Source organism: Labrenzia sp. C1B70 (assembly GCF_000475395.1).
In the GTDB taxonomy this organism is placed as follows: Bacteria; Pseudomonadota; Alphaproteobacteria; order Rhizobiales; family Stappiaceae; genus Roseibium; species Roseibium algicola.
Window position 1 is genome coordinate 1 of record NZ_AXCE01000002.1, and the last position, 57262, is coordinate 57262.

Genomic DNA, 57262 nt, shown 5'->3' on the forward strand with positions numbered 1-57262 from the left:
AAAAAGCGCTATGCCCGACGCCCAAGGCCACAAAACGCTCAGAGCCACTTACCAAAACAAACAAATAACCCCGGCAGATATCCTGACCGGGGTTTTTGTTGGATCACTGCGGGGGCTGGGCGGAAACCTGGAAACCTAGGCCGTTTCGGAGAGAACCTGTCCCAGCGTTTCCACCATCTCGTCAATCATGCCTTCTTCTACAATCAATGGAGGCGAAAGAGCGGTGATGTCGCCAGTCACGCGGATCAGCAAGCCCGCCTCGAAGCACTTGACGAAAACCTCGTAAGCACGTTTTCCGGGCGCGTCCTCGCGGGAGTTGAGTTCAATGCCGGCAATGACGCCAACAGTGCGGATGTCCTTGACGTGTTTGGCGCTCTTGAGCGTATGGATACGGTCTTCCCAGGCGTTTGAAATCTCCGAACCACGGGTCAGAAGCTTATGTTTTTCGTAGATATCGAGCGTGGCAAGGCCGGCAGCGCAGGCAACCGGGTGACCGGAATAGGTATAGCCGTGGAAGAGTTCGATTGTTTCGGCCGGACCATCCATGAAGGCTTCATAGATCGCGTCTTGCGCGAAGACCGCTCCCATCGGAATGACGCCGTTGGTAAGACCCTTGGCAGTGGTAAAGAGATCCGGTTTCACGCCGAAGAAATCGGATGCGAAAGGGGCGCCAAGGCGTCCGAAACCGGTGATGACCTCATCGAATATCAACAGGATACCGTGACGGTCGCAGATCGCACGCAGCCGTTCCAGATATCCCTTGGGCGGGATGAGCACACCTGTGGAGCCTGCAACCGGCTCGACAATGACCGCGGCGATCGTCTCCGCCCCGTGTAGCGCGACGATCCGTTCCAGATCGTCGGCAAGATGTGCGCCCCACTCCGGCTGGCCCTTGCTGAAGCTGTTGTGTTCGGGAGCATGGGTGTGCGGCAAGTGGTCGACGCCGGTCAGGAGCGACCCGAAATGGCGGCGGTTGTTGACGATACCGCCAACGGAAATGCCGCCGAAGCCCACACCGTGATAGCCGCGTTCCCGCCCGATCAACCGGGTTCGGGAAGCGTCCCCCCTGGCGCGGTGATAGGCGAGTGCCATCTTCAATGCCGTGTCGACGGATTCCGACCCGGATCCGGTAAAGAAGACGTGGTTGAATCCGTCCGGAGCAATCTGTTTCAGACGCTCGGCAAATTCGAACGCGATCGGATGGCCCATCTGGAAGGAGGGCGCGTAGTCCAGTTCGGACAGCTGCCGGGCGACCGCATTGGTGATCTCTTCATAACCGTGTCCGGCATTGCAGCACCAGAGGCCCGCAGTGCCGTCGAGAATGCTGCGGCCGTCGTCGCTGCGGTAATGCATGCCCTTGGCCGAGACCAGCATGCGTGGAGACTGCTTGAACTGCCGGTTCGCGGTAAATGGCATCCAGTAAGCGTCAAGCGGCTGGTTGGATCGAATATCTGTGTTGTTGTTGACGATGTTCATGTGCGCCTCCTCGGTCGGTCGCACTAGAAAGCACTGATTTTGGCAAGCCGAATAGTCTGTTTCTTGCAGGCATCAAGGTATTGAAAAGACGCATTTTGAATGGGAAACTGTTTAGGATGATAAACACACTAAACACCGATGACTTCTCACGCGACGTCGGATTGCGCCTGCGGGCGATCCGGGAAGCGCATGGCTATTCACAGCGGGAATTGGCCAAACGGGCCGGTGTCACCAACGGTTTCATCTCTCAGCTGGAAGCGGCCAAGATCAACACCTCCCTGAGCGCGCTGAAACGCGTTCTGGACGGTATACCGATCGGTCTGTCCGAGTTCTTCGCCTATGAGCCGGAGCGGCAGGAGCAGGTGTTTTTCGGCGTCGATGAGCTGACCGAAATCGGCAAGGGCAACATTTCCTACAGGCAAGTCGGCAACAGCCTCTTCGGCCACGAGCTGCAGATGCTTTACGAAGTTTATGAAGCGGGTGCGGATACAGGGCGGGTCATGCTCAGCCACGAGGGCGAGGAAGCCGGTATCGTCATTGAGGGACGGCTTGAAGTTACCGTCGGCGAGCAGAGAAAGGTCCTCGGACCTGGAGATGCCTACCTCTTCAAGAGTTCGATCCCACACAGGTTCAAGGCACTGCGAAACGGCCGCTGTGTCGTTGTCAGCGCCTGTACGCCGCCGACGTTCTGACCCTACGCTAGAACAGTCCGAGCTTCTTCGAATTCGCCTTCCATTGCACCAGACGGTGGCTCGAGGTCGTCTCGTTGGCCCTGGCTGCAATGTCGACCATCAGGCTGAGCGCGGCAACGATCCCGATTGTCGATTCCAGAAAGAGGCCCGTTCTGGAAGGCGCATAGACGGCGGCATTGGCGATCTCCCTACTCCAGTGGCAATATTCGTCCGAAACCACAATCACTGATCGGCCCTGGCTCTTTGCAAGCCGGGCGAGCTTCAGCGATTCCGATGCATAGGGCACGACGTCCACCAGGATAAGGCATGTTGTGGCGGCCGTTTCCGGGCCGTGATCAAGCCACTCGCCCAGCATGCCGTCATGGGCGGACAGGAAATGGACATTCTTTCGCGCGAGCGCCATCCGGCGGGCGAAATCCTCCACTGTTCCCCGGATCGACTGAAATCCCGTGGCGTAAATCGTCTCGGAAGCCGAAACCAGTCGGATGACCTCTTCCCAATTATCGCCTTGCGTCTGGTTGAAGACGTTGGTCAGTCCCTGGACCTCGGCTTCCAGCGTCTCGACGAACCGCAAAGGGATGTCCCCGTCGGTGACGAAGGAGGCCGTGGTGACCGAATAATGTTCGCGCAGCAGCTGCTTCAGCCCTTTCATGCCGTCGCATCCGAGCCGGCGCAGCAACCTTCCGACGGTGACCTCTGAAACCCCCGCCTTTTCCGCGAGAGATTTTCCGGTTTCCAGTCCGAGAGATGAAATATTCAGGCTGACAAACTGCGCAAGCCGGGCCTCCTGCTTGGGGAGTTTGGGTGTTTCATCCTGCAAGCGTTTGATGAATTCATCGAATTTCGCCTGAGGGAAGGAGGAGAAGCCGGCTTCCATTTCAGCTCCCAAAATGACAGAAAAATAACATTTGACAGAAATGTCATAATTCAATCTCCTTTTGGACGCAAGCCCGTTCACCTCCCAGAAACGTGGCAGCAAACCAGAGGGTTCCATGACTAACAACACGCTGAAGAGAGTTGCCAAGGCAACACTTGGGGCAGCGGCACTGGTGGCTGTTGCCAGTGCTGCGCAGGCCGAGGAAGAACTGAATCTCTACAACTGGGGCGACTACATAAATCCGCAGGTTCTGACCAGATTTACCGAGGAGACGGGGATCAAGGTCAACCTGGACACCTATGGCTCCAACGAGGAAATGCTTGCGAAGATCCAGGCCGGCGCCACCGGTTACGATATCGTGTTCCCGTCGGTCCATATGCACGACATCATGTTCCAGCTTGGTTTGCTGGAAAAGACCGGCATCGGCAGCGATCCGGCTTTCAAGAACATCGACCCGCAGTTCATCCGCGCGAAAACAGATCCGGATGCGGAATACTGTCTGCCGTATGCCTGGGGCACTGTCGGCATCGCCTACAACAAGCAGAAAGTGGCCGAAATGACCGGCTGGGAGGATTTCTTCGCCCTGGCTGACAAGGGCGAGAAGATCATCCTTCTCGACGATCTGCGCGAGACCATCGGCATCGGTCACATCATGAACGGCACGTCGGTCAATTCCACTGATGAAGCCGAGATCAAGGCCGCGGCAGATTACATTCTGGAGCGCAAGAAGAACGTCACCGCCTTTACCTACGACAGCATTCCGCTGGTCCAGTCCGGCGATGTGGCGGCGGCACACTGGTATGTCGGCGCGAACATTTTCGTGCAGCAGGCTCCGGACGTGCTCGCCTACGTCATCCCGGAGGAAGGCGCGACCATGTACCAGGAGGATATCTGCGTCCTTGCCAGCGCACCGAACAAGGACAACGCAAAGAAGTTCCTGCAATTCTATCTTCAGCCGGAAATTTCCGCGCTGAACGTACAGCAGCAGCTGAATGGCACCCCGAACCTGCCGGCCCGGGAGCTCCTGCCGCCGGAAATTGCCAACAACGAAAGCATCTACCCGCCTCAGGACGTGATGGAAAAGCTGCAGATCTTCGTGGACCTCGGCCGCGACCTTCAGCTTTACAACAGTGAATGGACGCGCATCAAAACGGCACAATGAGTGCGGATGCGGACGACCGTCACGACCAGACTGCGCGGCCACGGGCCGCGCATGTCGCCTGACGTTCCGAGGGGGTAGAATGCAAGGAATTTTGAGGATCGAAAGCGCCTACAAGAGCTTTCAGGCTCCGGAAGGTGGCGTCATCCGGGCACTGGACAACGTGTCCCTGACAGTGGCTCACAACGAGTTTCTGACGCTGCTTGGCCCGTCGGGCTGCGGCAAGACCACCTTGCTGAGGGCGGTCAGCGGGTTTGAGGATCTCGACGGTGGCGAGATCTACATAGACGGCCAACCGGTATCGGATCAGCCGGCACACAAACGACCGGTCAACACCGTCTTTCAAAGATATGCCCTGTTCCCGCACCTGTCGGTGCAACGGAACGTTGCCTACAGTCTCGAGGTTAGAGGCGTCGCGAAAGCGGAAATCAGACAGCGTGTCGGCAGCATGCTTGAGCTTGTCGGCCTTGCCGGAATGGGCACGCGCAAGATCGGCCAGCTTTCCGGTGGACAGCAACAGCGGGTGGCCCTTGCCCGTTCGCTTGTGGCGCGGCCAAAAATTCTTCTGCTGGATGAACCTCTTTCGGCGCTGGACAAGAACCTGCGTCACAAGATGCAGCAGGAGCTGAAGACCCTGCAGCACGAACTTGGCATCTCGTTCATCTTCGTCACCCACGATCAGGAAGAAGCGCTGGTTATGTCGGACCGGATCGCGGTGCTGAACGGCGGCAACATCCAGCAACTGGATGCGCCTGAAGAGCTCTACCGACGTCCGGCGAACGAATTCGTTGCCCGCTTCATCGGCGAAAGCAACCTTCTGGACGCGACAGTGGTTTCGGTTGCCGGTACGCGTTGCGACGTCGTTCTGACCGATGGTACCGTCATACGCGATTGTCCGGTAAACGGCCTGAAGCGGGGCGATCCGGCTAAGGTGTTGATCCGGCCGGAAAACCTTCTGGCGGACCTGGGGCAAAGCGGTTCTGGCGAGCGGGCGGGACACGAAATCTCGGGCACGGTCAGCGAGAGCTTTTTCGCCGGAACCGATTACCGTCTTGTCCTTTCTTGCCAGGGGCTGCCGCCGGTCAGGGCATCGCTTCGGGCGGGACCTGGCACGTCGCATCACACCATCGGCGAACGGACTTCGCTGTTCGTGCCGCATGATGCCGTGCACCTCATTCCTGGAAATGGAGCTCCGGCATGAGCAAGGGGCACAACACACTGGAAAACAGGAGAAAGCTGACGCTGTTTGGCCTCTTGCTGCCACCGTCCGCCTTTCTCGCGATCTTCTTCCTCGGGCCGCTCACCATCATGATCGTCTATTCCTGGCTCACACCGGGTCTTTATGGCGGTGTTGAATGGAAATTCTTTCACCTGAACTACGGCCGCATCCTGGGCTGGGCCGACACCAAGTACGAGCGCTTCGATCCGGTCTATATCGAGATCTTTCTGCGGTCGGTGAAACTGGCAGCAACCACTGTTTTGCTCAGCCTCATCCTCTGTTACCCAGTCGCTTTCTGGGTGTCGCGGATGTCGGACAGGATGAAAAACCTGGTCATCTTCCTGATCACGCTGCCTTTCTTCATCAGCCTGATCGTGCGTCTGTTCGCGTGGGTCCTGATCCTGAGGCCGACCGGTTTCTTCAACCAGGCGCTGATGGGCCTCGGACTGATCGATCAGCCGCTGGAAATCATCTTCACAGGCACGGCGGTGGTCATCGGCATGGTCTATGTGTTCGTGCCGTTCATGTTCCTGCCGCTCTATGCAAGCATCGAAAAGCTGGACCACAGCCTGATCGAAGCCTCGCAGGACCTGGGCGCCAACCGGCTTCAGACGTTCTTTCGCGTGATCCTGCCAATGACCCTGCCAGGCATCGTTGGCGGCTCGATCATCGTCTTCATCCCGAGCCTCGGCAATTTCATCGTGCCGTCGCTTCTGGGCGGGGCAAAGGTGGTCATGATCGGCAATCTGATCGAGCAGCAATTCCTGTCGGCGCGCAACTGGCCCTTCGGAGCGGCGCTCGGAATGATGGTGATGGCCGCTGTCCTGGTCCTGCTTCTCTACTACATCCGCATTGTTACCCGTGAAGAACGGCGCTCCGGCGGATCGAAGGTGGCAGAGGAGGTTGCGGCATGAGGCGCAAGATTTCCTGGCGAAACCTGTTCCTGTCGGTCTACGGATGGCTGTTTCTGGTCTTCATCTACGTGCCGATCCTGTTGATCACGGTGTTCTCGTTCAACTCCAACCCGGTCAACATGATGATCTGGCAGGGGTTTACCTTCGACTGGTACCGCACGATCTTCGGCTTCCCGACAGAACTGAACGAGCTGACGCTTTATGTGGAATCAACCGATCAGCTCTATAACGCGGTCCTGAACAGCCTGACGGTGGCCCTTATCACGACGGCAGTGTCGACGGTGCTCGGAACGTCGGTTGCGTTGGCGGTCGCCCGCTTCCGGTTCCGCCTCAAGAATTTCTACCGGGCCCTTCTGTTCATGCCGATGATCATGCCCGACATCATCCTCGGCATCGCACTGTTGATCTTCTTCGTGTCCTTCGGCTTCGGTCTTGGCCTGCACACGATCATCATCGGCCACTGCACGTTCCTCAGCAGTTACGTGTTCATCGTGGTCAGCGCCCGCATCGCGGATATGGACGACAGCCTGGAAGAGGCATCGGCGGATCTGGGGGGCGATGGCTGGACAACATTCCGGCGGGTCACCCTACCGCTGATCGCACCGGGCGTCATCGGCGGTGCGATGCTCGCCTTCATCATCTCGATGGATGATCTGGTGATCACCTATTTCATCTCCGGCGTCGATTCCACGACCCTGCCTGTTCACATCTACGGGATGCTGCGCAGGGGCATCAAACCGGAAATCAATGCAATTGCCACGGTCATGCTGGTGTTTTCGTTCATCATCGCATCCGTTGGCCTCTACATGCGGTCCCGCAAGAAATGACGCAGAAACATAACTCCAAACGTGCCCGCGACCTGGGACTTCCCATGCCGGGCACACCGGGTCCGCAAAACGCGATTACCGATGTCGAAGGGGTGCTTGTTGGCTATGAAACGCTGTCCTCAAGGCTGACACCTGCGCTCGCGAGCAACGGCCTTCCCGTGCAGACCGGCGTCACGGCAATCCTGCCCAGGGGGCGGACATCGACACCGCGTCCGGTGTGGGCGGGGCTGCATGCGCTCAACGGCAACGGTGAAATGACCGGCAGTCACTGGGTCAAGGACGCGGGCTATTTCACCGGCCCGATCCTGATCACCAATACGCACAGCGTAGGCGCTGCGCACGAGGCCGCTGTACGCTGGATGGTCGATACCTATCGCGATGCCTGGGAGAACAACCACCTTTGGGCGATGCCGGTTGTCGCGGAAACATATGACGGTGTCCTGAACGACATCAATGGCCTGCATGTGCGGCCGGAACACGCGGCAAAAGCCCTCGAAAACGCGACATCCAATCCACCTGCCGAAGGCAATGTCGGCGGTGGTGCAGGCATGATCTGTTACGAGTTCAAGGGAGGGACAGGCACCGCCTCACGCCGTATCGAGGCAGGTGGCAAGCCCCACACGCTCGGAGTTCTTGTGCAGGCGAACCACGGTCTTCGGCCATGGTTCAAGGTGCTGGGACAGCCCGTCGGCGAAAAGATGATGGAAGACCGGTTGCCGGGCTTCAAGGCGGAGCGTGGCTCGATCATCGTGATCATCGCAACGGATCTGCCGCTGTTGCCTTCCCAGCTAGACCGTCTGGCCCGCCGCGCGACCATCGGCATTGGCCGGGGCGGAACGCCGGGCGGCAACAGCTCCGGCGACATTTTCCTTGCTTTCAGCACGGCCAATGAAATGGATCTGCCGCAGCTCAGCGGGCCGTGGAAATCCATGGTGTCGCTGAACGACGATCTGCTCGATCCGGTTTACATGGCTGCGGTGGAGGCAATCGAGGAAGCTGTCCTCAACGCCATGCTGGCGGCCGAAGACACGCCAACCGCAAGGCCCGCAGGTGCGGTTTGCCGGGCAATCGACGCCGAAGCCCTCAAGGAGCTCTTCGCACGGGTTTGAAAGCCCCACCGGTGCCGATAGGTGCAAGTCATCGGCGGGGCTGTGGTGCCGTCTATCGGCCTATCGCGTAGGCCTGCATCAGGCGCGGCGTTGCCGCTGCCTTCAGGACGCCGTCAGCGCTGCGCTTGGCGGCGGTCAGCCGGCCGATGGTCCAGTTGCCGGAAACTTCCACCGAATGCCCGCGGGCCCGCAGCAGATTGATTGTCTCTGAGCTGAAATTGCCTTCCGCCATCACGTGCCCCGGCTGGCGTTGGCGCGGGTGGAACGACGTCGGGAAATGGGTGGTGTGGAACAGCGGCAGGTCGATGGCTTCCTGCAGGTTGAGGCCGTGATGCACCAGCCTCAGGAACAGGGAAAGCTGCCACTGGTCCTGCTGGTCGCCGCCTGGTGTGCCGAACACCATCGCCGGTCGCCCTTCATGGAAGGCCAGGCTCGGCGTCAGCGTGGTGCGCGGGCGTTTGCCGGGTGCCAGGCTGGTCGGCAGGCCGTCTTCCAGCCAGAACATCTGCGCGCGGGAATTCAGACAGAAGCCGAGCGCGGGAATGATCGGAGAGGATTGCAGCCAACCGCCGGACGGGGTCGCGGCAACCATGTTGCCCCAGCGGTCGATGATGTCGAGATGAACCGTGTCGCCCCGCCGCTCGGAAAGATGCGCCATCGTCGGTTCGTAAAGACCCGTGTTGGCAATGCCTGCGCGCTCGATCACGGCCATGTTGGCAGCCACCTGATCCTCAAAACCCGGCAGAACGCCGGGGCGCAGGTCGAAGGATGCGGTGTCGGAAATCAGTTTGCGCCGCGCATCGTTGTAGTCTTCCGACAGCAGCGTGCTCATCGGAACGTCAACAAAAGCGGGATCGCCGTAATAGACCTCGCGGTCCGCATAGGCGAGCTTCATGGCTTCGGTCACATGGTGGACGAAGTCGGCACCAGCCGGGTCCATTGCGCCGATGTCGAAGCCTTTCAGGAGCGCCAGCGCCTGCAGGAGCACAGGCCCCTGTCCCCATGGGCCGGTCTTGGCAACGGTCCAGTCGTGATAGTCGCTCAGGAGCGGATCTTCGTAGGTGGCACACCAGGTCGCCAGATCGTCGGCGGTCAGCACACCCTTGTGCTTGGTGCCCGAACCATCCATCACCTCGGCGGTTTCCAGGAAGGCCGCTATCTCCTCGGCAATGAAGCCGCGGTAGAAACAGTCCCGTGCCGCGTCGATCTGCTTCTCGCGGCCGGATTGGCTTTCCGCTTCGCTCAAGAGCCGGGTCCAGGTCTGGGCCAGAACCGGGTTTTTGAACATCTCGCCGGCTTCCGGAACGTTTCCGCCAGGCACCCAGGTCTCGAAGGACGTCGGCCATTCTGTCTGGAAGAAGTCCTTCAGCCCGCCGATGGTCGCCGCTGCACCCGGCAACATGGGCTGGCCGTTTTCAGCGTAATAGATCGCAGGCTCCAGCACATCGCGCAGGCTCAATGTGCCGTGGTCGCGCAGCATCAGCATCCAGCCGTCGAAGGCACCCGGAATGACGGTCGACAGCAGGCCGTTGCCCGGAATGAGATCCAGCCCTTCCGCCTTGTAATGATCGATGGTGGCTCCCGCCGGGGCAGGTCCCTGGCCGCAGACAACCTTGGTTTCGCCGGTTCCGGCCTTGTGGAAGATCACCGGCAAATCGCCGGCAGGGCCGTTCAGATGCGGCTCCAGAACCTGCAGCACAAGCCCGGTCGCAACGGCAGCGTCAAAGGCATTGCCGCCTTTTTCCAGGATGCTCATGCCGACGGCGCTTGCGATCCAGTGGGTGGAAGTGACGACACCGAAGGTGCCGGTGATTTCGGGGCGGGTGGTAAAAGTCGGCATGAGTTACTCTTTGGGTTTTAAAAAACGGGTCAGCTTTCGCGCGGGTCGAGAGCGTCGCGCAGGCCATCGCCAAGCAGGTTGAAACCGAGAACGACCAGGAAGATCGCCGCGCCCGGCCACCAGGCCATCCAGGGCGCCTGGGTCATGAAGTTCTTGGCAACGTTCAGCATGGAACCCCAGCTCGGTGCGGGCGGTTGCTGGCCGAGGCCGAGGAAGGAAAGGCTCGCTTCGGCAATGATCGCGGTGGCGACTGTCAGGGTCGCCTGAACCAGAACCGGCGCAAACACGTTGGGCAGGATGTAGCGGGACATGATCGCGAAATGGCTGAGCCCGATGGCCCGTGCCCCTTCGACATAGTCTTCCGTCTTGACCGACAGCACCTGGCCGCGCGTCAGGCGCACGAAGATCGGCATGGCCGACAGGCCGATGGCGATCATGGCGTTGCTGAGGCTTGGCCCCAGGAACGCGGCAAGCGCAATCGCCAGAATGAGAAAGGGCGTTGCCAGAAGCGCATCGGTGACCCGTGAGATTGCCTGGTCGATCCAGCCGCCGAAATAGCCCGACAAAAGTCCGAATGGGACACCGATCAGGACAGCGATCAGCACGGACACGACGCCCGCCATCAACGAAGCCTGTGCCCCCCAGATCATGCGCGAGAGAATGTCCCGGCCGATCTCGTCTGTGCCGAGCCAGTGGGCGGCGGATGGCGCCTTGCGCACGGCGCTCCAGCTGGTTGCGGCCGGGTCCGCAATGGGCAGCAGCGGCGCGGCAACCGCTATGCCGATGAAAAAGGCGACGATGATGAAACCGAACAGCGCGCTCTTGTTCGCCTTCAGCTTTTTCCAGGCGCGGCTTTCGAGGCGGATGGTTTCCTCGGCCGGATCTGTGGCGGTGGTCACGGCGCTCACAGGCTGCTCCTCATGCGCGGGTTGAGAAGGAAGTAGAGAACATCGGCGATCAGGTTCATCAGGATGAAGCCGGCAGCCGTGCACATGACGATCCCCTGGACGACGGCATAATCGCGAGTGAAGACCGCATCGACGATCAGCTTGCCGAAGCCCGGAATGGTGAAGATCTGTTCCGTAAGCACCGCTCCTGCCAGCAATTCGCCAAAGAGCAGGGCACTCAGGGTGACGATGGGCAGAAGCGCGTTGCGGAACGCGTGTTTCAGGATGACCACATTCTCTCGAAGACCTTTGGCACGGGCGGTGCGGACGTAGTCGGCCTTCAGGACACCCAGCATGGCCGAGCGGGTGTGTCGCATCAACGTGGCCGCCAGTGCCGTGCCCAGAACGAAGGCTGGCATGATCATGGTCTGGAGTGATTTCAGCGGATCGACGAAGGGCGATTCATAGCCGGAGGCCGGCAGCCAGCCCAGGTGAACGGAGACCAGCATGATCAGCATGATGCCGAGCCAGAAATTCGGGATGGAAAGGCCGGACAGCGCCACGAAATTGGCGATGTAGTCCACGGCGGTTCCCTTGCGCACCGCGGACAGGATGCCGGCCGGAATGCCTATGGCAAAGGCGATGACCATCGCCATCACCGCGAGCTGGATCGTGACCGGCAGCTTGTCGGCAATAAGTTGCGTCACCGGCTGATTGGTCCGCAGCGAAATGCCGAGATCGCCCTGCAGCATGGCCTTTATCCAGGAAAAATACTGGTAGAGGATCGGGTCGTTGAGCCGGTATTTCTCGCGGATGAACGCCAGCACCTCAGGATCGCGTTCTTCGCCGGCAAGCACGAGCGCCGGGTCGCCGGGCAGCAGTTTCTGCAGCACGAACACGAAGACCGAGACCAGAATGAGCGTCGGGATGGCGATGAGCAGCCGGCGTACGATGTAGGACAGCATTCAGGCAAAATCCGTTTGGATCGAGACCCGGCAAGAGCCGGGTCCCGTCATGCGTCTGGTTATTTGAACTTGACGTTCTCGAGGCGGATCATGCCGTCAGGATAGGCGGTGAAGCCTTCCAGCTTGCCGGACAGGGCCCAGATCCAAGTCGGGTGGTAGAGATAGACGATCGGCAATTCGTTGATCAGGATATCCCGTGCCGCGTCATACTTGGCCTTGCGCGTGGCGGTGTCATTGCTCTGCCGCGCCTCGTCCAGCAGCTTGTCGACTTCCGGAATGCAGACCTTGGAATCGTTGATCCCGCCCTTGCAGGTCATGAACTGGTGGATGTTGCCGTCCGGATCGACACGACCCGACCAGCCCACCTGGCTTGCCTGGTAGTTGCCCGCGGACTGGTCCGCCAGCAGGCTGGCGAATTCCATCGACTTCAGTTTGACGTTGAAACCAGCTTCCGCCGCCATCGACTGAACAACCTGCATCATTTGCGTCTGCACGGGGTTGTTGGCCACCTGCACTTCGACGTCGAGGCTGTCATAACCGGCTTCCTTCAGCAGGGCCTTTGCCTTTTCGACATCCCGTGCCGGAACCGGATAGTCCTTGTCGTACCAGGGGCTGGTCGGCGGGAACGGCTGGTTGCCGGGTGCAAAGGCGCCTTCGAAGACAACCTGGTTGATCGCGTCACGGTCGAGCGACAGGCTGAAGGCCTGGCGGATCTTCGGGTCGTTGCCGAACGGGTTGTCACCCTTCTCGCCGTTGTTGAGGTTCACCGTGATGCCCTGGTAGCCAAGGCTGACGGCTTCCGCGAAGCCGAGGTTGGCATCGCCCTTAACCGAGGCGACGTCGGTTGCAGCAAGGCGTTCCAGCATGTCGATATCGCCGGAGCGCAGGTTGGCGAGACGTACGGTTGTATCGGGGATCGGCAGGAAAGTGACTGTGTCGAAGTTGATGGCATCCTTGTTCCAGTAGCCGTCGAACTTGGACAGAACAATGCGGTCCTGCTGGACGCGTTCAACGAACTTGAACGGGCCGGAACAGACCGGGTTGTTGCCGAAGTCGGCCCCGGCGGCTTCTGCGGCGGTCGGGGAAACCATCATGCCGGCGCGGTCGGCAAACTGGGCCAGCAGCGTTGCATCCGGCGAGGCGAGGCTGATCTTGACTTGCAGCGGGCCGGAAACTTCCACGCCCTCAATGGACTTGACTTCACTCTTGCGGCGGCTTTCCGGAAGGGTCTTCGAGCGCTCGATGTTGGCCTTCACCGCTTCCGCGTCAAAGGGCGTGCCGTCGTGGAAGGTCACGCCTTCGCGCAGGTCCATGGTCAGAACCTTGCCGTCGTCGGACCAGGTCCAGCCGGTGGCCAGCTGCGGGATGATTTCCAGATCCGGGGTGATGTCCACCAGCTTGTCGCACAGCGAGGTGTAGACGATACGGCCGACAAAGGTCCGGGACTGATCGGGATCCAGCACATCGGCATCGTCCTGCAGGCCGATACGAAGATCGGCGGCTTGGGCGGCCGTGGCCAGGGTCGTTGCGCTGAGCAGCAGCGCGGCAAGGAAATCCTTACGCATGTTTGTACTCCTCTCGGAAGGGCTCGATTTATGGTCTTGCGGCCGTCGTCGGCTCTTTTTGTTGACTTCGGGTCCGGAACAGCGCGAAGCGCTTTTCCGCATTGGGGCTCCTTGGCGGTTCCTGAACCGGGGGCTGGGCATCGTCTGCAATCTTTTCCCAGTGGTGACAGGCGACGGTCCGGTCACCGGCAACATTGGCGGGCACCGGTTTCTCCCGGCTGCAAAGGTCGGTCGCGTGCGGACAACGCGGATGGAAACGGCAGCCTGAAGGCGGATCCAGCGGCGAGGGCACGTCGCCTAGGAGAGCGGCCTTCATCGACCGGCCATGGGGTGAGGCAATCGGGATCGCGCGCATCAGGGCCTGGGTATAGGGATGCAACGGCTTGTCGAAGAGCGCGTCGTTCGGCGCCAACTCGACGATTTCGCCCAGGTACATGACAGCCACCCGGTCGCTCATGTGGCGGATGACCGCCAGATCGTGGGCGATCAGGATCAGCGTCAGGTCGAATTCCGACTTCAGGTCTTCCAGAAGATTGATGACCTGGGCCTGCACCGAAACATCCAGTGCCGAAACGGGTTCATCGCCGACGATCACCTTGGGACCGCTGGCGAGCGCCCGGGCTATGCCGATGCGCTGGCGCTGACCGCCGGAAAACTCGTGCGGATAGCGGTTGGCAAAGGCTGGACGCAAACCGACCCTGTTCAGAAGCTCGGCGACCTTCTGCCGTCGTTCGGTGCGGGTCAGCGCCGTGTGAACCTTCATCGGTTCCTCGATCAGCGCGCCGACGGTCATGCGCGGATTGAGCGAGGAAAACGGGTCCTGGAATACGAACTGCAGGTCTTTCCGCAACCGGCGCATTTCCTGTTCGGACAGGGCGGAAATGTCGTTGCCGTCGTAAAGAACCGCACCGTCCGACGGTGTCAGCAGGCGGACGAGAAGACGTGCCAGCGTGGATTTTCCGCAGCCGCTTTCTCCAACGATGGAGAAGGTTTCTCCACGTTTGATGGTCAGCGATACACCGTTGACGGCACTGACCGAGGTTGCCGGTTTGAAAAGGCTCTTGCGGCCGCCGAAACGCTTGGTGACGGCGCGCGTCTCGATGATCTTGTCCCGGGTTGGCAGGCTCATCCGGCAGCCTCCGCAAATGCGCTTTCCAAGGGCGCGTAATGGCAGGCGGCCCGGTGAGATGGGCCAAGTTCGACAAGTGCCGGCGTTGTTTCGCAGCCGGTTCCGGCAAAGGGGCAGCGCGGTGTGAACCGGCACCCGGACGGCATGTTGTCGATGGCAGGCACCATGCCGCCAATGGTTGCCAGCCTGCCGGACCGGGGCCCGACCGACGGCACGGAGCTCATCAGGCCGATGGTGTAGGGGTGCTGCGGATCGTCGAAAATTGCGGCGACCGGGCCTTCCTCCACCGCACGCCCCGCGTACATCACACAGACGCGGTCGGCGATTTCGGCGACGACGCCCAGATCATGCGTGATCATGATCAGCGCCGTTCCGCTCTCCTTCTGCAGGTCTTCGATCAGGTCGATGATCTGAGCCTGGATGGTCACGTCCAGCGCGGTGGTCGGCTCGTCGGCGATCAGCAGAACCGGGTCGTTGGCAAGTGCCATGGCAATCATGACGCGTTGACGCATACCGCCGGAAAGCTCATGCGGGTAATCGTCCAGCCGGCTGGAAGCGGCCGGAATCTTGACCCGCTCCAGCATTTCCAGTGCCCTTGCGCGGGCCTGCACACGGTTCACCGGGCGATGCCGCAGCACGATTTCCGATATCTGGTCGCCAATCCTGTAAGACGGATTGAGAGAGGTCATCGGCTCCTGGAAGATCATGGAAATACGGTCGCCGCGCAGGTCGGCGAGCGCGCGCTCTGGCAGGGCCAGAAGGTCCTGCCCCGCGAAAGTTGCCGTGCCGGACATGACCCTGGCAACACCCCGGGGCAGCAGGCCCATCAGCGACAAGGCGGTCACCGACTTGCCGCAGCCGCTTTCTCCGACGATGCACAGGGTTTCGCCCGGACGGACGGCAAAGGATAGGCCATCGACGATGTTTGCCGGGGCACCCTTGAAACGGAGCGAGAGGTCCTGAACCTCAAGAACGGGGGCCTCAGTCGGCATTTGCCGCCTCGCTTGCACTCTGGAAAAGGAGACGCTCCTGCAGCGCCAGCAGGTGGGCGCGCATGGTCTTTTCCGCGGCGATTGGGTCCCGGTTGGCAATGGCCGCGATGATGTCGACATGCTGCGCCCGGTACAGCGTCAGGGCATCGTCGGTTCTCAACGCTTCGCGCACATGGCGCCAGGCGGTGTCCTGCCGGACCCGGTCGACAACGTCGAAAAGTGCCAGGAACAACGTGTTGCGTGCTGCCCGTGCAATGGCCCGGTGCAGGGCGCTGTCCCAGAGTTCGCGGCTGTCCATGTCCTCGGCCTTGCCGACGCGGTCCGCGAGGTCGCTCATGGCGGCAATATCGGAAGGCGCGGCGCGCAGCGCGGCCAGCCGGGCCAGCACCGGCTCGATTTGCAGCCGGACTTCCATGACCTCGAGCATGTTGGAGTTTTCGTGCAGCGACAGGATCTGCTTTTCCGGCTGTGCAGGTTCGCTGCCGATGAAGGTTCCCGCTCCCTGCCTGCGCCAGATCTTGCCTTCGGTTTCAAGTACTTCCAGGGCCCGGCGTACGGCCCTGCGGCCGACACCGATGGTTTCGGACAATTCACGCTCGGTGGGAAGCTGTTCCTCGCCCTCAGCCGTGAGCTGGTCCACGATGATCCGAAGTCGTTCCAAGGCCATGCTGGAGTTGCGCTGCGAAGGTTTGTCGGTGCCGCTCATGCCATACCAATTCGAACCAATTTGAATTGGTCGCATTATTGGCGCGATATTTTTAGCTGTGCAAGTAGTGCATTTTGCCAAGATGTGCCCGATGCGAGTTTCGGACCGGGCTTCAGAGTTCAGGAATTTAAGGGTAAGGCTTCAGTCAGGAATTGTGTAAATAACTGTAGAATATAAAGAAAAACCTCAATGAGGCCTGAAGGGGACACCTTTGCGAAAAGGCTTTGCGAGGTGCTTGCCTGAAATTTGTGCTGGGGAACAAATTTTAATCGGTTCCGCTATTTTCGTCAGGTTATCTCCTGAGGCGAAATTTTGTATTGCATCTCCTTCTTCAAGGGGTTGATTGTTGCTTGGCTTTAGAGAAAATTTATCATTCTTTTCAAGAAAAAGAGTGCTTTTTGATGCTCTGGCTCCCGGTTGGCGAAACTCCTGAAATTGGTTCATAGTAAGCCGTTTGTCGCCGTCGTCGCTTGTGGCGAAATTTTATGCGTGGCTGATCTTTGAGCTTTGCGGCGATTGACAAGATTTTTTTCTTCGGCGATCCTGATATCGAAATAGCGGCAATCGTTCAGCCGCATGGCAATTGCGCCCCGATCTGTCGCAGGTGACCACCTGCGGGTCGGGGTTTTTTTATGTTCAGCCCCCGCGGTTTGCATCGTTCGGCTGAAGGGCAGGGTAATACATGGCCTTTGGTGAAATACCTGTTGGCGTTCTGTTTTCGAAATCCGGTTCCTATGCCGCGATCGGGCAGGAAGGCTATTGGGGTGCCCGGATCGCCATCGATGAAATCAACGCTTCCGGTCTGTTCGATTTCCGTTTCCTGCGCGTGGATGGTGACCCGAAGGGCTCTGCCGAAAACTACGCCGTGGAAGCGGACAGGATGATGCGGGAGGCCGGCTGCCGGCACATCATCGGCACCCAGACATCCTCCTCCCGCAAGGAAGTCTTGCCGGTGATGGAGCGTGGCCGCGGGCTGCTCTGGTACACCACGCCCTATGAGGGCTTCGAAAGCCATGATCGTGTGGTCTACACAGGCGCTTGCCCGAACCAGGGCGTGGTTCCGCTTTTCCGCCACATCGTTCCGGAATCCGGCCGCCGCGCTTTCCTTCTCGGGTCCAACTACATCTGGGGCTGGGAAACCAACCGCATCGCCCGCGAACTTCTGGCCGGGTGTGACGGCGAAGTTCTGGGCGAGCGTTATGTCGCCATCGGCGACGAGAACATCGACCATCTGATCGTTGAAATCCGGGAAAAACGGCCGGACTTCATCTTCAACAACCTGATCGGCGAAAGCAGCTACGCCTTCCTGCGCGCCATGAAGAGGCTTGCGAAGGAAGATCCCGCCTTTGCGCCGAACCGCTGCCCGATCCTCAGTTGCAATCTGACGGAAGCCGAGCTGCCGATCCTGGGGGCTGCCGCCGAGGGTCTTGTGTCCACCTCGACATACTTCGAAACGCTGGACACGCCGGAAAACGAGGATTTCCTGAGCCGGCTGGAAGGCTTGCGCGGCCCGGATGCGTCGATTTCATCCATGTTTGTCGGCCCCTATGAGGCCGTCTGGCTGCTCGCCCGCGCTATTGAGGCCTGTGGTTCGGATGCACCGGATCATGTCCTGGCGGAATTGTGTCGCCGGTCGCACCGGACGCCGTTGCGAGACATCCGGATCGATCCGCAAACGCAGCACGCTTACCTGCAGCCGTTGATCGCGGTGGTGGAAACCACCGGGCCCGAGCGCATCCGCTCCCGGTTCCGCATCATCGAAAAGACGTCCGGCCCATTGGCGCCGGATCCCTATCTGGTCCACTATGACCCGCTGGAAAGCAACGCCGGTACATCTGGTGATACACCGGTACCGGACAACGGCAATTCGCCGAGACTGAGGCTGGTGTCATCATGAGCAGCCTGTTCCGCACCCCGAGTTTCCGCGGTTGGTCCGCGACTGTGCTGCACAAGCCGCATTCCGACAGGGATGCGGTCTGCCGGCAGCTCGACCGTCTCGGCATTGCGGTGTCGACCGCCTGGCCGGAACTTCCCGAGGAAGCAAGGCAAGCCGATCTTGTGATCTTCGACGCCGATGCCGGTCATGATGCCCAGTTCCCCTGGCCGGTTGAGGAACACCCGATGCCGATGATCGCGCTGATGGGCAGCGAGGCCCCCGGGCGGGTCGAATGGGCCATCCGGCGCGGTGCCATTGCCCATCTGAGCAAGCCCATCGCCTCCAGCGGTGTTTACGGTGCGCTTGTCGTTGCCACGCGAACCTTTGCCATGCGCCGCGCATCGGAGGAAAGGATCGCGAAACTGGAAGCCCGCCTTGCCTGTCGGCCTCAGGTCGCCGAAGCCATCCTGCTCCTGATGCAGCACCAGGGCAGCGACGCCGATACCGCCTACAAACTTCTTCAGGACATGGCGATGGCGAGCCGGCAAACCATGGAAGACGTTGCGCTTGATCTGCTGGCGCGTTCAGGAGGGCAGAATGCCGGCCGACGTGAAGCCTGAAGCGATGCCAGACACCGTGAAAACCGCCGCACCCGAGATACCCAAAGGCGTCTGGCGTCGTCTCCTGGAAAGGAAACTCGCCGTCTTTGCCCTGGCTCTGGTCGGCGTAATCGTCGGGGCCGCAGTCTTTGCTCCCTTTGTCGCGCCTTTCGACCCGGCGGAACAGTTCTTCGAAGGGCTGACCCTGGAGGGCGCGCCTTTGCCTCCGGGCGAAACCTTCTGGCTGGGCACGGATCTGCTCGGGCGCGATCTCCTGTCACGTCTGATCTACGGCGCGCAGACGTCGCTCATCATCGGGGTTGTCGCCAACGGGATCGCCGTTGCGGTCGGTGCCTTTGTCGGCATCCTCGCCGGTTTTTTCCGTGGCTGGGTGGAAACGGTGCTGATGCGCTTCACCGATCTGATGATGGCCTTCCCGGCGCTGCTGCTTGCCATCACGCTGGCGGCCCTGTTCAGACCATCGCTCTGGATCGTTGCCATGGTGATCGCCATGGTCAACTGGGTGCAGATGGCGCGTGTCGTCTATACCGAAACCAGATCACTGTCGGAGCGCGAATTCATCCTGGCCGAACGGGCCATGGGCGCAGGCCTCTTCCGTATCCTGTTCCGCCATATCCTGCCGCATCTTCTGTCAACCATCGTCGTCTTCGGCACGCTGGGCATCTCGACGACCGTGCTGCTGGAGGCAACGCTCAGCTATCTCGGCATCGGCGTACAGCCGCCGACCCCTTCCTGGGGCAACATCATCTACGAAAACCAGACCTATTTCACCTCGGCGCCCTGGCTGGTGTTCTTCCCGGGGATCGCCATCATCGCGCTTGCGCTGGGCTTCAACCTTCTGGGCGACGCCTTGCGTGAGGTGCTCGACCCGACACAGAAGGGGAGGCACTGATCATGGGTGGTTATATTCTGCGCCGGGTGTTCCAGTCCGTACTGATCCTCATCGGCATCACCTTCCTGACCTTCGTCCTGCTCTATCTGATCCCGGCCGATCCGGCCCGCCAGATCGCAGGCCGCAGCGCCACCGCGCAGACGGTCGAGAACATTCGCGAGCAGCTTGGTCTGAACCTGCCGTTCTACCAGCAGTACTTCCGTTATCTGACCGGGCTGCTGCAGGGCGATCTCGGCCGCTCCTACCTGCAGAAGACGGAAGTGGGCGCGCTCATCTGGTCGCGTCTGCCGGCAACGCTCCTTCTCATGGTCGGCGCCATCGTCTGCGAACTGGCGATCGGACTTACCATGGGGCTCGTCGCAGCCCTGCGCCGGAACACGGCGACAGATACGAGCCTCATGGTCCTTTCCTTCGTCGGAGTTTCCTCGCCCCAGTTCGTGATCGGCATCCTGCTGCTCTACGTCTTTTCGGTGCAGCTCGGCTGGTTCCCCATCGGCGGTTACGGCACCTTCATGCACATGGTGCTGCCGTCGTTGACCCTCGGGTTCCTGGGCGCGGGCTGGTACTCGCGCATGATGCGCTCGTCCATGATCGACGTGCTGCGCCAGGACTTCATCCGCACGGCGCGCGCCAAAGGTCTGAAACGCTGGCAGGTCCTGTTCGGCCACGCCCTTCCCAACGCCTTGCTGCCGATCATCGCCATGATCGGGATCGATATCGGTCTTTTCATGAGCGGCATCGTGGTGGTTGAAAGCGTGTTCGGCTGGCCAGGCATCGGCCAGCTCGCCTGGCAGGCCATCCAGCGGGTCGACATTCCCATCATCATGGGCGTCACGCTCGTGTCCGCATTCGCGATCGTTGCCGGCAATTTCCTTGCCGACCTGATCGCTCCCCTGATTGATCCGAGGATCAAGCTGCGCTGACGCGCGGCAACCGCCGGAAAACCGCCTTCAGAGCGGCCCGGCACATCACCGTAAGAACCGGAGGTTGGACTATGAAGAAGACAGTATTGGCAGGGGCTGCCGCCCTTCTCGCCGCCACCGCCCTGACATCGGCATCCGCTCTGGCGGACGACATCAAGCAGGGCGGATCGATGATCGTCACCTACAAGGACGACGTCTCGACGCTTGATCCGGCAATTGGCTACGACTGGCAGAACTGGTCGATGATCAAGAGCCTGTTCGACGGCCTGATGGACTATGAACCCGGCACCACCAACCTGATGACGGATCTGGCCGAGGACTACACGATTTCCGATGACGGCACGGTCTTCACCTTCAAGCTGCGTGAAGGCGTGAAGTTCCACAACGGCCGCGAGATGACCGCGGAAGACGTCAAATATTCTCTCGACCGTGTCACCAATCCGGCTACCCAGAGCCCGGGCGCCGGTTTCTTCGGCTCCATCAAGGGCTTTGATGCCGTGGCGGCCGGCGATGCCACCAGCCTGGAAGGTGTCACCGTCGTCGATCCCTATACGGTCAAGATCGAACTGTCCCGTCCGGATGCGACCTTCCTGCACGTGATGGCCATCAACTTCTCGTCCATCGTGCCGAAAGAGGCCGTGGAGGAATTTGGCGCCGACTTCGGCAAGCATCCGGTCGGCACCGGTGCGTTCTCGCTGGAAGAATGGACGCTCGGCCAGCGCCTGGTGTTCAAGCGCAACGAGGACTACTGGCGCGCAGGCGTTCCCAAGCTTGACGAAATCACCTTTGAAGTCGGCCAGGAGCCGGTGGTTGCGCTCCTGCGCCTGCAGCGCGGCGAAGCCGATATTCCGGGCGATGGCATTCCCCCGGCGAAGTTCCTGGAAGTGACCAAGGACCCGCAATACAAGGACCTGATCATCGAAGGTGGCCAGCTGCACACCGGCTATGTCACCATGAACGTGAAGATGCCGCCCTTCGACAAGCTGGAGGTGCGCAAGGCCGTCAACATGGCGATCAACAAGGATCGCGTCGTGCGCATCATCAATGGCCGCGCAGTCCCGGCAAACCAGCCGCTGCCGCCCACCATGCCGGGCTATGACAACGAGTACACCGGATATGCCTATGACCCGGAAGCCGCCAAGGCGCTTCTGGCCGAGGCCGGTCTGGCTGACGGGTTCGAAACCGAACTCTATGTCTACAACACCGACCCGAACCCGCGCATTGCCCAGTCCATCCAGGCCGACCTTGCCGAAATCGGCATCAAGGCTGAAATCAAGGCACTGGCCCAGGCCAACGTGATCGCGGCAGGCGGCGAGCCCGACCAGGCACCGATGATCTGGTCCGGCGGCATGGCCTGGATCGCCGACTTCCCGGATCCGTCCAACTTCTATGGCCCGATCCTGGGCTGTGCCGGCGCGGTCAAGGGCGGGTGGAACTGGTCCTGGTACTGCAACGAGGAGCTGGACAAGCAGGCCACTGCTGCCGACAGTATCACCGACCCGGCGAAGAAGGCCGAGCGTGAGGAAGCCTGGCGCAAGATCTTCATCTCGGTGATGGACGACGCGGCCTGGGCGCCGGTGTTCCACGAGCAGCGTTTCACGATGCGGTCCGAGCGGCTGGGTGGCCCCGACGCCATCTTCGTCGATCCGGTCCACATTCCTGTCAACTACGACTACGTTTGGGCGAAAGATGTGCAGTAACTGCAAGGCCGCTTACACGATCCACGCGGCACAGCACCACTTCGGCTGGGACAACTCCAATGCCCCGGCCGAAACGGTGGCACCGGGCACGGTGCTGGAATTCGAATGTCTCGACAGTTCGGCCGGGCAGCTCACGCCCGAAAGCACTGTCGCGGATGTTTCGACGCTGGATTTCGGCAAGATCAATCCGGTCAATGGCCCCATCTATGTGGATGGGGCCGAGCCGGGCGATGCGCTGGTGGTCAAGATCCACGAGTTCAAACCCTCCGGCTTCGGCTGGACCGCCAACATTCCGGGTTTCGGTTTGCTGGCGGACCAGTTCAAGGATCCGGCCCTGCATATCTGGTCCTATGACAAGGACAAGCTGGGAACCTCGGCGTTTGCCCCGTTTGGCAAGGTGCCGTTGAAGCCGTTTGCCGGTACCATCGGTGTCGCTCCGGCGGAAGCAGGTCTTCATTCCATCGTTCCGCCCCGGCGGGTCGGTGGCAATCTTGATATCCGCGACCTTGCCGCCGGAACAACGCTCTACCTGCCGGTGGAAGTTGCCGGAGCCCTGTTCTCCATCGGCGACACCCACGCGGCGCAGGGTGATGGCGAGGTCTGCGGAACCGCGATCGAAAGCCCGATGAACACGGTGGTCGAGCTAGACCTGATCAAGGGTGCCAATCTCAAGATGCCACGGTTCGAAACCCCGGGCCCGGTGACCCGCCACCTCGACGAGATGGGCTACGAGGTCACCACCGGTATCGGCAGCGATCTCTTCGAAGGCGCCCAGGCAGCCGTTTCCAACATGATCGACCTCCTGTGTGCCCGTCACGGCTACAGCGCGGTCGATGCCTACATGCTGTGTTCGGTCTGCGGCGACCTCCGGATTTCGGAAATCGTGGACATGCCCAACTGGGTGGTCTCGTTCTACTTCCCGAAAGTCGTGCTTCAGTAACGCAGCCGGGTGGCGGTCACCGCCGCCGCCCGTTTTCCAGAGTTCAAGAAAGACCAGGGCGTCCGGATGTCCAGCCAGTCAGACCATGTAGCCGTTGCCGAAGACGTCGTTCTTTCCGTAAGAGATCTGCGCACGGACGTCGCGACGCCTTCCGGCCGCAAGACCGTGGTCAAGGGCCTGTCGTTTGACCTGAAGCGCGGTGAAACCCTTTGTATCGCGGGCGAATCCGGATCCGGAAAGTCGATCACGGCTCTGTCCATCATGGGACTTCTGCCGGAGCCGATGGCCCGGGTCTCCGGTGGTGAGGTGCTGTTTCAGGGCAAGGACCTGATCAAGCTTCCCGAGGACGCCATGCGCCGCATTCGCGGCGGTGACATTGCCATGATCTTCCAGGAGCCGATGACCTCGCTCAATCCCGTGCTGACGGTTGGTCGCCAGTTGCGTGAGGCGATCCTGGCGCATCAGGATGTCTCGGGTAGTGAAGCCAACAAGCGCGCACTGGCAATGCTGGAATCGGTGCGTCTGTCGGAGCCGGCACGGCGGCTGAAACAATATCCGCACGAGCTTTCCGGCGGCATGCGCCAGCGGGTGATGATCGCCATGGCGCTGGCCTGCAATCCGAAGGTGCTGATTGCCGATGAGCCGACGACGGCGCTCGACGTGACGATCCAGGCACAGATCCTGCAGCTGATCCGCGACTTGCAGCGCGATTTCGGCACGGCGGTGATCATGATCACCCACGACATGGGTGTCGTTGCCGAAATGGCCGACCGGGTGATCGTCATGAACCACGGCAACATCGTGGAAAGCGGCACGGCTTCCGACGTGTTCGAACGTCCGGCGGACAGTTACACACGGCACCTTCTGGAGGCCGTACCCAAGCTTGGTGCCATGACCGGTGTCGACAGTGCGGCCCGGAAAAAGGACCAGCCCGAAGCACCGGTCCTCGAGGTGGAAGACCTTGTCGTCCGCTTCGACCTGCATGGCGGCCTGCTCAATCGGGTGACATCCCGTGTTCATGCGGTCGAAGGCGTTTCTTTCACGCTGGCACCCGGGGAAACGCTGGGCCTCGTCGGAGAGAGCGGTTGCGGCAAGTCCACCATCGGCAAGGCGCTCATGAACCTGGTGCCCTGGGAAGGGAGCATCCGGGTCGCCGGCCAGCATGTCGGCATCGGCAGCGCACAGGAACAGCAGCGCCGCAGGCGCGACATGCAGATGATCTTTCAGGATCCCTATGCCTCCCTCGACCCACGCATGACCGTCGGCGAAATCGTCGGCGAACCGCTGGTGATCCACGGTCTGGCGCGGGGCAAGGACCTGAAGGACAAGGTGGCATCGCTGTTCGACCGGGTCGGCCTTCCGGCCGATGTGATCACCCGGCATCCCCACGAATTCTCCGGTGGCCAGCGCCAGCGCATCTGTATTGCCCGCGCACTGGCGCTTTCGCCCAAGGTCATTGTCGCGGATGAAAGCGTCTCGGCGCTCGATGTTTCGGTGCAGGCCCGTGTTCTGGATCTTCTGCAGGAACTGCAGGAGGATCTCGGCCTCTCGTACCTGTTCATTTCCCACGACATGGCGGTTGTCGAGCAGGTCTCGCATCGGATCGCGGTCATGTATCTCGGCCAGATCGTGGAGATGGGAACACGCCGTCAGGTGTTCGAAAACCCGCAGCACGACTATACCAAGCGACTGCTGAAGGCCGTGCCGATCCCTGATCCCAGGCGCCGGCGCACCGTTTTCGATGTGCCGACGGGCGAAATCCCCTCACCGGTGCTGCCGCTTGGGCAATCTGTCGAGCGAGTCCGTTACCATGATGTCGGCGACCGGCATCTGGTCGCGGTTGCCTGAAGCCGCCGGAACCGAGCGTGGGGCTGGCGGTGCTTTACCTCGCATGCATCCTGCGAGAATGCACTGCAGGCATTACTCCCCGGCAAGTTCGTCGATGATGGGCGACGGCATGAAACTGTCGTAGAAGGCGCTCAAGTCGACCGGAGCCACCGCGAGGCAGGCGTTCACAAGGCGTTCGATTTCTGCGCGACTGGCGACGCGCGCACGTCCTTCGATAAGTTCCTTGTGCAGCCTTTCCAATGCCTGCCACTCTTTCGTTCGGGCAAGTGTCTCGTCGCCGACAAGTGCATAGAGAGTTGCCGGCTGAGCCTTGCCCTTGAGAGTAATCGTCCCTGCTTCCAGAAGTGCCATGGCCTTGCACGCGGTTGCAGTTGTCTGCGTCAGCAAAATAGGCCAGCCGACCTGCTTGCAGGCGGTCTCGACTCTGGAAGCAACGTTGACGGCGTCACCGATGACCGAGTAGTTGAACCGCGAACTCGACCCCATGTTGCCAACGCAACCAGGTCCGCTGTTCAGGCCGATGCCAATGCGGATGTCGCCCAATTTATGGGGTCCGGACTTGAAGCCGAAGGCATCCCGGTCGTTGAGTTCCTTGACGATTTTTATCATGTCCAGCGCAGCATGGGCGGCCTTGACCGGATGATCGGCAACGTCAAGCGGTGCGTTCCAGAACGCCATGATTGAATCGCCAATATATTTGTCGATTGCGCCTTCCCGTTTCTGGATGCATTCAGATAGTGGAGATAGCAGACGGTTCAGGAATGCGACCACCTCTTCGGGAGGCAGATTTTCAGAAATCGGCGTAAACCCCCTCACGTCCATGAACATCATCGTCATGTCGCGGATTTCGCCTCCGAGACGCAGCGTGTGAGGCTGTTCCTCCAGCTTTCTGAGCAAGTCCGGTGCGAGATAGCGCTGGAACGCCCTTCGGACAAACCGCTTTTCCCGCTCCGCGAAGGCAAACATCAAGATTGTGGTCAGGAGAAAAATAAGCCCGGAAACCAGCATGGGGAAGACCGGATCCAGAAGGAGGCCATAGCTGGAAAAGGCAAACCAGCTTCCGCCGCTAACTGCCGCGCTCAGGACGGCGCCAACGGCAGCCGATGGGATCGCGCCCGTTGACGGCAATATGGCACCGATAATGAGCGTCACGATGAACAACGCCGCGATTTCGGCTCCGGTCGCCCAGTCGGGACGGTTGAGAAACGTATTCGACAGGATCTGATCAATGATCTGATGATGCATGAAAACACCCGGAACGCTCTCGCCGAGAGCCGTGAGCCTGATGTCTCGCAATCCGGCAGCCGACGATCCGAAGAGGATGATGTGGCCCTCGATCAGGGGGGCCAGCTCCTCGTCCGACAGGTTCAGAAGATCCCGCGCAGAAAGATAGAGAGACGGGTCATTGCGCGAATAATAGATCAGCAGATGGCCATTTGCCGTGACCGGAACCTGGAACTCTCCGACCTTGAATTCAGTCATGGCGAGTGTTCCTGCACTGAACTCGCCGCTCGCTTCCGAAGTCTTGAGAACAAAGGTTTTGTCGCCAAGTGCGACACGAAGTGTCTCAAGTGCCAGGGCCGGATATATTTCACCGTTCGTGCCGGCGATGAACATTGGAACCTGGCGCACCACCCCGTCGGAATCCGCCTGCCCAAGGGAAATCGTACCACTTCCCTCCGCGACAGCCTGATAGGGCGGCAGGCTCATCACGCTGCCTCTGATCGGGTCGAGGAGCGGTGTCGGATCTTCCCCGAGGACGACGTAGGCAGCCTTGGCATCGGGCAGTCCCATTGCCGATCTCGGTTCGTTGAAAAACCCGAGGATCGTTGGTAGCCCGGCCATTGACTGAACGAAAACGGCATCATTGTCGGGTATTCCCGAGAGCAGTGGCTTGATCTCGTCGCGGCCGGGCCAACCGCGTTCTTCCAGCTCCCGCAAGAACCCCGCCGGTCCCGTCCGGTCGGGCTCGGAAAACACCATGTCAAAGGCGGCGCAGGCAGCTCCCAGGTTCTGAATACGCTCCAGAAGTTTGGCAATCTGCGTACGCGGCCACGGCCATTGGCCTAGCTGCGCTATCGACTTCTCGTCGATGTCGATGATCCGGATCGGTTGCCCCAAAGCCTCCCTCGGTTTGAAGCGCTGATAGGTGTCGAAGGTGATCCAGCGCAGGGACGCTATGAACGGGGGATCGGACAGGCGTAGTTCACGGGCGCCGAAAAGGAGGATCAGCGTCAGACCCAGGACGAAAACGTGCCTGTTGCGTAGCAAGTTGAAAAGCGTCTTTCCCACCGGCATGCCCCTGACCGACAGAGCTGTTCGGGAGCCGCGACACCGTTCCCATGTCTGGTGCCCACTCCACGCTAGAATACGCGTTTCTGAGAAAAATAGACCTTGACAAAAAGAACAGGGTTTGAGCCGAGAAATCGGAAACGATTCGTCTGTTGGTTAAGGATGTGGTAAGATCTCATCGGTCGGGCCGGAGTGGGAGCTATGAGGTTTGCCCCGGTTTTAATAGTTTTATCGTTATCCATCTTTTATTCGTCGGTGTCCTTGGCCGACAAGGTTGGCATAACTGTTGATGCAAGAAAGACCGTCAAAGCGACGGGGGGAGGTGACCCCCGCATCTTGGCATCAAACACATCCATTTTCAGGGACGACCGGTTGCGTGCCAATTCCAGCGGAAACGCACAGATCCGGCTGATCGACGGCACCAAGATTGTTGTCGGTCCCAATGCGGATGTGAAGATCGATGACTTCGTGATCACGGGTCAGACTGTTAGCAAGCTTACTGTTAGTGCAACGCGCGGCGCCTTCCGCTTCATCAGCGGGCGCAGCAAGTCTTCCGCCTACAGCATACGGACACCGAATGGCACGATCGGCGTGCGGGGCACGGCTTTCGATGTGACAATCACGCCTCAGGGAACCAATGTCGCCCTGTTGCGCGGTGCGATCAACGCATGCGACAGGAGCGGGCGCTGCCAGTTGGTCAGAAACCGGTGCGACTATGTCCTTATCGGTCGGCGCGGGGTGAAACAGGATCGGCTGAATTCGGATGCACTCAGAAATCGGTCGAAGTCACTCTTTCCGCTACTCGTAAATGAGTCGAACCTGAACAGACAGTTCAGGCAGCGCGGGTCTGGATGCACCGTGAAAAATGCGAGGCTGGCACCCGATCGGGTTCCCGAGCAGCAACCCAGGAACATTTTCCGCGCCCTCTTCAGTCCGCGACAACCAACCGAGAACCTGAACAGCCCCGAGCGGAGCAGCCCCGAGCGAAACAGCCCCGAGCCGAACAGCCCAGGTTCGAATAGCTCAGAGCCGAGCAATTCCGTCTCCAGTTCACCAGAACCGGCGGCACAATCTGGCGGTGCGCCTGCGAGCGCTGGCGTTCCCAACAATCCGGGCAACGGCAATGCTGTCGGCAATGCGGGAGAAAGATTTTCCGGCGGCTCTCGCGGAAACAGTGCAAACGCACCCGGCCAGAGCAGCGATTCACCGGGCAGGAGCGGCAGCACACCGGGAGAAAACAGACAGGCCCGCAACCAGGCTGAACGCCGCAATAATTAGCCTTTTATCAGGCGGGCGGCGCGCCGATGGCATCCGGGTGGGCGTCCTTGAACGCGTCGAGCGCTTCGGCGGCAGCAGCAGCACGCAGAATTTTCGGAAATCCGGAAACATCCACACCCCAGCGATTGGCGTTGTAGAGCTGAGGCATCAGGCAGCAGTCGGCCATGCTCGGCGTTTCGCCGTGGCAGAACGGACTGTTGTCATCCAGTAGGTTCTCGAAGGCGGCAAGGCCCTTGCCGATAAAGCGCTGCATCCAGGCTTTCTTGGCATCATCGCCACCGCCGGTCAGCTCCGCCACATGACCAACAATGCCGAGATTGCAGACCGGGTGGATTTCCATGGCAATAGCATAGGAGAGCTGACGCACCCGGTACTGGCCGTCGACATCGTCCGGCATCAAGGTCGAACCGGGTGTGGTCGCATGCAGATATTCGATGATGGCCAGCGACTGGGTCAGCGTCTTGCCGTCAACGATCAGCGCGGGCAACAGGCCCTGAGGGTTGAGAGCGAGATAGTCATCTTCCAGATGGGCGCGGGTCAGAAGGTTCACCGGCCGGTAGTCAACATCGAGCTTCAGCAGATTGAGCGCAACGCGCACGCGATAGCTCGCCGAGGACCGCCAGTAGTCATATAAAACAATATCTTTCGCCACGAATCCCTCCCAGCAACACGGTGTGCATTGATACACTTATTTGGCCATGAATTGGCAAGTCCGTGTGCGCGGAACGCGGGAAAGGACGATTTTTTGCTGAGCCGGTGAAGAAGCCCTTGCCGTTCTCTTTTCTCTTCCTCTGGAGGTCACCCCGGGTCTCGCGATGCTCGCCCGGGGTGACTTCGAAGTTTGCGGCCAGGTTCGCAGGTCAGGACAGGACAAGGTCCTTTTCTCGGGCAGCAGGCGTTTTGCGTGTCCTTGCTGGTGAGGGCTGCGGAACCGCCGGTGCCTTGCCCTTCTGCGGTTTGCCGGCGACATAGACCTCATCTATGGCCCGGTCGTCGCCCAGCATCTGCAGAACGAAAAGCTCTTCCGCAAGGGTCGACGCCCGCTCCATGCGCAGGGCCATTGCCTCGGTCGCACGGCTGTCCAGCACCACGATGTCCGCTTCCGTGCCTTCGTCCAGGGTGCCGATCCTGTCTTCCAGGCCGAGCGCGACGGCATTGCCGCGGGTTATCCAGTGGAAGGCCCGGAACGGATGCAGTTTCTGGTCCTGCAGCTGCAGGATCTTGTAACCCTCGTTCAGTGTCTGCAGCATGGAATAGCTGGTGCCGGCGCCGATGTCGGTGGCAATCGTGTTGACGATGCCCTTCGAGCGCAAGCCTGCATCATCGAAAAGACCGCTGCCGAGGAAGAGGTTCGACGTCGGGCAGAACACCGGTCGGGCGCCGGTTTCGGCCAGCGCATCAATCTCGCGCTGTTCCAGGTGGATCGAGTGGCCGAGCAGCATCTTGTCCGACAGGAGGCCGTGGCGCTGGTAGACATCGAGATAGTCGCGGGCTTCCGGGTAAAGCTCCAGCGTATAGGCGATCTCGTTTTTATTTTCGGACAGATGGGTCTGGACGAAGCAGTCCGAATGCTCGGCAACCAGCGCGCCGGCCATCTCCATCTGTTCCGGAGTTGAGGTGATCGCGAAGCGCGGCGTAATGGCGTAGCTCGCACGCCCTCGTCCATGCCATTTGGCGATCAGGTCCTTCGTGTCGTCATAGCCGGATTGCGGCGTGTCGCGCAGCCCGTCTGGGGCGTTGCGGTCCATCAGCACCTTGCCGCCGATCATCCGCATGTTGCGCTGCTCGGCTTCCTCGAAATAGGCCTCCGCCGAGGCCTTGTGGACCGAACAATAGGCAACGGCCGTCGTGGTGCCATGGTCGGTCAGCAGGTCGAAGAAGCGGCAGGCCATGGCGGCAGCATGGCCTTCATCCGAAAAGCGGGTTTCTTCGGGGAACGTGTAGGTGTTCAGCCAGTCGAGAAGCTGTGCCCCCCAGGAGGCGACGATCTGCACCTGCGGAAAATGGATATGGGTATCGATGAACCCCGCCATCAGCAGTTTCGGCCGGTGATCGATGATTTCCGCATCACCCGCCCCGGCAACCACTTCGCAATAGCTGCCACGGCGCAGGATGAGGCCGTTTTCGATCAGAAGTGCACCATCCTCGATGTAATCGAAGGCGGAGGTGTCGTCCGGGGATTGTGGCTCGGCTGAAAAAGTCAGCAGGCGGCCACGAAGCAAGAGACGGTCGGAAGGCATCGAGAAAGGTCCCGTTTGTCGGAGTTCGGGGCGGAAGATCCGCCCCGAAGTGGTTTTAGGTCTGGTTCATTCGCCCGGGCTGACCTGGGCAGTGGCAATCGGCTCGGCTTCCGGCTCTGCCGCGTCTTCACGGTGGAAGATCGGGTAGATGAACAGGAAGGCGGCGGCGATCAGGTAGCCGAGGCTGACGGTGGTAAATTCCGGCCAGTGAAGCGTTGCCGAATGGATGATCCCGACCGAGGCCATTGCAAAGGCGGCAAAGGCGAAGCCACCGGCATTGCGGAACTTGCCGTCAATGACACTGGCAACGATGGCGCCCCAGATGAGACCCGTCAGGATGGCACCCTGGCTGAGGGCGAGGTGACCTTCGTAATGGGCGCCCTGCTGCAGCAGCGCTGCGGTCAGTTTCGGATCGCCAAGGGCCAGCATGCCGGTGGCCCCGGTTGCGCCGAGCGCACCAATCAGCGAGCCCCACTTGATGATGAGGAAGCTGGAGACATGCGGCATCATCGCGATGGTGACGGCGGCCATATGGTCGGTGCGCACGGCATGGGCAGTGTTGGTGATCAGGCTGAGCGCGACGAACACCAGAACGGGGGCGGCAGCGGCCACCGGGATCAGGTTGTTCAGGAAGGCAAGCAAACCGAAAAAGGCCGCCAGCGGAATGACCGCGCCGACGCCGATCACGTAACCTGCATGAGCACCCATGCGCTTGTAGGCCGGATGGCCGATATAGGCGGTCGTCGGGAAGGGCGAACCGAACAGCGCGCCGATCATGGTGCCGACACCGTCGGTAATCTGGCAGGTTGCCACCGGATAATGGTCGCCTGCGGCTTCTGCGCTCTCCACGTTGTTCATCGTTTCGATGAAATTGTAGATCTGCACCGGCACCAGAACCAGGAACAGCTCCGGATGGTTGAACAGATGCTGGATCCCGGCCATCAGGTCACCAAGGTAGGGAACGGGCGGATAGAAGCCGACGCCCTCAAAGCTGATCGTCGATTGACCGGTGGCCAGCGCGACCCCGGTGCCGACCATCAGGGCCAGCAGGCCGGCCGGAATGTTGAACGGCAGGCGGAACCGGCCGACGAGGCCCCACAGGATGATGATCATCGAGGCGAAGCCGATGAACGGGTTCTCGAACACCGTTGCCAGCGGTACGGTGCCGATGAACACCAGGGCGATGCCGCACAAGGTGCCGAGCATGCCCGCACGCGGGGTCACCTTTTTCAGCCAGGGGCCGACAAGCGCACCAAGGGCCGCGACGATGCCGCCCATGAAGCCCGCGCCGATGCCGACCTGCCAGGCAAGAACCGGATCATTGGTCGCCCAGTAGATCGGTCCGATGACGCCGAAGAGATAGACGAACATCACCGGTGTCGAAATGCCGTAAGGCAGCGCGGTCACGTCCCGGCCATGCTGTGCGGCGGCGCGTTTGGCCAGTAGGACATAGGCAGCGACACCGGCCAGGATCGCAATGGCGGCACCCGGCACGATCTTGCCGTAGACAATGTCCGCCGGCATCTGGAATACGAACTGGCAGATGCCTGCCAGGACCATGAGGTTTACGAGGTTGTCGGTGAACAGGGCCCAGAAGGCGCTGAAATCCCCCCTCGAAAACAAAGTGTAGTCGTTCCTCCCAACCCGCATGTCGGGTCTCCTTTCAGGGTAAGACAGCCGTCCTGTTCCATCTCCCAAAGGACAGGGCAGCCGTTGTTTCACTGCGCGGCCTCCAGCAGCGCAGCCTCCTCCGTATCGCCGGCAGCTCTTGCGCCCGAGGTCAGGGCGGTCAGGACTTCTGCGGCGACAAAAGCGGCGATGATCTCGGGGCGCTTGTCCCGGCTGGCGGTTGCGCCGATCGGGCAGGTCAGCTGGTCGATGGAAAGGCCATTGCAATGGCTGTTGCACCAGGAGCGCAGCTTGGCGCGTTTTGTGGCCGACCCGATCATGCCGACGTAGGACGCATGGCCGATCTCCAGCGCGGCCGACGTCAGCAGGAAGTCCAGGCCGTGGTCATGGGTCAGCACGATAAAGGCGCTGCCCGCGGGCGCATTGTAGATTTCGACTTCCGGAATGGCCCGCAGGCGCATGTCGACACGCGCCTGGCATTGCGCCAGCTCTTCCTTGCGCATGTCGATCAGTACGCAGTGCACCGGCGCATGCTGCAGCAGGTTGGCAATCGCCCGGCCGACATGTCCCGCGCCCATCACATAGACATGCGGCAGCGCATCGTCCTCGTCCCGCAGGCGGCTGATGACTGCCTGCCGTTCGGCTTTGCGCATGCGTGCAAGTGATATTTCCACCCGTCCGCCGCAGCACTGGCCGATTTCCGGGCCGAGCGGCAAGTCGAGCCTGGAGGAAAGCGTGCCGTCGGCCAGCATGGAACGGGCCTGGGTAATGACGATGTGCTCCAGTTGGCCGCCGCCGATGGTGCCGAAGAGGCTGTTCGGGGCAACGAACATCTCCGTGCCGGCTTCCCGGGGGGACGATCCTCGAACCCGCGTCAGCACGACACGGACGATCGGGTGGGCTGAGCCGAAGAAGCTTTCGGTCTGGCTGGAGCGCATAGTCATGATTTACTCCCGGGTTTTCAGCCGCTCGATGGCCATCAGCACCCGCTCCGGCGTTGCCGGGGCATCAAGGCGCGGGCATTCGCGGTAATCGGCGACACTGGCAACGGCCATGGAAAGCGCCTCGAAGACGGAAACCCCCAGCATGAAGGGCGGTTCGCCCACGGCCTTGGAGCGCTTGATGGTGCGTTCCTTGTTTTCCGACCATTCGGCAAGCTTCACGGTGAACTGGCGTGGCCGGTCGGAAGCGAGCGGGATCTTGTAGGTCGACGGCGCGTGGGTCCTGAGGCGTCCGGCCTGGTCCCACCACAGTTCTTCCGTCGTCAGCCAGCCCATGCCCTGAATGAAGGCACCTTCCACCTGCCCCTTGTCGAGGATCGGGTTCAGCGACTTGCCGACGTCATGCAGGATATCGGTCCGCTCCACCCGGTATTCACCGGTGAGCGTGTCGACGGAAACTTCCGAGCAGGATGCGCCATAGGCGAAATAGTAGAACGGACGGCCCTTTCCGGCGGCGCGGTCCCAGTGGATCTTCGGGGTCTTGTAGAAGCCGGCGGCCGACAGGTGCACACGGGCCATGTAGGCCTGGCGGACAAGATCATTGAAGGACACCAGTTCGGACCCGATCTCGACCATGTTGTTGTGGAAGCGGATGGTTTCCGGTTCCGTGTTCCAGCGCTCGGCGGCAAAGGCGACCAGCCGTTCCTTCAGCTGTTCGGCCGCGTTCAGGGCGGCCATGCCGTTGAGGTCGGAGCCCGATGAGGCGGCGGTTGCCGATGTGTTCGGCACCTTTTCGGTCGTCGTCTTGGTGATCTTGATGCGCTCGAAATCCACCTGGAAGGCATCTGCCACGACCTGGGCCACCTTGGTGTTCAGGCCCTGGCCCATTTCGGTGCCGCCATGGTTCAGGTGGATCGATCCGTCATTGTAGATGTGGATCAGCGCGCCGGCCTGATTGTACCAGGTGGCTGTAAAAGAAATGCCGAACTTGACCGGTGTCAGCGCAATACCCCGTTTTAATATGGAGGAACGGGCATTGTGCTGCAGGATCGCCTCACGGCGGGCCTGGTAGTCAGAGGAGCTTTCGAGTTCTCCGATCAAGCGCGGCAAGATGTTGTCCTCGACCTCCTGATGATAGGGGGTGAGGAGACGGCCGTCGTTGCGGTCGCCATAGAAATTGGCCTTGCGGATCTCCAGCGGGTCCTTGCCGAGCGCATAGGCGATCTCCTCGATCATGCGTTCGGCGGCAACCACGCCCTGCGGCCCGCCGAACCCTCGGAAAGCGGTGTTCGAGACCGTGTTGGTTTTCATCGGCCGGCTGGTGAGCCGGACATTCGGATAGAAATAGGCATTGTCCGCGTGGAACAGCGCGCGGTCGGTCACCGGACCGGAAAGGTCCGAGGAATAACCGCAACGTGCCGCGAAGGTGCCGTCGACAGCCTCGATCCGGCCGCTGTCGTCGAAGGCAACGTCGTAGTCGACCACGAAGTCGTGCCGCTTGCCGGTGGCGGTCATGTCCTGGTCGCGGTCCGGGCGGATCTTTACCGGGCAGTTCCACTTCTTCGCGGCGATGGCAGCCACCGCGCAGAAGAGGTTCATCTGGCTTTCCTTGCCGCCGAAGCCACCGCCCATACGGCGGACGTTGACCGTGACCGCGTTCGACGGCACGCCGAGCACATGGGCGACCATATGCTGCGCCTCGCTCGGGTGCTGGGTGGAGCAATGGACAATAACGTCATCATCCTCACCCGGAATGGCAAAGGCGATCTGGCCTTCCAGGTACATGTGGTCCTGGCCGCCGATCGTCATCCGGCCCTGGATGCGGTTCTTCGCGCTGTCGAAGGCGGGGGCAATGTAGCCGCGTTCCAGCTTCAGCGGTGCGGTGACATGCGGATAGTCGGCCTCCATCGCACTGACGGGATCAAGCGCATGCGGCAGGACTTCATAGTCGATCTTTGCCAGCTCGGTGGCCCGACGGGCAGCGTCACGGCTTGTTGCGATGACGGCAAACAGCGGCTGGCCATGGAATTCCGTCTTGTCGACCGGGAACACCGGTTCGTCGTTCTGGCCCGTGGGGCTGATGTCGTTGCAACCCGGAACGTCGGCCGCCGTCAGCACACCGATGACACCGGGAGCTGCCAGAACCGCCTCCAGATCCATTGACCTGATCAGGCCGTGGGCAACCGTGGACGTGCCGAGATAGGCATGCAGGGTGCCCTGCGGTTCGGCAATGTCGTCGCAGTATTCTGCCCGGCCGGTGACGTGTTTTTCCGCGCTGTCGTGGCGGCGGTCGGTATGGACAGCGCCGCTGATCGACTTCTTGGCGTCCGTGATGATGTCGTGTTTCATGTGGTTCGCCTCAAAACTCAAGCAGACAGCAGATCGACCGCTTCCGTGGTCGTTTCGTCATGGGTCAGGAAGAAGCGCTGCAGCAGGTTGCGCGCGGCAGTCGCCCGGTACTCGGCCGAGGCGCGCCAGTCGGAAAGCGGTGTGAAATCGGCTTCCAGCGCCTTGCCGGCAGCCACGAACGCAGCTTCCCCCCATGGCTGGCCGCGCAGCGCGGCTTCGGCCTTGGCGGCCCGCTTTGGCGTGCCGGCCATGCCGCCGAATGCCAGGCGGCAATCGGTGATGCGGCCTTCGGAAACGGTCACGCAGAAACCGGTGGCCACGGACGAGATATCCTCGTCCCGGCGCTTGGAAATCTTGTAGGCAGCGTGAAGCTGGCCGGAACGGGGCCGCGGGATCAGGATGCTCTCGACGAATTCGGAGGGCGCCCGGTCCTGTTTGCCGTATTCGATGAAGAACTGCTCCAGTGGCAGGCTGCGCTGCGTGGCTCCCTTGCGCAGAACGATTTGCGCTCCGAGCGCGATCAGTACAGGCGGCGTATCGCCGATGGGCGATCCATTGGCGATGTTGCCGCCGATGGTGCCCATGTTGCGCACCTGTTGGCCGGCGATCCGGTCCCAGTAGCTTTTCAGATGCGGAAAAATCTCGCAGATGGTCTCCTGCGCGTCCGAGTAGGTGACGCCTGCACCGATCTCCAGCGCTGTGTCGCTCAAGGTGACCGATTTCAGCTCTTGAAGGTGGCTGATGAAGACGGCCGGGCCGATGGGGCGCATGAACTTGGTGACCCAGAGACCGACATCGGTGGAACCCGCAACAATGGTCGCCTGCGGAAAGTCTTCCAGAACGGCTGCGAAGTCGGCGACATCCGCCGGAAGGATCGCCTTGTTGTTGTCAGGACCGGTGACGACACGGCGGCCGTCGGAAAGCGCTGCCAGCCGTTCGGTGATGGTTGCCCGTTCCGTTTCCAGGAAATCCTGTGCCGGCGAGCCGTAGCGGTTGGCGGCCATGGCGGCGGCAATGATTGGCTGATAGCCGGTACAGCGGCAGAGATTGCCCTGGATCGCGCTTTCGACTTCCGTTTCTGTCGGTTGCGGATTGCCCATCCACAGCGCGTAGAGCGACATGACGAAGCCAGGGGTACAGAAGCCGCACTGGCTGCCGTGGAAATCGACCATCGCCTGCTGGATCGGATGCAGACCGCCGTTTTCTCCCCGCAGATGCTCGATGGTGACCACGTGGCACCCATCAAGCGACGCGAGAAACCGGATGCAGGCATTGACGGTCTCATATTTCAGAACGCCGCCGGCCAGCCGGCCGACCAACACCGTGCAGGCGCCGCAGTCGCCTTCCGCACAGCCTTCCTTCGAACCCGTCAGCCGGCGCTCCAGGCGCAGGTAGTCGAGCAGGGTCTTGTCGGCAGGCGCATCCGTGACAATCACGTCGGCGCCGTTCAGCAGAAACCGGATTTCTGTGCGGTGGGTCATCGCGTCCTCGGGCAAAGTCTTCTCTCAGCCGAGGACGGTACGCTTCAGGACACTTGCAAAAAATCCGGTGATTCCGGAAATTCTTTCAACAGATCATTGAAAATGGCCGTGCGATACTGTGGCTCGGGAAATGCGACCAAAGTCGATCATGAGAACGAGCGCTCTGTAATCGCACGAGAATTCAAATCCGAGGCAAGAGGCCATGTCCTATCTGGAATCCCTGCGCGTCTTCACCCGCGTGGTCGAACTGGGCAGCATCACATCCGGCGGACGCGACTTGCGCCTGACACCGGCGGTTGCCAGCAAGCGCATAAAGGAGCTGGAAAAGCATCTCGGCGTGCGGCTCTTCAACCGCACCACCAGATCGCTCACACCGACCGAGGTCGGCAAGGTGTTCTACGATTATGCGGTGAAGGCGCTGGAATCCATCGAAGACGCGGAAGCCGCCGTCGCCAGTTTTTCCGATACGCCGCGCGGGGTCATCCGGGTCACGGCACCGCTTGGTGCCGGCCGGCGCATCATCGCCCCGCTGGTGCCGCGTTTCGTTGAAAAATTCCCGGCTACGGAAGTGCATATGCGCCTGTCCGACCGCAAGGTCGACATCCTGTCCGACGGGCTGGACGTCGCTTTTTTCATTGGCACTCCGCAGGACTCCAATCTGAAGCTGCGCAAGATATCCGATTGCCCCCGGGTGCTCTGCGCGGCTCCGGAGTACCTGGAAAAGCACGGTACGCCCCGTACCCCGGATGATCTCCTGAGCGACGAGCATAATTGCCTGCTGCTGCGCTACCCGCGCTCGCCGGAATATTACTGGGTTCTGCAGACACCGGCCGGGCCGCGCAAGCTTCAGGTTTCCGGCAAAATGGATGCCGACCATGGCGACGTTCTCACCGACTGGGCCTTGTCAGGATACGGCATCGTCAACAAGCCGAGGTTCGACGTAGCCCAGCATCTGGAAAGCGGCCGTCTAGTGGAGATCCTGAAGGATACGCCGCCTCCCCCCACCATCTTCGGCTGCCTCTATCCGCACAGGCGCCTTCAGGACCCGAAGATCCGCCACTTCGTGGATTTCGTGATCAGCAACGCGGATGTGGCCGGGTAGGACCCGACCCTGTTCAGTCTCTGCGGCGGGTCTGAAAGATCCGCGCCGACATGTCCCTTGCCGGTACGACGACCTGTTGCGGGTCCAGTTCCTTCTGCCAGTCAAGGCTGACCGGCGAAATCCTTGCTAGGGCTTCGGCAAAGGGGGCCGGGTCCTTTGCAGCTGCCGCGACAAGATCCTTTGCCTCAGCGCGGGAAACGCCGTTCCGGGCGAGAACAAAGCTGGCGGTTTCGGCCATGATTTCCGGGTTTGAGGCCAGTGTAGCGGCGAGGTTGGCCTCGTGCGCCTGCAGGCTGGTGGCAAGCTCTTCTGCGTGCACCAGCGCAGCGCCTGCGGCCAGCAGCATTTGTGGCAGGAAATGCCATTCCAGCGGCCACGCTGTCCCGTCGCGCTCCTCAAGGGGGCTGGCGGCAGCGGCAAGCCCGGCCTGGGCGGCAATCGCAATGCTGTTGAGCACCTGAATGGTCTCGGCCTGCACCGGGTTCGCCTTTTGCGGCATGGTCGAGGATCCGCCACCGGTCCCGCTGGAAACTTCCGCAATGTCCGTGCGGCCGGAAAGCGCCAGGTCTCCAGCCATCTTCGCAAGGGCGGAGGTGACCTGTTGCAGCCAGCCCGCAAGCGCCAGAATGGGCGTCCGGTTGACGTGCCACGACGGGCTGTCTTCAAGGCCGAGTTCCAGTGCGAGCGCCGCCGAGACTGCGGTTCCATCCGGAGCGATTGCGCTGTTGATGCCTGAGGCGCCGCCAAACTGGACGCGCAGCACGGCGGACCTGAGCGCGGGCAGGGCATTTTCTGCATCTATCAGCGGATGCGCCCATTGCGCGATCCGGTAGCCGAGGGTGATCGGTGTCGAAACCTGGCTGCGCGTACGCCCCGCCATGAGCTGATCCGCATGGCGCTCGCTCTGCCGTTCCAGCGTATCGACCAGTTTTTCCAGTCGAGCGCCCAGGATCTCCAGCGCCACTTTCGTCTGAAGGACCAGCGCCGTGTCGATCACGTCCTGACTGGTCGCGCCCCAGTGCAGCCAGGCCCCGGCGTCGACGCTGAGCTGCTTGCGCAGTTCCGCCACAAGCGCTGGAACGGGCACGCCGGCGGATCTTGTACCGGCCGCAAGGTTTGCGGGCTCGATCTTAGCGTCGGCGAGCTTCTCTGATATCTCCCGCGCGGCCTGCGCCGGAATGATCTCCAGGCGCCCCTGTACGGTGGCAAGGGCGCGCTCGAAGGCGATCATATGCGCGACATCGCTGCCATCAGCGAGAAGCTTGGTCAGGTCACCGTCAGCAAAGAGGGAGGAATGGATCTGGCTGGAAAATAGAGAAAGAGGCATGGCTCGGCAGGGTCTCTGGATGGGCCCTTATTGAGAGCCAAGTGGAAAGGCGGGTCAAGCCGCCTTCAGCGGCAGACCCAGGATCTCGCGCGCCTGCTGCCAGGTCGCGACGGGACGCTCATATTTCTCGCAAAGATCCGCCGCCCGTTTTACAAGCGCCGCATTGGAAGGGGCAAGCGTGTCCCGGTTGAGGCGGATGTTGTCTTCCAGGCCGGTGCGGGTATGCCCGCCTGAGGAAATGCACCACTCGTTAAGGGTGAACTGATGTTGGCCGATCCCGGCCGCGCACCATTCGGCGTGCGGTACCAGGCGTTCAACGGTCTTGATGTAATAGTCGAAGACATCCCGGTCGACGGGCATGGCATTCTTCACGCCCATGACGAACTGCACATAAAGCTTGCCGGGAATACGCCCGTCCCGGTTCATGGCGGCCGCCTGATGAATGTGGCTCAGGTCGAACGCCTCGATCTCCGGTTTCACATGATGGGTGCGCATCTCGCTGGCGAGCCAGTCGACCAGATCCGGTGGGTTCTCATAGACCCGGGTCGGGAAATTGTTGGAGCCGACGGACAGCGACGCCATGTCGGGCTGAAGGGCAATCATGCCGCCGCGTTCCTTCCCGGCACCCGAACGGCCTCCGGTGGAAAACTGGATGATCATGCCCGGGCAGTGTTTTTCCAGCCCTTCCTTGAGCCGTGCGAACTTCTCCGGATCCGAGGATGGCGTCTCATCGTCGTTGCGCACATGGGCGTGGACGATGCTCGCACCGGCCTCGAAGGCAGCCTGCGTGCTTTCCACCTGCTCCGTAACGGTGATCGGCACCGCCGGATTGTTTTCCTTCTTCGGCAGCGATCCGGTAATCGCGACGCAGATGATGCAGGGCTTGGACATGTCCGTCTCTCAATATCTCGTTCTGCACCCAAAACGGGTACACCACCAGTCGCCACTTCTTCCGCCTCATCCTGAGGAAGCGCTTCAGCGCTGTCTCGAAGGATGGGCCGCATACTTTGAGTGCGCCGCCCATCCTTCGAGACGCATGGCTTGGCCAAGCTCCTCAGGATGAGGAAGAGTGGTTTGTGCCTTCTCAGATATCGAAGAACACCGTTTCGTCCGGGCCTTGCAGCTTGACCTCGAAACGATAGACCGTCTTGCCGTCGCGCTCGGTCTTCCGGGCGATCAGGGTCTGGCGGCGCTTTTCCCATTCGATCAGGTTGATCACCGGGTCGGCCGCGTTGGCCTCAGCTTCGTCCTCGAAGTAAAGGCGGGTCTGAAGCCCGACATTGATGCCGCGCGCGACGATCCAGAGGCTGATATGGGGCGCGGAAACCTTGCCGTCCGGCAGCTTGACCGGGCCTGGCTTGACCGTGTCGAACCCCCATTCGCCGGTGTCGAAATCGGTGATGACACGGCCCCAGCCGCGGAACCCGTCTTCCACGTCGCCGGCATGTTCAGGATGGGCGTAAATGCCCTCGCTGTTGGCCTGCCAGGTTTCCAGCATCACGTCCTTGATCGGCGAGCCCATGCCATCGATGACGACACCTTCCACACGAATGCGCTCACCCTTGGCATTGGGGCCTGCGATATCCCAGCCCAGTTCCTGCCGATAGATGTCGAAACCGGCGGCGCCTGGCGCGAGGCCGATATGAACGTAAGGTCCGGCCGTCTGGGAAGGCGTTTCCTTCAGATAGTCGAGTTGCTGCGTCATGATCAGTTCCCCTCCGGCCGGTTTTCAAACAGGGTCGAGCGGCGTCCGCGCAGGACGATGTCGAACTTGTAGGCGATCGTGTCGAGCGGGATGGTGGCATTGAGGTCGAGCTTGGCGACCAGTTGCTCAACAGCCGCCGGATCGGGAATGGTGTTCACGATCGGGCATTTCGGAATGAGCGGATCGCCCTCGAAGTAGCATTGGGTGATCAGACGCTGACAGAAGGCAGTGCCGAAGATCGACATGTGGATATGGGCCGGCCGCCAGTTGTTCACCCAGTTCCGCCAGGGGTAGGCGCCCGGTTTGATCGTGCGGAAATAGTAGTAGCCGTTCTCGTCGGTCAGGGTGCGGCCGCAGCCGCCGAAATTCGGGTCGATGGGCGCAAGATAGGTGTCCTTCTTGTGCCGGTAGCGTCCGCCCGCATTGGCCTGCCAGATCTCCACCAGGGTGTTCGGGATCGGCTTCGCGTTCTCGTCCAGCACCCGGCCATGCAGGATGATCCGCTCGCCGATCGCGCTTTCACCCGCCTTCGCGTAGTTGTAGATCAGGTCCTTGTCGAGCGGGTCGATATCGTTATGGCCGAAGGTCGGCCCGGTGATCTCGCTGACGTTGTTTTCCAGGCTGATCATCGAATATTGCGGCGAGCGCGACACGCTGGTCTTGTAGTCCGGCGTATGTGCAGGCGGATGCCACTCGCGGTCCCGCTGATAGAAAGGTCCGGGTTTCAACATCGATTTTCCTCCGTTAACCGCCTGTCGCGGTCAGCTTCTGGCCGCTGCGTTCCATTTCGGCGTAAGTTTCCTTGGCGATCTTGAGCGCCTGGTTGGCACGTGGCACGCCCGCATAGACCGCCACATGCTGAAACGCCTCGAGCACGTCCTGCTTGCTGGCGCCGGTGCGGGCGGTTGCCCGGATATGCATGGCAATCTCCTCGAAATTGCCGAGTGCCGCCAGAAGGGCGAGCGTCAGCATCGAACGCTCCCGCGGACTGATGCCGTCCGACGCCCAAACCGTGCCCCAGGCACCCTCGGTGATCAGGGTCTGGAATGGTTCGTCAAGTGGCGTCTTGGCGGCTTCTGCCCGGTCGACATGTTCATCGCCAAGCACGGATCGCCTGACCTTCATGCCGGTTTCAAAACGCTCAGACATGGAGGTCCTCCTTCAGGAAAGTCATGAGATGGCCGGCAAAGACATCCGGCTTTTCGACGCAGGGCAGATGACCCGCACCGGAAATTTCAACGTAGCGGCTGCCGGCGATGAGGTCCGCCGTGCCGCGCACCATGGCGGGTGGGCTGGCGAGGTCCTCGCTGCCGCCGATACCCAGCACCGGCAGGCGAAGCCCGGACGTGCTGTCCGTCAGATCTGCACCGGCTATTGCTTCGCAGCAGCCGATGTAACCTTCCGTCGGGGTGCGAACCAGCATGTGGCGCCAGGCCAGACATTCGGCCGTCTGGCGGAAATCTTCCGAAAACCAGCGCTCCAGAATGGCATCGGCAAGGCTCTCGATACCGCCTGCACGGATCCGGGCAATCCGGTCTTGCCACATGGCGGCTTCGCCCATTTTCGCGCCGGTGTTGGACAGCACCAGACCCTTGATGCGTTCCGGCTGCCGGTGCGAAAGGAGCTGACCGATCATGCCGCCGATGGAAAGCCCGACAAAAACACAGGAGCCGATCTGAAGATGATCGAGCAGCTGTTGCGTGTCGCTGGCGAGATCGTCCATGGAGTACGGGCTCTCGGGACAGGAGGACAGCCCATGGCCGCGCTTGTCGAAGCGGATCAGCCGGAGGCCTGTTTCCGGCAGAAGGTCGATGACCTTGTCCCAGAGCCGCAATTCCGTGCCGAGCGAATTGGCGAAGACGACGGGCGTGCCGTCCGGGTCGCCATCTTGGCGCCAGTGAATGTCGGTAGAAGGCAGTCGCGCGATCTTCATCAGTAGGGCAGTCCCACATAGTTCTGCGCAAACCACTTCTGCGCGGTTTCATTGTGATGCAGAGACTCGATTTCCGCCCGCTGCATCTTCAGATCGAAATCCGACTGGTCCGGGAACCGGTGCAGCATGTTGGTGGTCGCCCAGCTGAAACGCTCCGCTTTCCAGATCCGAGCCAGGGCTTTCTCCGAATAGGTATCGATGCCGTGGCTGTCCTTGTCCTGATAGTAATGCACCAGACCCTCATAGAGGTAATGCACGTCGGAGGCAGCGGTGTTGAGGCCCTTGGCGCCTGTTGGCGGCACGATATGGGCGGCATCGCCGCACAGGAACAGACGGCCCCAGCGCATCGGCTCGCACACGAAGGACCTGAGTGGGGCAATGGATTTCTCGATAGAGGGTCCGGTCACCAGCTTGTCGGCAACCGCTTCCGGTAGCCGGCGTCTCAGTTCGTCCCAGAACTTCTCGTCGGTCCATTCGAAAATGTCGTCGCTGACATTGCACTGGACGTAGTAGCGCGACAGGTTTTCGTTACGCATGGAGCAAAGCGCGAAGCCGCGTGCCGAATTGGCATAGATGAGTTCTTCATGCACCGGCGGCGTCTCGGACAGAACGCCCAGCCAGCCGAAGGGAAACACCTTCTCGTAGTCCTTGCGCACGGTGTCGGGAATGGTCTTGCGGCTGACGCCGTGGAACCCGTCACAGCCCGCCACGAAATCGCAATCGATGCGCCGCGCGCTGCCGTCCACGGTAAAGGTGACATAGGGCGCGTCGGTGTCCGCATCGCGGATCTCGACCCCCTCGACCTCGAAAATCGTCTGACCGCCAACCGCATCGCGGGCGTCATAAAGATCACGCGTGACTTCCGTCTGGCCGTAGACGACGACATTCTGGCCGATCAGCTTCTGGAAGTTGATGTCGAACATCTCGTTTTCGTACGAGATGCAGGTGCCGTCATGGACGAAGCATTCCTTGTCCATCCGCTCGGCCACGCCTGCCTCGCGCATCATGTTGACGAGACCCGTTTCCAGAATGCCGGCCCTGATGCGGCCAAGTACATATTCACGCGTCTTGCGCTCCAGAATGATGGTCTCGATGCCCTTCAGATGAAGAAGCTGCCCGAGTAGCAGGCCGGACGGTCCACCGCCGACAATGACAACCTGAGTTCGCATCCGATCCTCCCTTGTTGAATTGATATTGAATGATCAAAATTGGGAAGTAAAATGAGATATTCGGCTTCTTTCTTTCCAAAATGAGAAATTAAATGATCGACCGACGCATCAAGTTCCGGCACATCCAGTGCTACGTGGAGATTGCGCAGGAACGCAGCCTGAAACTGGCTGCCGACAAGTTGAATCTCACCCAGCCGGCGATCTCCAAAACGCTCAAGGAACTGGAAGATATCATCGGCGCCAGCCTGATGACGCGAAACCGGGCCGGCATCGCGCTGACCAAGCAGGGCAAGGTGTTTCTGCATTTCGCGCAGATCTCGCTGGCGAGCCTGCAGCAAGGCCTGGACGGGGTCGAGAAGGAAGGCGAACACGCTCGTGCGACCTTGAAGGTGGGCGTTCTGCCGAGTGTCGCGGCCAGCTTCATGCCCCCGGTCATCAAGGAGTTTTCCGAACTGGCACCTCATGTCATGGTCCAGATCATGGACGGCCCGCACGGCTACCTGATCGAACGGCTGAAGATGGGTGAACTCGACCTGGTGATCGGCCGGCTCGGCAGGCCGGTGTCCATGGAAGGCGTTTCCTTCACCCAGCTTTATTCCGAGCGGGTCGATGTAATCGTCCGGGTCGGGCACCCGCTACTGGAAAGACCGGACATCAAGCGTATCGTCGAATGGCCCGTGCTCTATCCGCCAGAAGGCGCGGCGATCCGGCCTCTGGTCGAGCGCTTCATGATCGCCAACGGGGTCGGCGAGATTCCGAACAAGATCGAAACGGTCTCGGGTGCTTTCGGCAGGGTCTATACCCGCCGGACCGACGCGGTCTGGATCATTTCGTCCGGCGTGGTGCAGAACGAAACCGCCGACGGTCACCTGGTCCGCCTGCCGTTCGACACCGACATGACCAAGGGGCCTGTCGGCCTGATGACCCGTCCGGACACCCAGCCAGGCGCGGAGGAACAGGTCTTCCGGCTGGCGGTCCAGACCGTGATCGAGGAGCTGGGGCTGAGTTCTTGAGGATCTCGATGCTCTCAGCCGTGGCGGAAAGCTTAACTCTTTTGCGCCAGCCTCTTGGCGTTCGGTTTTGCGAATTGACTCGGAGAATGGTTATTGGACATCAATTTTTACGCTACCGCACTTGGCATAGTCCTACTGATTTCTGGCGGTCTTTTTTCGATGGTTTGCGATGTTGCGCAGGACCGGTTGTTGAAAAGATGGAAAGCGATCGAAAACAAATGGGTAACACGAGGTTTTTTGGGGGCGGGCATACGTATTATCAAGGAAAATGATCCGCCAAAAGAATTCGAAGAGGAATTTGCAAATAGTTTTTCGAAAAAACATGTTTGGATTGCATATTTATCTGGTGTTTTGGGGTTTATACTCTTGGCAATTATAAACTTGTTAAGCTAGTAACAAGTGAATTTCTCTGTAAAAAGCGTCCATTTCTCACCGTTTCATGGGCTGAAAATAAGTGGGGAATTATTGAGATCAGAAAAAGATATTTCCTGAACCGCCTATCCGAACGAACCAATCAGACAATTGATTGCGACGAGCCAGCTTTTACATCCGCGCGGCACACCCCGCCAGAGCCGCGAAATCGTCATCAAGCAGATGAACCGGAATGCCGGAAACCAGCTTTTGCTGGCGGCCCTTCGCGCAAAAGGCGTTGATGAATTCCGGTTCTGCCAGGAACCTCGCCAGGCTGCGGGTGACGCCGCCTGTCAGCACGATGCCGCCAAGGGACAGGAACACCAGCGAGAGGTCGCCAATCACTCGGCCGAGAAATGTCACCCATTGCCGGGCAGCGGAAACGCAAATCGGATCGGATCCGGAGTTGGCGCGCTCCGCAATGTCAGCCGGTGACAGGTCGCGCGGCGACAGGCCCTGCTCCAGGCAATACCACTCGTGAATTTCCTTGAGACCGCTTCCCGACAGCGCCCGTTCGACGGAGGCGCGTCCGCGGTTGAGAGCGAGGTAGTTCCAGAGACGAAGTTCGTCTTCGGTTTCGACCGGCAAAGTCGAGTGACCGCATTCGCCGGTGCCGACATGAAATCCGGCAGGTGTCTGAAACAGGGCGGCAGCATTGAAACCGGTTCCCGCGCCGACGACGAGGCGCGTGGCGTTGCTGCGCAGTTTCTGGCTCGGTTCATAGACGGGCTGAAGCCGCTCCGTTGGGACCTTGTCCAGCGAATAGGCTAACGCCTCGAAATCGTTCAGGAAGGTAATGTTCGCTCCGCCCAGAACCTTGCCGATGCAGTCGGCACTGAAGGTCCAGGGATGGTTTGTCATGCGGATTGCGGGGCCATCGATGGGGGCTGCGATGGCGATGACGGCAGAAGCACAGGCCGGTCGCCCGGCTTCCGAAAGATAGGTGCCGATAGCCGCTTCCGGTGTTTCGAAATCCGCATTGCGGAACCGCGCGATGGTGTTTTCCAGAACGCGGCCGTTCTCGACCAGCGCCAGCCGGGTGTTGGTGCCACCGATGTCGGCGGCAAGGCCTCGTTGAATGCTCATAGGCGGTTACCCGATGCAATGTCGAAATAGGAAATCTTGGAAAGGTCGAAAGCGATCGGGACGCGCTGACCGGCGGTGACCGGCGCATCCGCCGACAGCCGGGCAACGGCTTCCGTTCCGCCAAGTTGAATGACCGCATAGGTGTCGGCGCCGGCCGGTTCGACCACGTCCAGAAGGCAATCGGCGCTTTGCAGGCTGCGGCCGTCGATGCCACCGGACCGCAAGCCAAGATCCGTCATCGCCTCCGGGCGAAGGCCGATGGTGAGCTCTGCCGTACCGCCGGCGGACAGCGTTTCCGGCCCCGGACCATAGTCGAACAATTCCAGCGGCGGTCCTTCCGGCGTCGGGATCTGCAGCCGGAGATGGTCGCCCTCGCGTGTTGCGGTGCCGGTCATCAGGTTCATGGACGGTGCGCCCATGAAGTCCGCGACAAAGGCATTCACCGGCTTGTTGTAGATCTCCTGCGGCGTGCCGATCTGTTGGACCTCGCCGTCTTTCATCACAACGATCCGGCTGGCCAGCGTCATGGCTTCGATCTGGTCATGGGTGACGTAGACGATGGACGCGCCTGTTGTCTGATGGATGCGCTTGATTTCCGTGCGCATGGTCACGCGCAGCTTGGCATCGAGATTGGACAGCGGTTCGTCGAACAGGAACAGTTTCGGTTCGCGCACAAGGGCCCGGCCCATGGCAACACGCTGGCGCTGTCCGCCGGAAAGTTCCGCCGGGCGGCGGTGCAGCAGGTGTTCGATCTTCAGAAGATCCGCGACCTCGGCCACCTTCCGTTTCTTCTCTGTCTCTTCGACCTTTCGGACTTCAAGGCCGAAGCCGATGTTGCGTTCCACGCTCATGTTGGGGAACAGGGCATAGGACTGGAACACCATGGCGATATCCCGGTCGGCCGGTTCGTCGTTGGTGCGGTCCTTGCCGGCAATGCAGATGGTGCCGGAGGAAATGTCGGTCAGTCCGGAAATGCAGCTCAGCAGGGTCGACTTGCCGCAACCGGACGGTCCGACCAGGACAAGAAACTCACCGGGCGCCATGGAGATATCGATGTCCTTGAGGACATTCACGTCCCCGTATCTCTTCTGCAGGCGGCTGATTTCGAGGATGGGGTCTTGCGGCATTGCGGCGTTCATTCCTTGTCGGTCTCCTGCTGAGGTCAGCCCTTGACGGATCCGGCGACCAGTCCGGAGACGATGAATTTCTGGAAGGCGATGGCGAGGATGGCTGGCGGCAATGTCGCCAGAACGCCAACCGAGGCGATGACGCCGTAGTCGGTAACGCGTCCGGCGGAGAAATCCGCGATCGCCACAGGCAGGGTCTTCGCGCTGAGATCGTTGGTGAAGATCAGGGCGTAGAAGAACTCGTCCCACGCCACCAGGAAGGACAGCATGGCGGTGGCGGCAATGGCCGGAAGGGCCAGCGGCAGCACCACCTGCCGGATGGTGTAGGCGGTTCCGGCACCTTCCATGAAGGCAGCCTGCTCCACTTCCACCGGCAGCACGTCGATATTGGCCTTCATCAGCCAGATGGCGAAAGGCAGCAGCATGGCCGTATAGACAATAATCAGCGTCACCGTGTGGTTCAGCATGCCGAAGCTGCTGAAGGTCGAATAGAGCGGCAGCACATAGGTGATCGGCGGCATCATGATCGTTGCGAGAAAGGCGAACAACAGGACTATCGACGCCTGTCTTCTGGAAAAGGCATAGGCAGCCGGAATGGCGAGCAGAAGCGCGATGACGGTTGACCCACCGGCTGTCAGGAGGGAATTCCGGAGTGCGCTCAAAAACCGCTCGCCGTTGCCGCCTTCAAGGCTGAGCAGGCTCGTGTAGCGGCTGAAGTCAAGTTCGGAGGGGATCCAGCGCAGCGGCACCTCTGTCAGGTCGGTCGGCGCGCTGATGCTCATGACGGCAAGCCAGAGCAGCGGGCCTGTTGTGAAGGCTGCCAGCAACAGGGCGCAGCCATAAAGCAGGATGGATTGAACGAGCGAGCGTTTCATGCCGCGCCTCCCGCCGTCTGCCGCTTGGTCGCGGAATAATAGAACACGATCAGAACGGCGCTGATCCCGGCGACCAGCACTGCATAGGAGGCCCCGCTGCCGCTTCTGAGGTAGTTGAAATATTCCTGGTAGACGTAAAAGCTCGCGGTCTTGGTGCTGTCCGCGGGGCCTCCGCCGGTCATGACGTAGATGATGTCGAAGACGCGGAAGGCTTCGATGGTTCGCAGCACCATGACGACCATCAATGGACCGGCGATCCAGGGCAGGGTGATCGAGCGGAACCGTTTCCAGGGCCCGGCGCCTTCGATGGCTGCCGCCTTGTTGAGGTCACCGGGCACTGTCTGCAGGGCGGCCAGTGCCACATAGGCAACCAGCGGAAAGTTCTTCCAGACATCTGCCAGGATGACCATGTTCATGGCGGTCGCCGGATCGCCGATCCAGCTGCGGTAATCGGAAATGAGGCCCAGCTGGAACAGCAGGGAGTTCAGCGCGCCATAATCAGGGTGATAGATCAAGCGCCAGGCAACGGCGTTGACGATGGTCGGCACCGCCCAGGGCAGGATGATCAGAGCCCGAAGCAGCGTCCGGCCCCGGAATTCCTGGTTGAGCAGCACGGCAACCGCGACACCGAGAATGCCTTCCAGGCCCACCGAGACGATGGTGAAGTAAAGCGTCCTGAAGAGGGCGTCCTGAAAATCCGGGTCGGTAAGCGCGTAGACGTAGTTTTCCAGGCCGATGAAATGCACCGGCTCGGGAAGAGCGGAAATGCGCGTGTCGGTGAAGCTCAGCCACAGTGTGTTGGCAAGCGGTATCAGCGTGACCAGCGCAAGCAAAGCCAGGGCCGGCGCCAGAAGGATCCATTTTTCACGTTTCTGGCGTCGGCCAAGCATGGTCAGTCTCCCGTCAGTCGCAAACTTAGCGGATGCGCTTGACGCGGTCTGCGGCAGCTTCCAGCGCGTCATCCACACTTGCCTGGCCGAGCAGGACCTGATGGATGTTCTTCTGGAGAATGTCGGAGACTTCGGTGTAGGACGGCACCAGCGGACGCGGATACATGACAGCGATGGATTCTTTTGCCGCCGCGATCAGGTCTTCCTGGCCTTCGATCACCTTCGGTTCGGAATAGGACGCCTTCCAGATCGGCAGGCTGAGCTTGGCATAGTTGTCCTGAACGTCCTTCTGGGTCAGGAAGGAGATATAGGCCCAGGCTTCATCCGCATGCGGGCTGTTGGCCGGAATGCCGAGACCCATGGAACCGTTGACGCTGGAGGCGGTTGACTTGCCTTCGACGCCTGGTGCCGGAGCTACCTTCACCTTGCCGGCGACCTTGCTTTCCTTCGGGTCGTTGGCCAGGGCATTCATGTAGGTCCAGTTGAGGGCAAACGCCGCTTCGCCGTTGGAGAACACCCGGCGGACGTCTTCTTCGAAATATTCGCGTGAAGACGGGTTGCTCAGGCCTTCGTCCAGCGTTGCCTTCATGAAGGAAACGGCATCCTTGGCACCGCCTGCGGTAAAGGCCGGCTGGCCTTCATCGAAGAACGCGCCGTCATTGGCCGCCGTCAGGGTGGTGAAGTCGCAGATCATCGCCTCGGACTGGGACCAGCTCCAGACCAGCGGATATTCGACAATGCCCTTGTCCTTGATCTGCTTGGCCTGTTCCGCCAGTGCGGCCCAGGTCTTGGGCGGGGCGGAAATGCCAGCCTCTGCCAGCATGTCGGCATTGTAGAAGAGGTATTTCGTATCGAGGATCCAGGGCATGCCATAGCGCTTGCCGTCATATTCGACCGTCGTCCAGGCACCATCGAAAACCTTGTCGGTATAGTCGGCCGGAATGCGGTCGGTGACATCCTGCAGGAAGCCACGCGTTGCGAATTCGGCCGGCCAGATCACGTCGAACAGGACAACGTCATAGCCGTCATCGCCCGCACCTGCTGCTGCAATGATCTTGTCGTGCAGGGCTTCATAGGGAACGAATTCGAGTGCAACCGTGACGCCGGGATTTGCTTCCTCGAACTTGGCGGTCATCGACTTGATGTCGTCTTCGCTGTAAGCCGCCTGGCTCATGAAAAGTGCATTCAGTGTGGTGTCGGCCAATGCCGTCGTGGTCATCGCCAGGGTCGCGAAGGCGGACCCCAAAATCATCTTTCCAAACGTGTTCATCTCGCCCTCCGGTTTTTGTGTAGGCAAAGCATCCTATGTTCGGTTTTTTTATTTTGTCAAATTGATAGAAAAAATAATTTCTGGTCTATTGGCGCCATGAACGACAGTGCTCCGATCCCCGCATCCTTCCGGACCAGCGGCACAAACCTGACCCGCGCCAAGACGCATAATCACCGCGTTGTGCTGGAAGTCATCCGCACGCGCGGTCCGATCGGTCGCACGGAAATATCTGAAATCACGTCGCTTTCCCGCCAGACGGTGCAGAACATCGTCGGCGAGCTGGAAAGCCGCGGCATTGTCGAGATGCATGCCCAGAAGGCCAGGGGGCGCGGCCATCCGGGCATGACGGTGCAGCTCAAGCCCGATCATGCCTACAGTCTCGGGTTTCATGTCGATCGTCTGTCAGTGACGGCGATTGCCTGCGATCTTCTGGGCAGCATCGTCTGGCAATCGGCCGCTCCCATGGCCGCTGCCACGCCCGAGGCCGCCAACAGCCGGATCCTGTCGATGGCAGAAGAGTTCCGTGCTGCGCATCCCGGTATGGCCAAGTGTCTGTTCGGCGTCGGTCTTGCCGCTCCCGGCCCTTTCGAAACCGGATCGCAGACCTCCAGCGGCACCGATGCCACCACATTTTCGGATTTCGGCTCGCCGGAAAATCTCGCGCAGCTTCAGTCGGCGATCGGCTTGCCGGTGGTCCTTCAGAACGACGCGTCGGCCGCCGCGCTGGGCGAGCATGTTTACGGGATCGGCCGCAGCTTCAACAGCTTTGCCTTCATCCAGTTCGGCATGGGGCTTGGCGCCGGCTTTGTCCTGAACGGGGCGCTCTATCCGGGTGCGACGAAAAACGCCGGTGAAATCGGGCACGTTGTGATCGACCCGACAGGCCCGGCCTGTTCCTGCGGCAACACCGGCTGCCTGGAACGGTATCTGTCTCTCAACGCGCTGTGCGAAAGGCTTGACCTGGAGCCGACCGAGCCGGGGTCGGTCGCGCGGATCGAAGCCTTGTTCGCCGAAGGAGATCCGGCAGTCCTCGGCTGGATAGCCGATGTCGCGCCGCTCATGCGCCAGATGATCAACATGATCGAGATGATGCTCGACCCGGAAGCGCTGATCCTGGGTGGCATCATTTGTCCGGACTTCCTCCAGGCGCTGCTCGACAGTGCCTCTCCGCTTCCCCGCCGTCTCGACGGTTCGCTTGAAGAAGACAGGATCCGCATCGGTACGTCCGGTGCAACTGCGGTCGCCCTCGGTGCGACGGCCGCCGCCGTCGATGCGCTCTACGCCCCCTCGGTTTCGCACCTGCTGCTGTGAGAGCAAGCCTCTATGGAAGCCCTCATGCTGAGGAGGACCGTCAGGTCCGTCTCGAAGCATGGGCGGCAAATCCCGAACAGGCGGCCCATCCTTCGAGACAGCGCTGAAGCGCTTCCTCAGGATGAGGGGAGGAAGAGGTGCCGCATTGAAGATTGTCACCCCGGACAAGTGCAGCGCAGATCCAGGGCCCACTCTCTGGGCCGCTTGCCGAAGTGGTCGGATCTCTACAAAAGCCTTCGCTCACAACCATATCTCTGGACATGAGCAGGCTCCGGGTCACCCTTCGGTCGCCCGGGGTGACAACCGGGATAGCGGCAAAGCTGCGTCAATCGGGACCGGTTAGGTTGCCGGAACGGGATGCGCGGTTGGTCCGCCCCTAACTCAGGCCCAGCATCTTGCGGATCTGCTCCTGGTCGGTCTCGCCGCCGGCAAAGTCGTCGAAGGCCTTGTCGGTGACTTCGATGATGTGGTGCTCAATGAAGGGCGCGCCTTCCGCGGCGCCCTGTTCGGGTGACTTCAGGCAGCATTCCCATTCCAGAACGGCCCAGCTGTCATAGCCATGTTGGGCGAGCTTGGAGAAGATGCCGGAAAAATCCACCTGGCCATCCCCCAGGGACCGGAACCGGCCCGCGCGGTTGACCCAGCCCTGATAGCCGGAATAGACGCCCTGGCGGCCGTCCGGATTGAACTCGGCACCTTCACGTGATAGGCGCAGATGCGCTCGTGGTAGATGTCGATGAACGCCAGATAGTCGAGCTGCTGCAGCAGAAAGTGCGACGGATCGTAGTTGATCTGGCAGCGCGTGTGGCCTCCGAGCGCCTCCAGAAACATCTCGAAGGTGGCGCCGTCGAAGACGTCCTCGCCTGGATGGATTTCATAGCCGACATCGACACCGTTTTCGTCATAGACATCGAGTATCGGTTTCCAGCGTGCCGCCAGTTCCTTGAACGCTTCCTCGATCAGCCCCGCAGGGCGTTGCGGCCAGGGGTAGAGATAGGGGAACGCCAGTGAACCGGTGAAGCTGACGGAAGCAGTGAGGCCGAGCCGCTTGCTGGCGATCGCCGCTTTTTTCATCTGGTCGACCGCCCAGGCCTGCCGCGCTTTCGGATTGCCGTGCACTTCGGATGGTGCAAAGCCGTCAAAGGCCAGGTCATAGGCCGGGTGAACCGCCACGAGTTGGCCCTGCAGATGGGTCGAAAGCTCGGTAATCTCGACGCCGGCGTCCGCGCAGATGCCTTTGACCTCGTCGCAATAGGTTTCGCTTTCGGCGGCCTTGTCGAGATCGAAAAGGCGGCTGTCGAAGGTCGGGATCTGAATGCCCATGTAGCCGAGATCCGCAGCCCATTTGGCGATTGCGGGAAGTGAATTGAACGGAGCGTCGTCTCCGGCAAACTGGGCCAGGAAAATTGCGGGCCCCTTGATCAGTCCAGCCATGAATATCTCCTTAGAGTGTGAGCTCACGTGCCTTCCGGTGCGTATGAAAACCTGCTGAAATCGGCGGTCTTGCCTTGCCCGGTTGTGTCGAAGGCCAGCATACCGACAAAGGCACCGGTAAAGGAGCCGTGCTCACCGCGCCCGCCTTCATCCGAGATCACGCTGGCATCGAGATCCGGTCCGAAGGGCGTCCAGTCGCGGCCTTGCTGGCGCCAGAAGAATTGCTGGCGGGCACCATCAACCTCAACGGCAAGCTCGACCGGTCCGGCGCCAAGCGCGACAGGGTCTGCCGGAAACGACATGCGTCCATCCGGCCAGTCGCCGGGGCAGGAAAGCAGCGTCAGGCAACGGCCGAGCTGTTCTGTCCAGCTCACGGCCAGAAAATGGAACTTGTGCCGGTTGTAATAGGTCGTCAGTCCGGCCGCCTGCTGGTAGGTCGTTGGCGCAAAATCGGTGAGCGTGGTTTCTACCCGGTAGCCGAGGTGCTCCTGGCGCCGGGCAACCAGCGACTGCTCGTACCAGCTGCCGATGCTTTCCCGCCCGATGAGGCGCAGGGCCGTTCCCGTCAGCGTGAACAGCCGCTCCGGATAAGGCGTGCGCAGCCACTGGAACTCTGGCGGTAGAATTTCCCCAGTGAAAACGCGCTCCACGCGTTGAGCGGGGCGAGTTTCTGTCGCCGTCAGACCCGGCACCTCAACCTTCGGAACCATGCCGCTGTCTTCCAGGTAAAGCCAGCCGTCCTCCCGCCAGACGCATTTCTGGATCGCGGTCTCCCGTCCCAGAGGCGAGAACCGTCCGGGCAGGGGCCGGGAACACAGATGGGTGTGGTAGACGTCGCCATCCGGCGTTTCGACAATCTGGCCATGGCCTGCCCGTTGCAGCGGCGCGTCCGGATCGTCTTTGGCGGTGATGAGGTGGGTTTGCGGGTGAAGCTCGTACGGCCCGTCGATGGACCGTGACCGGGCCATGGTAACGGCGTGCCCGTAGCCGGTGCCGCCTTCGGCGACCGTCAGGTAGTACCAGCCGCCGCGCTTGTGAAGATGTGGACCTTCCGTCAGACCGTGCGGGCTTCCGGAAAAGATCTTGCGGATCTCGCCTTTCAGGCCTTCCGTTTCCGACCATTCCTGCAGCAGGATGCCGTCGAAGGCCGGATGGCGCGGATGCCCGCCGACGGAATTTGAAATGTGGTTCCATTGCAGGACCAGGAACCATTTGCGGCCATCGTCGTCATGAAACAGCGACGGATCGAACCCGTGTGAGCTGACGTAGATCGGGTCGCTCCACGGCCCCTCGATGGAAGGGGCCGTGACGATGTAGTTATGTGCGTCCTTGAAATTCCCATCCAGCCGTTTGACGTCCGTATAGACCAGCCAGAACCGTCCGTCCGCGTAGGAAAGACACGGTGCCCAGATGCCGCCGCTGTCCGGATTGCCGCGCATGTCGAGCTGGCTTGCCCGGCTGAGGGGCCGGCAGGCCAGATCCCAGTTGACCAGGTCTTTCGACCGGTGAATCTGGACGCCCGGATACCATTCGAAGGTCGAGGTGGCGATGAAATAGTCATCGCCCGCACGGCAGATCGAGGGATCCGGGTTGAACCCCGGCAGGATGGGATTTCGGATCATTTCCGGCTGGGTCCTTTCCGTTCAGCCGAGGCCGCCCACAGGTTGATATCCGCCTCGCGGGTGGTTTCCTCGATCAGCTTCAGCTCCTCGTCGGAAAACTGGAGATTGGCGACAGCTCCGACGCAGTCCTTTACCTGGCTGCCCCGGCTCGCACCGATCAGGGCCGTTGTGACCCGTCCTTTGCGCAGTACCCAGGCAAGGGCCATCTGCGCCAGCGTCTGGCCGCGCTTTTCGGCAATGTCGTTGAGAGCCCGGATGGTGGCGAGGTTGTCTTCGCTCAGGAACTGGGTCTTCAGCGATTTGCCCTGGTTCGCCCGGCTGTCTTCCGGAATGCCCTTCAGATATTTGCTGGTCAGCATGCCCTGGGCCAGCGGCGAGAAGGCAATGGAACCGATGCCGAGGTCGTCGAGCGTGTCCAGAAGACCGTCTTCCTCGACCCAGCGGTTGATCATGGAATAGCTCGGCTGATGGATCAGGCACGGTGTGCCCAGCTCCTTCAAGATGGCGGCGGCTTCCCGTGTCCGTTTGGAATTATAGGACGAGATTCCGACATAAAGCGCCCGTCCGGACCGCACGATGTGGTCGAGGGCCATCATGGTCTCTTCCAGCGGTGTGTCCGGGTCGAAGCGGTGCGAATAGAAGATATCGACATAGTCGAGGCCCATCCGCTTTAAGGACTGGTCGCAGGACGCGATCAGGTATTTGCGGCTGCCCCACTCACCATAAGGCCCGGGCCACATCTCATAACCGGCTTTGGACGAAATGATCATCTCGTCCCGGTAAGGCGCAAAATCCGTCCGCAGCAGTTCACCGAAGGCGGTTTCCGCCGAACCCGGCTTGGGGCCGTAATTGTTGGCAAGATCGAAATGGGTGATGCCGAGATCGAAGGCGGTCCGGGCAATCTCCCGTTTCTTGTCGAGCGGCGTGTCGTCGCCGAAATTGTGCCAAAGGCCGAGTGAGATCACCGGCAGTTTCAGGCCGGATTTCCCGCATCGGCGGTATTCCATGGTGTCGTAGCGCGTTTCCGCTGCTGTCCAGGTCATAGGCTATCCCGTTATACTAAAAGGCCTTTTGCCGCCTGCGGGTCCAGGGCTTCCGGGCGCTCGCAGGTGGTTTTGATGTCAATGAAAGTCCCACTCTCGCCAGAAGCGAGAATCGACGTCATCACATCGACAACATGCAGAGCAAATTCCAAAGAGCAACGGTGCGGCCGATTTTCCAGGATGGCGAGGGCCATATCGGCCAGGCCTGCCGTTCGGTAATTGGCGTGGCCACGGTCGTTTGATTTGGAGAACGGATGGTTCCAGGCTTCCGACAGGGTCACGAAACTGCCCTTGTCCGTCATGCGCACTTCACCACCGAAGAAATTTGGATCCGGCACATGCAGCGTGCCGGAACGGCCGTAAAGCTCCATGTTGGAATGGCCGTGCTGCCACACGTCCCAGCTGGCGCAATAGGTGATCTGGGCGCCGGACTGGAACTGCATCACCGCGTGGATCGTCGTCGGTGTTTCCACCTTGATCTTTTCACCGTTGCGCGGCTCGGAGGTGATGGTGCGATATTCAGATCCGGCGGAACTCATAGCGCAAACCCGCTTCACCGGTCCAAGTAGCTGCACCAG

General features: G+C 60.8%; 49 protein-coding genes and 1 pseudogene (1 of these 50 cut by a window edge). 18 read left to right on the top strand and 32 right to left on the bottom strand.

The window, feature by feature from the left end; genetic code table 11:
* Positions 1–135 precede the first annotated feature (135 nt).
* The gene (locus Q666_RS34770) at positions 136–1476 is read right to left on the bottom strand and encodes an aspartate aminotransferase family protein (RefSeq protein WP_022999334.1); all 1341 of its coding nucleotides are present in this window, start codon (positions 1474–1476) and stop codon (positions 136–138) included.
* A 116-nt stretch (positions 1477–1592) separates the two neighbouring features.
* Here Q666_RS34770 and Q666_RS34775 point away from each other — a divergent pair, with 116 nt between their 5' ends.
* On the top strand, positions 1593–2168 hold the full coding sequence (locus Q666_RS34775; protein ID WP_022999333.1) for a cupin domain-containing protein: 576 nt from the start codon (positions 1593–1595) through the stop codon (positions 2166–2168).
* Positions 2169–2175: 7 nt separating this feature from the next.
* Here the strand turns inward: Q666_RS34775 and Q666_RS34780 are convergent, their stop codons facing one another.
* Positions 2176–3045: a MurR/RpiR family transcriptional regulator gene (locus Q666_RS34780; protein WP_022999332.1), complete on the bottom strand. Its 870-nt coding sequence runs from the start codon at positions 3043–3045 to the stop codon at positions 2176–2178.
* A gap of 115 nt (positions 3046–3160) precedes the next feature.
* On the opposite strand from Q666_RS34780, the gene Q666_RS34785 reads away from it, so the two are divergent.
* The 5 genes from Q666_RS34785 to Q666_RS34805 all read left to right on the top strand — a co-directional run bounded on the left by Q666_RS34785 (position 3161) and on the right by Q666_RS34805 (position 8273).
* On the top strand, positions 3161–4207 hold the full coding sequence (locus Q666_RS34785) for a spermidine/putrescine ABC transporter substrate-binding protein (protein WP_031268765.1): 1047 nt from the start codon (positions 3161–3163) through the stop codon (positions 4205–4207).
* A gap of 79 nt (positions 4208–4286) precedes the next feature.
* Positions 4287–5405: an ABC transporter ATP-binding protein gene (locus Q666_RS34790; protein WP_022999330.1), complete on the top strand. Its 1119-nt coding sequence runs from the start codon at positions 4287–4289 to the stop codon at positions 5403–5405.
* On the top strand, positions 5402–6337 hold the full coding sequence (locus Q666_RS34795; RefSeq protein ID WP_022999329.1) for an ABC transporter permease: 936 nt from the start codon (positions 5402–5404) through the stop codon (positions 6335–6337). Before Q666_RS34790 ends, Q666_RS34795 begins: the two co-directional genes overlap by 4 nt.
* Entirely contained in the window at positions 6334–7164 is an 831-nt protein-coding gene (locus tag Q666_RS34800) for an ABC transporter permease (RefSeq protein ID WP_022999328.1), read from the top strand. The genes Q666_RS34795 and Q666_RS34800 overlap by 4 nt, the downstream gene beginning before the upstream one ends.
* The gene (locus Q666_RS34805; RefSeq protein ID WP_022999327.1) at positions 7161–8273 is read left to right on the top strand and encodes a P1 family peptidase; all 1113 of its coding nucleotides are present in this window, start codon (positions 7161–7163) and stop codon (positions 8271–8273) included. The genes Q666_RS34800 and Q666_RS34805 overlap by 4 nt, the downstream gene beginning before the upstream one ends.
* 52 nt (positions 8274–8325) lie before the next feature.
* On the opposite strand, the gene Q666_RS34810 is transcribed toward Q666_RS34805, so the two are convergent.
* Genes Q666_RS34810 through Q666_RS34840 form a run of 7 tightly spaced genes read right to left on the bottom strand, consistent with a single transcriptional unit; the run spans position 8326 to position 16357 of the window.
* Positions 8326–10113 carry a gamma-glutamyltransferase family protein gene (locus Q666_RS34810; protein WP_022999326.1) on the bottom strand — a complete coding sequence of 596 codons (1788 nt, stop codon included), beginning with the start codon at positions 10111–10113 and terminating at the stop codon, positions 8326–8328.
* 29 nt (positions 10114–10142) lie between these two features.
* Positions 10143–11012, bottom strand: a complete 870-nt coding sequence (locus Q666_RS34815) for an ABC transporter permease (RefSeq protein ID WP_051990046.1) — start codon at positions 11010–11012, stop codon at positions 10143–10145.
* Between the two features lie 5 nt (positions 11013–11017).
* Positions 11018–11965 carry an ABC transporter permease gene (locus tag Q666_RS34820; protein WP_022999324.1) on the bottom strand — a complete coding sequence of 316 codons (948 nt, stop codon included), beginning with the start codon at positions 11963–11965 and terminating at the stop codon, positions 11018–11020.
* A gap of 59 nt (positions 11966–12024) precedes the next feature.
* The gene (locus Q666_RS34825) at positions 12025–13530 is read right to left on the bottom strand and encodes an ABC transporter substrate-binding protein (protein ID WP_022999323.1); all 1506 of its coding nucleotides are present in this window, start codon (positions 13528–13530) and stop codon (positions 12025–12027) included.
* Positions 13531–13558: 28 nt separating this feature from the next.
* Positions 13559–14659, bottom strand: a complete 1101-nt coding sequence (locus tag Q666_RS34830; protein WP_022999322.1) for a dipeptide ABC transporter ATP-binding protein — start codon at positions 14657–14659, stop codon at positions 13559–13561.
* Positions 14656–15651 (bottom strand): ABC transporter ATP-binding protein, encoded by a 996-nt coding sequence (locus Q666_RS34835; protein ID WP_022999321.1) that lies wholly within the window; start codon positions 15649–15651, stop codon positions 14656–14658. The genes Q666_RS34830 and Q666_RS34835 overlap by 4 nt, the downstream gene beginning before the upstream one ends.
* Positions 15641–16357: an FCD domain-containing protein gene (locus Q666_RS34840; protein ID WP_022999320.1), complete on the bottom strand. Its 717-nt coding sequence runs from the start codon at positions 16355–16357 to the stop codon at positions 15641–15643. Before Q666_RS34840 ends, Q666_RS34835 begins: the two co-directional genes overlap by 11 nt.
* 682 nt (positions 16358–17039) lie before the next feature.
* Between Q666_RS34840 and Q666_RS34845 the strand changes: the two genes are divergently transcribed.
* The 7 genes from Q666_RS34845 to Q666_RS34875 all read left to right on the top strand — a co-directional run bounded on the left by Q666_RS34845 (position 17040) and on the right by Q666_RS34875 (position 25156).
* Positions 17040–18254, top strand: coding sequence for a transporter substrate-binding domain-containing protein (locus Q666_RS34845; RefSeq protein ID WP_022999318.1), 1215 nt, complete (start codon positions 17040–17042; stop codon positions 18252–18254).
* Positions 18251–18853 carry an ANTAR domain-containing protein gene (locus Q666_RS34850; protein ID WP_022999317.1) on the top strand — a complete coding sequence of 201 codons (603 nt, stop codon included), beginning with the start codon at positions 18251–18253 and terminating at the stop codon, positions 18851–18853. Before Q666_RS34845 ends, Q666_RS34850 begins: the two co-directional genes overlap by 4 nt.
* 4 nt (positions 18854–18857) lie before the next feature.
* A complete protein-coding gene (locus Q666_RS34855; protein WP_088665254.1) occupies positions 18858–19745 on the top strand; it encodes an ABC transporter permease in 888 nt (295 codons plus the stop codon).
* 2 nt (positions 19746–19747) lie between these two features.
* Positions 19748–20668 (top strand): ABC transporter permease, encoded by a 921-nt coding sequence (locus Q666_RS34860; RefSeq protein WP_022999315.1) that lies wholly within the window; start codon positions 19748–19750, stop codon positions 20666–20668.
* Positions 20669–20739: 71 nt separating this feature from the next.
* Positions 20740–22368, top strand: a complete 1629-nt coding sequence (locus Q666_RS34865; protein WP_022999314.1) for an ABC transporter substrate-binding protein — start codon at positions 20740–20742, stop codon at positions 22366–22368.
* Positions 22358–23308: an acetamidase/formamidase family protein gene (locus Q666_RS34870; protein ID WP_022999313.1), complete on the top strand. Its 951-nt coding sequence runs from the start codon at positions 22358–22360 to the stop codon at positions 23306–23308. Before Q666_RS34865 ends, Q666_RS34870 begins: the two co-directional genes overlap by 11 nt.
* 66 nt (positions 23309–23374) lie before the next feature.
* A complete protein-coding gene (locus tag Q666_RS34875) occupies positions 23375–25156 on the top strand; it encodes an ABC transporter ATP-binding protein (RefSeq protein ID WP_031268764.1) in 1782 nt (593 codons plus the stop codon).
* 72 nt (positions 25157–25228) lie between these two features.
* Here Q666_RS34875 and Q666_RS34880 read toward each other — a convergent pair whose 3' ends face one another.
* Positions 25229–27448 (bottom strand): adenylate/guanylate cyclase domain-containing protein, encoded by a 2220-nt coding sequence (locus Q666_RS34880; protein WP_161633218.1) that lies wholly within the window; start codon positions 27446–27448, stop codon positions 25229–25231.
* A 201-nt stretch (positions 27449–27649) separates the two neighbouring features.
* On the opposite strand from Q666_RS34880, the gene Q666_RS64645 reads away from it, so the two are divergent.
* Positions 27650–28726, top strand: a complete 1077-nt coding sequence (locus Q666_RS64645) for a FecR domain-containing protein (RefSeq protein WP_081713157.1) — start codon at positions 27650–27652, stop codon at positions 28724–28726.
* Positions 28727–28733: 7 nt separating this feature from the next.
* On the opposite strand, the gene maiA is transcribed toward Q666_RS64645, so the two are convergent.
* From maiA to xdhA, 6 genes are all read right to left on the bottom strand, one after another.
* A complete protein-coding gene (maiA, locus tag Q666_RS34885) occupies positions 28734–29378 on the bottom strand; it encodes a maleylacetoacetate isomerase (RefSeq protein WP_023014425.1) in 645 nt (214 codons plus the stop codon).
* Positions 29379–29586: 208 nt separating this feature from the next.
* Complete coding sequence (gene guaD / locus Q666_RS34890) at positions 29587–30966, bottom strand: guanine deaminase (protein ID WP_022999308.1); 1380 nt, start codon at positions 30964–30966, stop codon at positions 29587–29589.
* Positions 30967–31032: 66 nt separating this feature from the next.
* The gene (locus Q666_RS34895; RefSeq protein ID WP_031268760.1) at positions 31033–32616 is read right to left on the bottom strand and encodes a xanthine/uracil/vitamin C permease; all 1584 of its coding nucleotides are present in this window, start codon (positions 32614–32616) and stop codon (positions 31033–31035) included.
* Between the two features lie 68 nt (positions 32617–32684).
* Complete coding sequence (xdhC, locus tag Q666_RS34900) at positions 32685–33539, bottom strand: xanthine dehydrogenase accessory protein XdhC (RefSeq protein ID WP_031268759.1); 855 nt, start codon at positions 33537–33539, stop codon at positions 32685–32687.
* Positions 33540–33542: 3 nt separating this feature from the next.
* On the bottom strand, positions 33543–35885 hold the full coding sequence (gene xdhB / locus Q666_RS34905; protein WP_022999305.1) for a xanthine dehydrogenase molybdopterin binding subunit: 2343 nt from the start codon (positions 35883–35885) through the stop codon (positions 33543–33545).
* Between the two features lie 17 nt (positions 35886–35902).
* Positions 35903–37366, bottom strand: a complete 1464-nt coding sequence (gene xdhA / locus Q666_RS34910; RefSeq protein WP_022999304.1) for a xanthine dehydrogenase small subunit — start codon at positions 37364–37366, stop codon at positions 35903–35905.
* Between the two features lie 202 nt (positions 37367–37568).
* Between xdhA and Q666_RS34915 the strand changes: the two genes are divergently transcribed.
* Positions 37569–38468, top strand: coding sequence for a LysR family transcriptional regulator (locus Q666_RS34915; protein ID WP_022999303.1), 900 nt, complete (start codon positions 37569–37571; stop codon positions 38466–38468).
* A gap of 13 nt (positions 38469–38481) precedes the next feature.
* On the opposite strand, the gene Q666_RS34920 is transcribed toward Q666_RS34915, so the two are convergent.
* From Q666_RS34920 to pobA, 7 genes are all read right to left on the bottom strand, one after another.
* The gene (locus Q666_RS34920; RefSeq protein ID WP_022999302.1) at positions 38482–39795 is read right to left on the bottom strand and encodes a lyase family protein; all 1314 of its coding nucleotides are present in this window, start codon (positions 39793–39795) and stop codon (positions 38482–38484) included.
* A gap of 54 nt (positions 39796–39849) precedes the next feature.
* Positions 39850–40686, bottom strand: coding sequence for a 3-keto-5-aminohexanoate cleavage protein (locus Q666_RS34925; protein ID WP_022999301.1), 837 nt, complete (start codon positions 40684–40686; stop codon positions 39850–39852).
* 193 nt (positions 40687–40879) lie between these two features.
* Positions 40880–41500 carry a protocatechuate 3,4-dioxygenase subunit alpha gene (gene pcaG, locus Q666_RS34930; RefSeq protein WP_022999300.1) on the bottom strand — a complete coding sequence of 207 codons (621 nt, stop codon included), beginning with the start codon at positions 41498–41500 and terminating at the stop codon, positions 40880–40882.
* A 2-nt stretch (positions 41501–41502) separates the two neighbouring features.
* Positions 41503–42231, bottom strand: a complete 729-nt coding sequence (gene pcaH, locus Q666_RS34935; RefSeq protein WP_022999299.1) for a protocatechuate 3,4-dioxygenase subunit beta — start codon at positions 42229–42231, stop codon at positions 41503–41505.
* A gap of 13 nt (positions 42232–42244) precedes the next feature.
* Positions 42245–42649, bottom strand: a complete 405-nt coding sequence (pcaC, locus tag Q666_RS34940; RefSeq protein WP_022999298.1) for a 4-carboxymuconolactone decarboxylase — start codon at positions 42647–42649, stop codon at positions 42245–42247.
* Complete coding sequence (gene pcaD / locus Q666_RS34945) at positions 42642–43433, bottom strand: 3-oxoadipate enol-lactonase (RefSeq protein ID WP_022999297.1); 792 nt, start codon at positions 43431–43433, stop codon at positions 42642–42644. Before pcaD ends, pcaC begins: the two co-directional genes overlap by 8 nt.
* Positions 43433–44602, bottom strand: a complete 1170-nt coding sequence (gene pobA, locus Q666_RS34950; RefSeq protein ID WP_022999296.1) for a 4-hydroxybenzoate 3-monooxygenase — start codon at positions 44600–44602, stop codon at positions 43433–43435. The genes pcaD and pobA overlap by 1 nt, the downstream gene beginning before the upstream one ends.
* Before the next feature lie 92 nt (positions 44603–44694).
* Between pobA and pcaQ the strand changes: the two genes are divergently transcribed.
* Complete coding sequence (gene pcaQ, locus Q666_RS34955; RefSeq protein WP_022999295.1) at positions 44695–45615, top strand: pca operon transcription factor PcaQ; 921 nt, start codon at positions 44695–44697, stop codon at positions 45613–45615.
* Between the two features lie 93 nt (positions 45616–45708).
* Positions 45709–46008 carry a hypothetical protein gene (locus Q666_RS34960; protein WP_022999294.1) on the top strand — a complete coding sequence of 100 codons (300 nt, stop codon included), beginning with the start codon at positions 45709–45711 and terminating at the stop codon, positions 46006–46008.
* 150 nt (positions 46009–46158) lie between these two features.
* On the opposite strand, the gene Q666_RS34965 is transcribed toward Q666_RS34960, so the two are convergent.
* From Q666_RS34965 to Q666_RS34985, 5 genes are read right to left on the bottom strand one after another with little or no spacing between them, the layout of a single operon-like run.
* Positions 46159–47112: an ROK family protein gene (locus tag Q666_RS34965; RefSeq protein ID WP_022999293.1), complete on the bottom strand. Its 954-nt coding sequence runs from the start codon at positions 47110–47112 to the stop codon at positions 46159–46161.
* A complete protein-coding gene (locus Q666_RS34970; RefSeq protein WP_022999292.1) occupies positions 47109–48251 on the bottom strand; it encodes an ABC transporter ATP-binding protein in 1143 nt (380 codons plus the stop codon). The genes Q666_RS34965 and Q666_RS34970 overlap by 4 nt, the downstream gene beginning before the upstream one ends.
* 23 nt (positions 48252–48274) lie before the next feature.
* Positions 48275–49114 (bottom strand): carbohydrate ABC transporter permease, encoded by an 840-nt coding sequence (locus Q666_RS34975; RefSeq protein WP_022999291.1) that lies wholly within the window; start codon positions 49112–49114, stop codon positions 48275–48277.
* Positions 49111–50004 (bottom strand): sugar ABC transporter permease, encoded by an 894-nt coding sequence (locus Q666_RS34980; RefSeq protein ID WP_022999290.1) that lies wholly within the window; start codon positions 50002–50004, stop codon positions 49111–49113. Before Q666_RS34980 ends, Q666_RS34975 begins: the two co-directional genes overlap by 4 nt.
* Positions 50005–50029: 25 nt before the next feature.
* The gene (locus tag Q666_RS34985; protein ID WP_286133755.1) at positions 50030–51256 is read right to left on the bottom strand and encodes an extracellular solute-binding protein; all 1227 of its coding nucleotides are present in this window, start codon (positions 51254–51256) and stop codon (positions 50030–50032) included.
* 114 nt (positions 51257–51370) lie between these two features.
* On the opposite strand from Q666_RS34985, the gene Q666_RS34990 reads away from it, so the two are divergent.
* Positions 51371–52585 (top strand): ROK family transcriptional regulator, encoded by a 1215-nt coding sequence (locus Q666_RS34990; protein ID WP_022999288.1) that lies wholly within the window; start codon positions 51371–51373, stop codon positions 52583–52585.
* 376 nt (positions 52586–52961) lie between these two features.
* Here the strand turns inward: Q666_RS34990 and Q666_RS34995 are convergent.
* The 4 genes and pseudogenes from Q666_RS34995 to Q666_RS35010 all read right to left on the bottom strand — a co-directional run.
* Positions 52962–54019, bottom strand: a pseudogene (locus tag Q666_RS34995) (sugar phosphate isomerase/epimerase).
* Positions 54020–54042: 23 nt separating this feature from the next.
* Positions 54043–55641 (bottom strand): glycoside hydrolase family 43 protein, encoded by a 1599-nt coding sequence (locus tag Q666_RS35000; RefSeq protein WP_022999287.1) that lies wholly within the window; start codon positions 55639–55641, stop codon positions 54043–54045.
* Positions 55638–56684 carry an L-glyceraldehyde 3-phosphate reductase gene (mgrA, locus tag Q666_RS35005; protein WP_022999286.1) on the bottom strand — a complete coding sequence of 349 codons (1047 nt, stop codon included), beginning with the start codon at positions 56682–56684 and terminating at the stop codon, positions 55638–55640. The genes Q666_RS35000 and mgrA overlap by 4 nt, the downstream gene beginning before the upstream one ends.
* An 11-nt stretch (positions 56685–56695) precedes the next feature.
* Positions 56696–57262, bottom strand: partial view of a Gfo/Idh/MocA family oxidoreductase gene (locus Q666_RS35010; RefSeq protein WP_022999285.1) — the 3' portion only. Its footprint extends 555 nt past the window's final position; only the last 567 of its 1122 coding nucleotides appear in the window; its start codon lies off the right edge, out of view; its stop codon occupies positions 56696–56698.

Bases quoted from the DNA above. Each gene is read 5' to 3' on its own strand.
- Q666_RS34770 (WP_022999334.1), bottom strand. From the start codon at position 1,476: ATGAACATCGTCAACAACAACACAGATATTCGATCCAACCAGCCGCTT.
- Q666_RS34775 (WP_022999333.1), top strand. From the start codon at position 1,593: ATGATAAACACACTAAACACCGATGACTTCTCACGCGACGTCGGATTG.
- Q666_RS34780 (WP_022999332.1), bottom strand. From the start codon at position 3,045: ATGGAAGCCGGCTTCTCCTCCTTCCCTCAGGCGAAATTCGATGAATTC.
- Q666_RS34785 (WP_031268765.1), top strand. From the start codon at position 3,161: ATGACTAACAACACGCTGAAGAGAGTTGCCAAGGCAACACTTGGGGCA.
- Q666_RS34790 (WP_022999330.1), top strand. From the start codon at position 4,287: ATGCAAGGAATTTTGAGGATCGAAAGCGCCTACAAGAGCTTTCAGGCT.
- Q666_RS34795 (WP_022999329.1), top strand. From the start codon at position 5,402: ATGAGCAAGGGGCACAACACACTGGAAAACAGGAGAAAGCTGACGCTG.
- Q666_RS34800 (WP_022999328.1), top strand. From the start codon at position 6,334: ATGAGGCGCAAGATTTCCTGGCGAAACCTGTTCCTGTCGGTCTACGGA.
- Q666_RS34805 (WP_022999327.1), top strand. From the start codon at position 7,161: ATGACGCAGAAACATAACTCCAAACGTGCCCGCGACCTGGGACTTCCC.
- Q666_RS34810 (WP_022999326.1), bottom strand. From the start codon at position 10,113: ATGCCGACTTTTACCACCCGCCCCGAAATCACCGGCACCTTCGGTGTC.
- Q666_RS34820 (WP_022999324.1), bottom strand. From the start codon at position 11,965: ATGCTGTCCTACATCGTACGCCGGCTGCTCATCGCCATCCCGACGCTC.
- Q666_RS34825 (WP_022999323.1), bottom strand. From the start codon at position 13,530: ATGCGTAAGGATTTCCTTGCCGCGCTGCTGCTCAGCGCAACGACCCTG.
- Q666_RS34830 (WP_022999322.1), bottom strand. From the start codon at position 14,659: ATGAGCCTGCCAACCCGGGACAAGATCATCGAGACGCGCGCCGTCACC.
- Q666_RS34835 (WP_022999321.1), bottom strand. From the start codon at position 15,651: ATGCCGACTGAGGCCCCCGTTCTTGAGGTTCAGGACCTCTCGCTCCGT.
- Q666_RS34840 (WP_022999320.1), bottom strand. From the start codon at position 16,357: ATGAGCGGCACCGACAAACCTTCGCAGCGCAACTCCAGCATGGCCTTG.
- Q666_RS34845 (WP_022999318.1), top strand. From the start codon at position 17,040: ATGGCCTTTGGTGAAATACCTGTTGGCGTTCTGTTTTCGAAATCCGGT.
- Q666_RS34850 (WP_022999317.1), top strand. From the start codon at position 18,251: ATGAGCAGCCTGTTCCGCACCCCGAGTTTCCGCGGTTGGTCCGCGACT.
- Q666_RS34855 (WP_088665254.1), top strand. From the start codon at position 18,858: ATGCCAGACACCGTGAAAACCGCCGCACCCGAGATACCCAAAGGCGTC.
- Q666_RS34860 (WP_022999315.1), top strand. From the start codon at position 19,748: ATGGGTGGTTATATTCTGCGCCGGGTGTTCCAGTCCGTACTGATCCTC.
- Q666_RS34865 (WP_022999314.1), top strand. From the start codon at position 20,740: ATGAAGAAGACAGTATTGGCAGGGGCTGCCGCCCTTCTCGCCGCCACC.
- Q666_RS34870 (WP_022999313.1), top strand. From the start codon at position 22,358: ATGTGCAGTAACTGCAAGGCCGCTTACACGATCCACGCGGCACAGCAC.
- Q666_RS34875 (WP_031268764.1), top strand. From the start codon at position 23,375: ATGTCCAGCCAGTCAGACCATGTAGCCGTTGCCGAAGACGTCGTTCTT.
- Q666_RS64645 (WP_081713157.1), top strand. From the start codon at position 27,650: ATGAGGTTTGCCCCGGTTTTAATAGTTTTATCGTTATCCATCTTTTAT.
- guaD (WP_022999308.1), bottom strand. From the start codon at position 30,966: ATGCCTTCCGACCGTCTCTTGCTTCGTGGCCGCCTGCTGACTTTTTCA.
- Q666_RS34895 (WP_031268760.1), bottom strand. From the start codon at position 32,616: ATGCGGGTTGGGAGGAACGACTACACTTTGTTTTCGAGGGGGGATTTC.
- xdhC (WP_031268759.1), bottom strand. From the start codon at position 33,539: ATGACTATGCGCTCCAGCCAGACCGAAAGCTTCTTCGGCTCAGCCCAC.
- xdhB (WP_022999305.1), bottom strand. From the start codon at position 35,885: ATGAAACACGACATCATCACGGACGCCAAGAAGTCGATCAGCGGCGCT.
- xdhA (WP_022999304.1), bottom strand. From the start codon at position 37,366: ATGACCCACCGCACAGAAATCCGGTTTCTGCTGAACGGCGCCGACGTG.
- Q666_RS34915 (WP_022999303.1), top strand. From the start codon at position 37,569: ATGTCCTATCTGGAATCCCTGCGCGTCTTCACCCGCGTGGTCGAACTG.
- Q666_RS34920 (WP_022999302.1), bottom strand. From the start codon at position 39,795: ATGCCTCTTTCTCTATTTTCCAGCCAGATCCATTCCTCCCTCTTTGCT.
- Q666_RS34925 (WP_022999301.1), bottom strand. From the start codon at position 40,686: ATGTCCAAGCCCTGCATCATCTGCGTCGCGATTACCGGATCGCTGCCG.
- pcaG (WP_022999300.1), bottom strand. From the start codon at position 41,500: ATGACGCAGCAACTCGACTATCTGAAGGAAACGCCTTCCCAGACGGCC.
- pcaH (WP_022999299.1), bottom strand. From the start codon at position 42,231: ATGTTGAAACCCGGACCTTTCTATCAGCGGGACCGCGAGTGGCATCCG.
- pcaC (WP_022999298.1), bottom strand. From the start codon at position 42,649: ATGTCTGAGCGTTTTGAAACCGGCATGAAGGTCAGGCGATCCGTGCTT.
- pcaD (WP_022999297.1), bottom strand. From the start codon at position 43,433: ATGAAGATCGCGCGACTGCCTTCTACCGACATTCACTGGCGCCAAGAT.
- pobA (WP_022999296.1), bottom strand. From the start codon at position 44,602: ATGCGAACTCAGGTTGTCATTGTCGGCGGTGGACCGTCCGGCCTGCTA.
- pcaQ (WP_022999295.1), top strand. From the start codon at position 44,695: ATGATCGACCGACGCATCAAGTTCCGGCACATCCAGTGCTACGTGGAG.
- Q666_RS34965 (WP_022999293.1), bottom strand. From the start codon at position 47,112: ATGAGCATTCAACGAGGCCTTGCCGCCGACATCGGTGGCACCAACACC.
- Q666_RS34970 (WP_022999292.1), bottom strand. From the start codon at position 48,251: ATGAACGCCGCAATGCCGCAAGACCCCATCCTCGAAATCAGCCGCCTG.
- Q666_RS34975 (WP_022999291.1), bottom strand. From the start codon at position 49,114: ATGAAACGCTCGCTCGTTCAATCCATCCTGCTTTATGGCTGCGCCCTG.
- Q666_RS34980 (WP_022999290.1), bottom strand. From the start codon at position 50,004: ATGCTTGGCCGACGCCAGAAACGTGAAAAATGGATCCTTCTGGCGCCG.
- Q666_RS34985 (WP_286133755.1), bottom strand. From the start codon at position 51,256: ATGATTTTGGGGTCCGCCTTCGCGACCCTGGCGATGACCACGACGGCA.
- Q666_RS34990 (WP_022999288.1), top strand. From the start codon at position 51,371: ATGAACGACAGTGCTCCGATCCCCGCATCCTTCCGGACCAGCGGCACA.
- Q666_RS35000 (WP_022999287.1), bottom strand. From the start codon at position 55,641: ATGATCCGAAATCCCATCCTGCCGGGGTTCAACCCGGATCCCTCGATC.
- mgrA (WP_022999286.1), bottom strand. From the start codon at position 56,684: ATGACCTGGACAGCAGCGGAAACGCGCTACGACACCATGGAATACCGC.